We start from the raw sequence: 57,671 nt of genomic DNA, 5'->3' as shown, positions 1-57,671 counted from the left end.
CGTGGAAGTTGAAATAGCACGGCGCGTCCAGCAGTACCGTGTCGCCGGGCCTTACGAGCAGACGCATCAGCATGTCCAGGCCCTGCACGGTGTTGGGGGTGGTGATGACCTGTTCCACCGGCACCGACAAGCCTTCGCCATGCAGCTTCTGTTGCAGGGCCTGGCGCAATGGCAGGAAGCCCGCCGGCGTGCCCAGCCCGGCGATGCGCAGCGACGGCGCGCGCACCACGCTGCGCATCGCCTGGCGCAGGGGCTCGGCGTCCAGCCATGCTTCCGGCAGATGGCCGCCGCCGGGGCGCAGGTCGCCATCGGCGGTGGCCAGTGGTCGGCGCAATACGCTGAGCAGGTCCTGGGGCAGCAGGTCGACCCACGCCACCGACGCCGGACGTGGGCTGTCCATCGTCACAAAGTGACCACGGCCCTGACTTGAGGTGAGCAGGTTGCGCCCGCGCAGGCGGTCCAGCGCTTCGTTGAGGGTGAACTTGCTGACGCCCAGGGTCTGGGCCAGTTCACGCACCGAGGGCAACTTGCTGCCGGGTGCCCATTCGCCGTGCTCGATGGCCTGGCTGAACGCTTCGACGATCTGCTGCACCTTCGGCGTGCCTTCCACGAAGGCAATAGCGGATACAAACATAAATCTTCCTTGTGTTTGCCGGTGCTTTTACCGGTGAAGTATGGCCGGATTAGGCATTACTTTACCTGCCTTGCGCAATGCTGCTTGCCTAGACTGCACGCTCCGTTTCCCTAGGTCACAGGCCATGACAAGTGCGTTAACGCTGTCTTCGTTTCTCTATTTCCTGCTGTTTTGCGCCACCATGACCTTCAGCCCCGGCCCCATGACCCTGTTGCTGTTGAGCCTGGGTTTGAAGGACGGCCTGCGCAGGTCGATCCCGGCGCAGATCGGCGCCAGTGTGTCGTACCTGATTTCAATCCTGATCTTTGCCGTGGGCTTCTCGGAATTGATCAAGGGTAACGTCGCCATCGCCCAGGGCATCCAGTTCGTCGGCGTGGCCTACATTCTGTACCTGGCCTACAAACAGTGGACCAGCAGCGGTGTGTCGATCGACCAGGGCGCTGCCGCACAGGGTTCGCGCAGCCTGTTCGGCAAGGGCTTGTTGACCGGGTTTTCCAACCCCAAGGCCCTCATCATGTTCAGTGCCGTGTTCCCGCAGTTCGCCGGGGCAGGGGAGCAGAGTTCGGCGGCCGACATCGCCATCCTCGGGGCGACCTTTCTGCTGCTGCAATTCGCCAGTGGGTGCCTGTATTGCTATTTCGGCCAGCGCATCAAGCATGTGCTGGAAACCCCCAGGCGCCGGGTGCTGTTGCAGCGGATCGCGGCCGTGTTGCTGTTGGGGGTGGCGTTGATGCTGGCGCGCGGGTTTTCCCACTGAGTGTTTTGGACGAAGGGCGCACGAGCGATGGTGGCGATATGCCCGTATGCTGATAGACTCCGAGTATTCTTCCTGGATGACACCCCACCATGCCAGCCAACGGAGGAAAAGGACTTCCGCTCGCTTTGCGCCTCTACAAATCCCGCTCCCTGGGGCTGACGCTCGGTTTTGTGTGCGTAGTATTTGGCATGTACCCGCTCAATCCTCCCATGTGGGTCTGGGCGTGGATGGTGATCAACGCCTTTGCCTGGCCTCATCTGGCCTTCCAGCTGTCTTTGCGCACCACCCAGGCACTGCGCAGTGAGCGCCGCAACCTGTTGTTCGATTCGTTTTGCGGCGGGTTCTGGGTGGGCGCGATGCATTTCAACCCGCTGCCGAGTGTCACCACCTTGTCGATGATGACCATGAACAATGTCGCCATCGGTGGGCCGCGCTTCATGTTCGCCGGCTTAATGGCGCAGACCCTGGGCATCGGCACGGCGCTGCTGATCTTCGCTCCGGCGTTCATGGCCTTGACCACACAGGCGCAGTTGTATGCCTGCTTGCCGATTCTAATGCTGTACCCGTTGGCGCTCGGCTGGATCTGCTATCGCCAGGCCGTGACCCTGGCGCGCCATAAACGCGAATTGCTGGCCCTGAGCCGCACCGACAGTTTGTCTGGCCTGCTCAACCATGGCGCGTGGAAAGATCACCTGGAAATTGAATTCCAACGCTGCCGTCGCGATCATCAGGGCGCGACGATTGCGCTGATCGACATCGACCATTTCAAGCTGATCAACGACACCTACGGCCACGTCACCGGCGACATCGTGCTGCGTCAACTGGGCAAAATACTGCGCCAGAACCTGCGCGTCACGGACCTGGCCGGGCGCTACGGCGGCGATGAGTTTTGTGTGATCCTGCCGGGCATGCCGCTCAACCACGCCACCGACGTGATGGAGGCGTTGCGCGATCGCTTCAACGCGTTGGCCTATGCCCAGGACCCGGCCTTGCGCGCCAGTTTGAGCATCGGCCTGGCGCCGTATCAACCCGGGCACGCCGATTCCACCGGTTGGCTCAACGACGCCGACCTGGCCTTGTATGAAGCCAAAAGCAGCGGGCGCAACCGCGTCAACGCGGTGCAGGGGGCTTGGTTGCGGTCTGTCTAGTGGGGTAGGGTGTGGCGGCCCCTACACCAAACAAGGATCGGTTTATGCGCTTCATCTTCCCGCGTACCCTTCTGGCCGCCACCCTGGCCTTGCCCTTCGCACTCCCGGCCTACAGCGCCGAACCCCACAAGCAGATCCAGGCGCACGCCGAGCAGTACAAGGCCGAGGCGTTGAAACTGCTGGAACGCCTGGTGAATATCGATTCGGGCTCCGGCTACGGGCCGGGCCTGACCCAGGTCAGCGACATCGCCGTAGATGAGTTGAAGCAGTTTGGCTTCAGTATCGAACGCGTGCCGGACGCCGCCGCCAACAGCAACCATGTGATCGCCACCCTCAAGGGCACCGGCAAGGCCAGAATCCTGTTGATGGCGCACATGGACACGGTATTCAAGGAAGGCTCCGCCGCCGAGCGCCCGTTCCATATCAAGGACGGCCGCGCCTACGGCCCGGGCGTGATGGATGACAAGGGCGGCATCGTTGCCGGCATCTATGCGCTCAAAGTCCTGAAAAGCCAGGGTTTCACAGACTACGCACAGATCACCTTCCTGCTCGACGCCAGCGAAGAAACCGGCTCCGACATCGCCTCCGAACTGATCCGCAACACCGCCAAGGCTCACGACGTGACCCTGAACCTCGAACCCGGCCGCCCGGCCGACGGCCTGGTGGTGTGGCGCAAAGGCAGCGCCACCGCAGTGGTTGAAGTCAAAGGCAAAGCCGCCCACGCCGGTGTCGCCCCGGCACTGGGGCGCAACGCCGCCATGGAAGCCGCGCACCAGATCCTGCAATTGGGCAAGTTGGGCGATGAAGAGAAGAAAACCACCATCAACTTCACCGTGATCAAGGCCGGCGACCGCACCAACGTGATTCCTGACCAAGCCACGGCCAAGGCGGATGTGCGCGCGGCATTGCCGGAAGAGTTTGATCGCATCGAAAAAGACCTGGTGCGCGTGTCAGCGAACAAACTGATCCCGGACACCGAAGTGACCACCAGCCTCAAGCGCGGCCTGCCACCGATGCCGCAAACGCCCGAGTCGGACAAATTGGTTGCGATTGCCCAAGGGATTTATGGGGAATTGGGCAAGACATTGACCATTGAAGGCAGCGGCGGCGCGGCGGATGCGAGCCTGTCGGCCGGGGTAGGGACGCCGACGTTGGATGGGTTTGGGATTGTGGGCGGCAATATTCATACGCCCGAGGAGTATGCCGAGGTGGAGAGCGTGGTGCCGCGGGTTTACCTGCTTAGCCGGATGATTATGGAGCTTTCGACGCGGTAATTTGAAATTGGGCCGGGCTCACGCTGATGGGTGAGCCTTTTTGGTGAGCAGGCCCGGTGGTGAGCAGGCTTGTCCTGCGCTGGGCTGCGAAGCAGCCCTAAACCTGACACTGCTGATTGAGCTGATACATCGCATCGCCTGACGGGGGGGCGCTTCGCGGCCCAGCGCGAGCAAGCTCGCTCACTACAGGGGATTGTGGGTGTGGGAGTGTGATAATAACTTTCGTCATTAAGTGCGCCACTCGTCAGCGATTTCGAGACCGTGGTTTTGGACTGGATTCGTAATTGTATTCCTTTATAACGAGCAACACTGCATTTCAGTGAAAATTACTGATGGGAAGGTTGGTTGTGGGTTAAATCATAGCGCTGCATCTCATTTAATCTCCTGTATAAAACGTGGCATTTGATAATGGTGGTGATGTTTATGGTGGGCTTTCATTTATTTTAAAGGTTTGGAGTTTTTCAGGGTTGATGCAATATGCCTAAGCCATGTCTCTCCGTCTTTCCACTCATTGCGATAATAATAGTAGCAGCCTATGCATTTGAATAAGTAATCCTCAAGTTCTTGTTCTGTCTTTTTGCAGGCTATTAATTTGTCTAGCTCTATTAGTACTTTGTTTATCGTGTCTGCATCTGCTTCAGAGATAAAAAAATCAATAACGTCGTTTGCGCTTTCATGGTCTTCAGGCCAGTCTTGATTAAAGTAACCGGCAAGAAATTGCTGCAGTTCGAAATAATCTTGTTTCATGGGTCAGGATATCCAGTATGAATTCGATAGCCGGGGTGCATATTTATGTCTTTGCGGATGACTAGATAAATTCTTGTTCCGGAAACAGCCGCTGTTGTGTTTTTTTTAATGCAGGTCCCTACAGGTCCTTTGGTTTCGTGATTAATGATAAGTTGATTTTGGTTGCCTTTTAGAAAATTATCAATTTTATCTTGGTTTTCATCTAGCACAACAGATATTTCCCGTTCTGCTGCTGCGCGATCATGGAATGTAGAGGCCGCCGGGATATTCGGCTCCTGCCTCAGACGATACAGCAACTGTTGGTTAGTTCTGCCTATGTGTTTTTCCTTTAAGTGGCCTCCGGCTGCCTCATGTGCGTCTAAACCTCCTCCTGGAACTATTACGCTATACGGTCCTTCCGGGCAGTTTGTCTTTTTAGAAGTCAGGCCCAGCGGATCAATCCATCCCGTAGGATTGAGTACGTACTGGTAGGCGTTGATCCCTCCCGCCAGCTTCACCGGATCCGGCGTCAGGTAGCGACCAATGTCCGGACTGTAGTAGCGATGGCGGTTGTAGTGCAGCCCGCTTTCCGGGTCGAAGTACTGGCCCTGGAAGCGCAGCGGGTTGTCGATTTTTCCGATGTCGAGTCGGCTGATTTGGCCGTAGGCGCGGTAGTGGGCGGACCAGACGATTTCGCCATCAGGAGCTGTGAGTTCCTGCGGCGTGCCGAGGTGGTCGAGTTGGTAATGGTAGGGCTTGGTGTCTTGTGGGCCGAAGCCTTCCAGCAGGGCGAGCGGCCTAAAACTATCGGGTTCGTAGAGGTAGCTTCGATGACGATCCGCATGGTGCTCGGCGATGAGTTTGTCGCCTTGCCAGAAAAACTCGGTCGTTATGCCATCGACGGTTTTGCTGATGCGTCGCCCGAATGGGTCGTAGCGATAGCTCGCGGTCTGGCCGTTGGGTTGTGTAATACCGATCAAGCGATGCTGGCAGTCGTAGCGGTACTCGGTAACGAGTTGATGGCCCTTGCCGCGCCGTTCACGGATAAGGTTGCCGAAGGCGTCATAGTCGTAGTGCCGGTCGCCCTGAATCATCAACCGATTGCCCGCCACAATGTCCGGGCCGGGGCGGTCGTGCATCAGTAGATTGCCGGCTGGGGTGTGGCCGAAGCGTTCGTGCAGGTCTTGCGAATGGTCGGCGCGGGTGAGGCGGGCTAGTGGGTCGTAGCGGTAGTGGTGTTCGCCTTTGCGGGTGTCGTTGAGGCGGGTGAGGTTGCCGGATTTGTCGTAATCGTAATGGCGTTGGTAGAGGTGGTTTTCCTGTTGGGTGACGGTGTGGGCGTGCAGGCGGTGTTGGTCGTCGTAGTGGTAGTGGCTGAGGAGTTGGCCTTGTTGGCGCTGGTGTTCCTGGCCGGATTTGAAGAGATGCGAGGTCAGTAATGCGCCGTTGAGTTCGACGGTAGCGAGGTCGCCGCCTTTACCGTGGCTAAAAACCAGGCGGTTGTTGTCTGGCAGGCGTAAATGTTGAAGCTGACCGCAGGCGTCATAGCCATAGCGCAAAGTGCCCCAGCCCTGATGCTCGCCGGTGAGGCGGTTTTGCGAGTCGTACTCGTACGCCAGCGCCCAGTGGCCGTCGTCGACGCTGAGGAGGTTGCCCTGGCGGTCGTAGGTGTAATCGACCTTGTTGCCGTCGGGTAGGGTTTTTCGTACGAGTCGGCCGGCGTGGTCGCGCTGGTAAAAGGTAACTAGCTGACTGCTATCGTCGCCGTGTTCGGTTTTTTCCTGCAGGTTGCCGTTGAGGTCGTAGACGTAGGCGGTGCGTTGGCCGTCGAAGCCGATTTCCTGCTGGATCAGGCCGTTGGGGTGGTAGTTGAGCCGGTAGGTTTCGCCGACTTCGTTTTCGATTTCGGTGAGCAACAGCCGAGCGTTGTCGTAGCGGTAGTTGACCTGGCTGCCATCGGCGTTGAGGCGGCGGCTGATCAGGTGTAGGCCGTCGGCGTATTCGTAGCGGGTGACGTGGCCGAGTTCGTCGCGTTCGGCGGTGATTTTTCCGTAGGGGTTGTAGCTGTATTCTCGCGTGGCACCGCCTGGCAACACGATGCGAATCAATCGGCCGACGCTGTCCCATTGGTATTGGGTCAGCGCGCCTTGTTCATCCTCGCGGGCAATCTGGCGGCCCAGATCATCGTAGCGATAGCGCTTGGCGCCGCCATTGGGCAGTTGCTCTTCAATGAGCTGGCCGCGTTCGTTCCACACCAGCCGATGACAACTGTGGTCGGGATACCAAACGCCCGTTAGTTGCCCGTACTTGTTGTAGCTGTAGTCCGTCACCTCACCATCGGGATCGGTCCTACGCGTCACGTCGCCCTGGTCGTTACGCTCGTATTTCCAGACCGCCTCACCACGCCGCACCACCCGTACGAAGCCGTTGTCATGCTCGTAGGACGTCGGTTCATCATCTCCCGGAAACAACGCCACCAAGCGTCCGGCATCGTCGTACTGATACGCCGTCACCGCCCCGAGCGGATCCTGCTCGACCGTCAGTCGACCCTTGTCATCGTAGGATTTGAAGTGCTGGGCGCCGTCCGGATCAATGCGCTGCACCAGCCGTGCGCGGTCATCGTGGACATACACTTCCTGACTGCCATCGGCGTTATGCACGACCACGCGGCCGTTGTCCTCCCAGACATACCGCGTATCCATCTGCGAAAAACTGGCCCAGTGCCGGACACACCGCGCCGCCTTGCCAGAGCGCTCCCATTCCCAAAAGAAGCTCGCGCCACCGGCCAAGCCCCGCTCAAGAATCACATGCTGCTCGTCGTACCGATAAACCTCGCTTTCGCCGACGGCGTTGGTCGCGCAAACCAGTCGTCCGGCGTCGTCATAGGCGTAGGAAACAACGTTCTGTTCCGTGATCCATTCGTAAGGCTCGTACCCCTTGGCCCGCTGAACCTGGTAATCCACCGCCACCATGCGGCCCAGTTCATAGCGCAAACACAACGAGCGACCCACACCGTTATCCAACCGTGCAATACGCCCCAACACATCCCGCGCAATCCGCAGGCGGTTGTCATACGCATCGCTGATCGAGACCAGCACCCCGTCACGAAAGTGATAAAACCGCGAGGCCTGGGCCAGCACTAACTCATCCGGCGAAGCCCCCAAATAGATCGCCGCTTCAGCCAGGCTGTTGGTGATCGCCGGTCGCGCCTCGGTCGGCAGTGGAAACGAAACAGTACGGTTTTCATGGTCGGTCCACACCACCGAATCGCCCGAAACAGAAAGCCGCTGCGCCAGCGAATGACTCCAGCCAAACCCCAGCCCAACATCCACTTCCACCGCGCTGGTGCGGTACAAACGGGTCCACTCAAACGGCAATATCCCGTCCAAAACACCATCGGTGAGGGTGAGCAATTCCTCCCCAGTGACCATCGACACCGGGCAGCCATTTGTCGCTGTTTTGTCCGCCGAAGTCGCCGCGTCACCCTTGGGATTCGTAGCCACGACCGGCACATCATCGACAGACTCCTGCCGAACCAATACCGTCCGCTGGGACTTGTTACGAACCAACGGAACAGGGTTCGAAACCACGTGTTCCCCAGCCTTCAACGGCGCAACCGGAATCGTCTTGATCGGCGTTGGCGCGCTGCCCAGCAGCAATGGCCTGGCCACTGCGACATGCGGTTCCAGACCCGGCCCTACCATCTGCTTGGCCAGCAGTTCCAATAACTCGCGCGCCCGGGCGGACTTGATCGAGCCCAGCACCTGAGCCCCCAGCCGAACTGCGATGCCCATCGCACCCATTACACGCATCAACAGCAGATTGATCAGCACCTCGCCGGTGATCTCACCCCACAGTTCATTCATCTGCGGCGGCGGCAACATGCGCGTCCAACTGACTATCGCCGACAGGTAGATAAACAGCAGCGGCTCGTCGCTGAGCACCAGTAAGCCGTTGGCAATCTTTTCGTTGCCCAGTTTCAGCAGCGCATCAAGTTCGGCGTGGGAGAGGTAGGCCAACAACTTCTCGCTGTTGGCCTTGAGGTCCGCCAGCAGCTCATACAACTGCGTGACGTTGTCCCACAGGTTGAAGAGAGCTTTTCCGAGACCGCTGATAAACGCCGCTTCCAGCATGCGCCGCCGATCAAGTGGCTTGGCCTCGGCATAGTCTTGCCACTGGGCCTGGAAGGTAGTGGTCCACGCTTCACGCAGACGGATGTCCAACCCCGCGATCACCGACTGATAAGACGCATACAGCGCCTTGACGTGATCCTTGGAAACGTTGGGATAGAAGTTGATGCGGTATTGCTGGTTGCGATCACACTCGGTGACTTCGAGGATGCCGCTGGGGCCAATGGTCTTGTGGATCGGCTCGCCCAGCGGGCCACCGTTTGGGTCGATGCGTTGCAGTACCACCGGCGTATTGCCGATGGGCACAAACTGCGTGCTTTGAAACAGGTGCACCAGGGTCAAGGTGCCGTTGGCCGGGCACGTGGCGACGGTGCTGTTGGGAATAATCGAACGATTGATGGGGGCGGCCAATGCCACCTGATCGCCCACCTTGAATACCTGCTCGACGTCCAGTGTCGAGAAGCTCCAAAAGCGCTCGGCCCAGTCGTCAAACGTATTCAGGCATTCACGAAAATCACGCAAGACGCCGTCGATATCGACTGTCTTGACGTCCATTGGGGTCAGGGCCAACCGGCCTATGGCCGGGTTCAAAACACGGCCCCATCAAGCTGGGCCATCACAAAACAAACCATCTGCACTCCCTCGCGCTGTGTATTCAGGCGAGGGACTTTGCAGAGGTTCTCAGGGGAGGGGAGTAGAGCTTATCCGGCGCTTATGTGGGAGGTTTCGACAACCTTTGTCTTCTCACGCCCCAGTACCAGGCTGCACAGTGCCGGCAGGAACAACAGCGTCAACACGGTGCCCACCAGCACGCCGCCGATCAGCACAAACGCGAGGGACGACCAGAACACCGACAACGTCAGCGGAATGAACGCCAACGCGGCCGCCAGCGCGGTCAGGATCACCGGCCGTGCGCGCCGTACCGTGGCTTCGATGATGGCCTCGCGAATCGGCATGCCGTGGTCCTGGTTCTGGCGGATCTGGTCGGTAAAGATCAGCGTGTTGCGCATCAGGATCCCGCCGATGCCGATCAGCCCCAGGATCGCGTTGAACCCAAAGGGCTGGTTGAACAGCAGCAAGGTCGGCACCGCGCCGATCAAGCCCAGTGGCGCGGTGGCGAAGACCATGAACATCACGCCGAAGGAGCGTACCTGGAACATGATCACGGTGAGGGTCAGCAGGATCATGATCGGGAACAGCGCCGCCAGGGCCACGTTGGCCTTGGCACTTTCTTCCACCGGGCCGCCGATGTCGATCTGGTAGCCGGCAGGCAGCCTGGCGATCAGCGGTTGCAGGTCTTTGTACACGGCCATTTCCACATCGGGTGGTTGCACGCCGTCGATGATGTCGGCACGCACTTCCACGGTGGTTACGCGGTCGCGGCGTTTGAGGATCGGCTCTTCCATCACCGCCTGGAAATGCCCGACCTGGGCCAGCGGTACCGAGGTGCCGGCGCTGTTGGTCAGGGTCATGTTGTTGAGGTTGCCGAGGTTCTCGCGCTGGTTGCCCTGGGCGCGAGCGACCACCGAGACGGTGCGGTTGCCTTCGCGTACTTCGGTGATGGGGTTGCCGCTGAGCAAGGCGTTGAGCTGGGACTTGACCTCATCGGGGGTGAAACCCAGCAGGCGCAGGCGGTCTTGGTCCAGCACCAGGCGATAGCTGCTGGTGCGCTCGCCCCAATCGAGAAACGCGTCCTTGGTCAGTGGGTTGGCGGCGACCACTTTGCGCACGTCTTCGGACAGGCTGCGCAGCACGTCCACGTTCGGGCCGGACACGCGGAACACTACAGGGAACGGCACCGGCGGGCCGAACAACAACTGCGTCACACGTACCCGCGCCGCAGGAAACTCACCGGCGGCGATACGCTCGCGCATCCGCAGTTTCAGGGCGTCGCGGGCGTGGGAGTCCGGGGTTTGCACGATCAATTTGGCGAATGCCGGGTCGGGCAACTCAGGGTTCAGCGACAGGAAAAAACGCGGAGCGCCGCCGCCCACATAGGTGTCGACCATCGATGTCTGCGGCTCTTGCAGCAGGGCTTTCTCCAGCTGCGCGGCCACCGCCTCGGTGCTTTTGAAGGCACTGCCGGGCGGCATGTACACCTCAAGGATCAGTTCGGAACGGTCGGAGTTGGGGAAGAACTGCTTCTTCACCACGCCCATGCCCAGCCCGCACAGCACAAATGCTGCGACCACCAGGCCGGTCACCAGCCAGCGCCGGCGCACGCAGGTGTCTACCAGGTTGCGCAGTTTCTGGTAATAGCGCCCGGCATAAATTGCGTCGTGGCCACCCGGCACTGGTTTGATCTGCGGCAGCAACTTCACCCCCAGATACGGCGTGAACACCACCGCCACCAGCCAGGATGAGATCAGCGCAAAGCCGACGATCCAGAAAATATTCCCCGCGTATTCCCCAGCGCCCGACCGCGCAAAGCCCACCGGCAGAAAACCGATGATGGTCACCAGCGTACCGGTGAGCATGGGCGCGGCGGTGGAGCTCCAGGCGAAGGTGGCGGCGTGAATCCGATCAAAACCTTCTTCGAGTTTCACCACCATCATTTCAATGGCGATGATCGCGTCATCCACCAGCAAGCCCAGCGAGATGATCAGCGCACCGAGGGTGATGCGGTCAAACTCGCGGCCGGTCATCAGCATGATCACAAACACGATGGATAAGGTCAGCGGCACCGCAGCCGCCACCACCAACCCCACGCGAAAGCCCAGGGCCAGCAGGCTGATGACCATCACCACCGCCAGGGCGACGAAGAATTTGAGCATGAATTCATTCACCGCCAGGCTGATGTTCTTGGCTTGGTCGGAGACCTTGGCGAAGTTCACGCCCAAAGGCAGGTCAGCCTGGATCCTGGCTTCCTGGGCCTGGAGGCTTTTGTCCAGCTCCAAGCCGTTCCAGTGTTTTTCCATGATCACCCCGAGCATCAGCGCCGGGTCGCCCTGGTGGCGGATGCGGTAGCTGGGCGGGTCTTCATAGCCACGGCTCACGCTGGCCACGTCGGCGATGCGCAGCACGCGGCCATTGACCACCAGCGGCACGTTTTCAATCAGCGCCAGGCTGTCAAATGCGCCGTCGATACGGATATAGGCGCGGGCACCGGCGGTTTCCACAAAGCCCGACGGCGCCACCGCGTTTTGCGCGGCGAGGGCGGCGAAGATCTGATCGGGCTTGATGCCCAGGGTTGCCAGCCGCTCATAGGAAAATTCGACGAAGATGCGCTGGGCCTGCTCGCCGAGGATATTGACCTTTTTCACGCCCGGCAGGTTGAGCAAACCCTGGCGCAGTTCCTCGGCCATCTGCACTTGTTGGCGATGGGGCAGGTGTTCGGCTTCCAGGGCATACAGCGCAAAGTACACATCGGAATACTCATCGTTGAAGAACGGCCCGATCACGCCCTTGGGGAGTCTGGCGGCTTCATCGCTGAGTTTTTTGCGGGTCTGGTAGAACAGGTCCTGGATCTCGCTGGGGCGCGTGGATTCGAGAAATGTCATGCGCATCGACACAAAACCTGGTTGGGCGATGGTCTCCACGCGGTCGTAGTAGTCCAGTTCCTGCAGGCGCTTTTCCAGGCGGTCGGCCACCTGTTCCTGCATTTCCTGGGCGGTGGCGCCGGGCCAGGCGGCGGTAATGGTCATGACCTTGACGGTGAACGATGGGTCTTCGGCGCGGCCCAGTTTGCCGAACGAGAAGATACCGGCGGCCAGGATCGCGATGATCAAAAACAAGGTGACCGCGCGATGCTTGACCGCCAGCTCAGAGAGGTTGATGCCGCGCATGATCATTGGTCCTGTTTGCGGTTGAGGGCCAGCGCCTGGGCGGGCTGAAGGCGCACAACGTCGCCGTTGTGCAGCAGGTGCGCGCCGAGGGCGACGACGGTAGCGCCCGGGCTCACGCCGCTGTCGAGCAGGGCGTCTTCCTGGCCCAGGCCGGCAACTTTGACGGGGGCAAAACTGACCTTGTTGTCCGCGCCGATCAGCCACACGCCAGTTCCCTGCCCGGCGTCATGCAACGCACCGATGGGCACGCGGGTCTGTTGGGCCTGGCCGTTGCCTTGCAGGCGCACGGTGATGGTGGAGCCGAGGGCGAAACGCTCGACATTGCCATGCAGTACATACCGGGCGCGGTAGGTGCGGGTGGTCGGGTCGGCGCTGGCGGACAGCTCGCGCAAGGTCGCCGTCACGGTTTGGTCGGGAGCGCCGAAGGGGAACGCCAGGGCTTTCTGGGCGGCCAGGTCGCGTTGGTTTTCCGGCAGGTTGACGATGGCTTCACGGGCCCCGTCATGGGCCAGCCGCGCGACGATTTGCCCTTCGGCGACCACCTGGCCGCGATCCACCCGCACATCGGTGATGATGCCGTCGCCATCGGCCTTGAGCACTGAGTAGGTGCGGCGGTTGTCGATCTGGCTGGCGTCCGATTGCGCCGCGGCCAACTCGGCCTCGGCAACCCGCAGGTTGGTAGCGGACTGGTCGAAGATCTGCCGCGACACGGCGCCGGTACTGGCCAGGCGTTGGTAGCGGTTTGCATCGTCGCGGCGTTGGCGTAATTGCGCCTGGGCAGCGTTGACGCGGTTCCTGGCCGAGCGCAGGGCCAGTTCGAAGTCACCGATATCCAACACCAGCAGGGTGTCGCCACGGGACACATGCTGGCCGGGATCGACCTTGCGCTCGATCACCTTGCCGCTGACGCGAAAGCCCAGGTCACTTTCCGTACGGGCCGCGACCACACCGGTATAGGCGCTTTGCTGGCTGCCGGCGGCTTCGACATGGGTGGCAAGTACCGGGCGCGGCTGTGGCGTTTGGGCGGCGGTATCCGCCTTGCTGTTGCAGCCACTGAGGATGATCAACAAAGCCAGGGGCGTGAGAAGACGCAGGGAGAGAGGGGGCATGGCGGACTCCGGGGTAACCAGTGGGCAAAAAATTATGGACATAATTTTTTACGCATATTATGGTCGAAATATAAATTAATCCAGCCCCCCGGATGATCCCCATGCTCAATACCCCGGCGCCCTCACGCAGCTTGTTGTGTTTATTGGTGGCCCTGACGGCACTCGGCGAAGTCTCGACCCAATTGATCATCCCCGGTCTTGGCGTTATCGAGCAGGCGCTGGTGGCGCCGCCGGGCTCGGCCTTGATGGCGTTGTCGGCGTTTGTCGCGGCTTTTGGCCTGGGGCAGTTGGTGTTCGGGCCGCTGTCGGATCGCATTGGCCGCCGCCCGGTATTGCTCGGCGGGTTGGTGCTGTATGGGGTGGCGACCTTGTCGATGCTGTTGGTCAACGATATTCATCAGTTTATTGCGGCTCGCGTACTGCAAGGCCTGGGCGCCTGCGCGGCGCTGGTGTTGGCGCGCACGGTGGTGCGGGATGTGTGGAAGGCCGAAGCGGGGCCGGCATTGGCGTTGACCATGATCGGCATGCTCTATGCCATCGTGGTTGCGCCGATGGTCGGCGGCCTGCTGATCAAGCTGGTGGGGTGGCGCGCGCCGATCATGCTTGCGCTGGCGATCGGCAGCGCGGTGTTGCTGCTGGCGCTGTTGTTCTTTCGAGAAAGCAATCACTACCTGGACCCCAAGGCCGGCCACTGGCGCACCCTGGGCGGGCACTATCTGGATTTGCTCAAGGGTCGCCAATATCGCGCATTCGCGGTGGCGTTGGCGTGCACCTATGGCGCGATGTTCGCGGTAATTGCCGGGTCATCGGCGGTCTTTATCAACCTGCTGGGCTTTAGCAGCCTGGAGTACGGCATCAATTTTGGCCTGATCGTGTCGATGCTGATCGTTGGGTCTACTTACACCCGACGCAATATCCTGCGCCTGGGGCCGCAACGGATTGTGGCGATGGGGGTGACGCTGGTCGCCATCGGCGGGGTATCGGCCGCGCTGATTTACGCGCTGTTTGGTTTGTCGGTGCTGGGCCTGGATATTCCAATTGCCCTGGCCACCTTGGGCGGCGGCTTGGTGTTACCTGGCGCGGTCACCGGCGGGGTCATGCCCAACGCGCACCGCGCCGGCCTGGCCGCGGGCTTGATGGGTTTTGCGCAGATGTTCGGCGCCACCTGTAGCGGCCTGTTGCTGAGCCAACTGCGTGATGCAAGTGCGACACCGATGATCATGATCCAGGCGGGTTTTGCGCTGATGGCGTTTGTCGCGTTTCACCTGTTGCGTAACCGGCGCGGGGCCCTGGTCTCAGCGGCGTGAGGCGACGGTTAATCGTTCTATGCATGGAACACTCAAGGCTGTTTATGCCATCTAGCGCTGAATTGGTATCAGCTATAAGGTGTATGCACTTTGGAGGATTACCATGAAAAAACTCATCGGCATCTACACCAGCCCTCGCGCCCACTGGGTCGGCGACGGTTTCCCGGTGCGCACGTTGTTTTCCTACGACAACCTTGGCAAACACATCAGCCCGTTCCTATTGCTGGACCACGCCGGCCCGGTCGATTTCACCCCGACCGAACAACGTCGTGGTGTCGGTCAACACCCCCATCGCGGCTTCGAAACCGTGACCATCGTTTACGCCGGTGAAGTCGAACACCGCGACTCCACCGGCGCCGGCGGCACCATTGGCCCAGGCGATGTGCAATGGATGACCGCCGCCAAAGGCATTCTTCATGAAGAGTTCCATTCCGAAGCTTTCGCCCGTAAAGGCGGCGCAATGGAGATGGTGCAACTGTGGGTCAACCTGCCGGCCAAGTCCAAAATGGCCGAGGCCGGCTACCAGACGATTGTCGACGGTGATATTCCCGCACTGCCGCTGGCCAATGGCGCCGGCAACCTGCGCTTGATTGCCGGAGAGTTCGCCGGGGTCAAAGGGCCTGCACGGACCTTCACGCCAATCGACGTGTGGGACATGCGCCTAAACGCCGGTAAGCCCGTCACGCTAGACCTGCACGCCGGACGTAACACCGCCCTGGTGATCCTGCGCGGCACCGTGCTGGTCAACGGCGAAGAAGTGGCACGTCAAGGGCAACTGGCATTGTTCGAACGTGACGGTACGCAACTGGTGTTGGAGTCCAACGATGACGCCATGGTGCTGCTACTCAGCGGTGAACCGATCGACGAACCCATCGTTGGGCATGGGCCGTTCGTGATGAATACCGAACAGGAGATTCACCAAGCGTTTGCGGACTTCCAGTCGGGAAAGTTTGGGCGTATGGGCGCATGAAGCCTCACCGCGACCCCTCTGGCCGCTGGCTTGAACTGCGATAGCAACGCCGTGGCGTTACGCATACGTTGAGGCGTTTGCATCGCGGATAAGTTGGCGCCCACATTTTGTTTTCCAGCGTTCTCAATTCATGCGATCTTCACGCCATTCGCCCTGGAGTCGCCTGGATGCCCTCATTTATCTCTGATCACCCGATGCTGTGCGCCCTGGCGTTGATCCTCATCGACATCGCTGTGTGGCGCTTGATTTCGGTCAGGCTCGCCAATTGGAAACTCGTCGCACGCCTGGTCATTTTTGCGGTGTTCAGCGCTGTACTGTTCAACGACGGCATGAACCCCATGCTGGTCCCGCCGTATGCCGACAACACCGCCTTGCATATGGCGGCCACGGCCTTGCAGATCGGCTGGTGGCTGTTCGCGGCGCGTACGCTCACGGTGTTGCTCGGTGCGCTGATGGTGCAGCGGGTCGGGCATACCGGGCGGTTGTTGCAGGACCTGATCGGCGCGGTGATTTTTCTGATTGCGATCATCGCCGCGCTGGCCTACGTACTCGACCTGCCGGTCAAAGGCGTGCTGGCCACGTCCGGGGCGGTGGCGATCATTGTGGGCCTGGCGTTGCAAAGCACCTTGAGCGATGTGTTCTCCGGGATCGTGCTCAACACCACCAAGCCTTATCAGCTGGATGACTGGATTTCCATCGATGGTACTGAAGGCCGGGTCACCGATATCGACTGGCGCGCCACGCGCTTGCAGACCTCGCAGGGCAGCATGGCGGTGATCCCCAACTCCCTGGCGGCCAAGGCCAAGATCATCAACTTTTCGCGCCCGGCGGATATGTTCGGCCTGGCCGTCAGTTTGCAGGTCAGCCCCCACGCGCGCCCGCAAACCGTGATCGAAGCATTGGAGCGCGCGATGCAGGGCTGCCGACCGTTGCTGGCCAAACCGGCGCCGAGCGTGGCATTCAAGACCTCGGCCAGTGGCGGAGTGGAGTATGAAATCAGTGGGTTCGTGCCCGCCATGCCCCTCAAGCGCGAGGTGCGCAACCAACTCTATGACCTGGCCTTCCGGCATTTGCAGGCGGCGGGCGTGAGCCTGTTGTCGGCGGTCGAAAGCGCCACGTCGGTAGCGACTTCACGGCCACGGGCGCTGCTGGACAGTTCGTCGATTTTCTCCACGTTGCGCCAAGAAGAAAAGGAAACCTTCAGCCAGAACATGACCCTGCATGCCTACCGCGCCGGCGAGATGATCCTGCCGGCGGGCGAGGTGAGCGACCACTTGTTTATCGTCGAGTCCGGCGTGGTCTCGGTGATGCTGATCAAGGGCGGGCACGCGTTCGAGGCCGGGCGCATGGGCCCGGGCGAGGTGATTGGCGAGGCGGGTATTTTGACGGAGCAGGCGGCCCTGGCGGACTTTACCGCCAAGACCTTCTGCACGTTGTACCGCATCGAAAAGGAATACCTGACCCCGTGCCTGGACGCGCGCAAAGACATCGCCGACGCGATGAAAACCCTGCTGGATTTCCGCCTGCACGCCGCGCAGGCCCTGACCCAGGAGGCGCCGGTGGTGCCGGTGAAGAAGGGCTTTATGCAATGGCTGCGCAAGCGCGGTCTCTGAGCACTGAAGGTTTGGAGCTTGATCCGACTCACCGACTACATCGCCAACGTTGCCCAAACCCCCGCTGATCATCGGCGCCCATTGTTTTATTGCCGGCGGCTCACTGCTGCGTGGCGGTTGCGGGGTGGATGCGCACTGCATTATCGGTCCGGGCGCCGAGTTGAAAACCAGCTTTTTGTTCAGTGGCAGCAAGCGGGCTCATTTCAATTTTGTGAGGGACGCTGAGACGACCTTATAAACGCAGCGTTGAAAAGACCATGGTGCAACGGCGCGATATTAAATAGAATGAATCTCATTTGAGACTCACTCGCGCCGCGCAGGTTGCTTGCCATGAATGATGCTGTTGCCCCGACGCACGCCCCTGAACCGACGCTATCGAGCCTGTACCGTGACCACCGCAGTTGGCTGGAAAGCTGGCTACGCAGGCGCCTGGGCAACGCCTGGGACGCGGCGGACCTGAGCCAGGATACGTTCCTGCGCGTGTTGGCCAGTGCCCAGCCGCTGGCGCAGTTGCACGAACCCCGCGCTTACCTGGTGACAGTGGGCAAGCGCCTGCTGGTGAATTTTCATCAGCGCCGCAGCCTGGAACAGGCCTACGTGAACGCGCTGGCCAATTTGCCTGAAGCCTGCGTGCCATCGCCCGAACAGCGCTGGCTGGTGCTGGAAACCCTGCAAGCCCTGGACGAATTGCTCGATGGCTTGCCGGTGCTGGTACGCCGTGCGTTTTTGTGGAGCCAGTTGGAAGGCCTGGGGTACCGCGAGATTGCCGAGCGCCTGCAGGTTTCCGAACGCACGGTAAAACGCTACATGGCCCAAGCCTACGAACACTGCCTGCTGGTGGACCTGTGAGCCGCGAGGTGGCGCGTGCCGCCGCTCAGTGGCTGGCGCTGCTGGAATCCGGTGCCGCCACCGAGCGTGACCACGCCGCGTTGCAGCATTGGCGCGACAGCCATCCCCAGCATGAGCACACCTGGCAGAAAGCCCAATCCCTGCGCCGACGTTTCAGCGATTTGCCTCAAGCCTTGGCCATGGCCAGCCTCGATCGCCCGCAACCCGGTCGCCGCGCGGTGCTCAAACGCGCCCTGGGTGTGGCGGCGTTGCTGCCGGCCGCCTGGTTGATCAGCCGTCAGTTGCCCGTCGACACCTGGCGCGCCGACCTGCACACCGCCACCGGCGAACGCAAACGCCTGCCGCTGGCCGACGGTGCCAGCCTGCAACTCAACACCGCTACGGCGGCTGACGTAGACGTGGCGCAGCGGCGTATCAGGTTGGTCGATGGCGAACTGGCGTTGAATGTACCCGGCATGGCGCCGATGACGCTGCAAACCCGCTATGGCGAGTTGCTGGTCAGCCAGGCTGAAGTCTGTGTGCGCCAACTGGCCGCCGGCTGTCGGGTGTCGGTGCTCAAGGGCGCGGTGCAAGTGCGGGATTTGAACGGCAACAGCACGACCTTGCAGGCAGGGCGGCAAGCGCCGTTAAAGGCCAGTGGGCTCGGCTCCTCGGCGCCATTTGATGTACTGCAACTCGGTTGGCGCGATGGTGTGCTGAGCGCTCAGAACCAAACGCTCGGCGACTTTTTGCGCGAACTGGAGCGCTATCGTCCCGGCGTGTTGCGCTGGGAGCCGGGCCTTGAAACCTTGCGGGTAACCGGCAGTTTCCGCCTGGACGACACCGACCGCATCCTCAGCCTGCTGGCCTCGACACTGGGCCTGGAGGTGCAAGCGCGGACGCGGTATTGGGTGAGCTTGCGCAAAAAATTGGCGTGATACCTGTTGGGTGGCGAGGACGGCAGCGGCTTGATCGGTTGTCATGCATATATCTAAAATGAATAAATAAAGAGTTATATATTCCTTTTGATGTGTGTGCCGATGGCGCACTTTGGGGGCCTGCGCATTCGTGCGGATTGACCCAACAGCCAAAAGGAAAGCCGACATGACCATTAAAGCGATCAACGTGCGCAACCAGTTCAAGGGCGTGATCAAAGAGATTCTGCTGGGGGAAGTGGTGTCGGAAATCGACGTGCAAACCGCGTCCGGCATCGTGACGTCGGTGATCACCACCCGTTCGGTGCGTGACTTGGAATTGAAAGTGGGCAGTGAAGTGATCGCCTTCGTGAAGTCGACCGAAGTGTCTATCGCCAAGTTGTAGGCGCAGGCCCCCGCGTACCGGCGGGGGGCTGTTCTTGGGGCGTGCTTTAGCGGTTTTGCAAGCTGCGCTCCAAGCGCTGCAAGCCTTCTTCCAGCATCGCCCGCGGGCAGCCGAAGTTCAGGCGCACGAACTGTTGGCTGTCATCGCCGAACTCAATCCCCGCACTCAAGCCGACCTTGGCCCGGTCCAGAAAGAACTGCTGCGGGTCTTCCAGGCCCAGGGCCGTGCAATCGAGCCAGGCCAGGAAGGTACCTTGCGGCGCATGCATCACCACACCGGGCAGGCGAGTGTTCACGGCATCGAGCAGGTAGTCGCGGTTGGCTTGCAGGTAGTGCTTGAGCGCTTCAAGCCATTCGCCGCACTGGCTGTAGGCGGCGCGGGTGGCTTCCAGGCCCAGTGGGCTGACGCTGTCGACCATGCCGCAACGCGCGTTGTTGAAACGCTCGCGGATCTCGGCGTTCTGGATCACGGCAAAACAGGTTTTCAAGCCAGCCACGTTGTAGGCCTTGCTCGCCGACATCAGCGTGATGGTGCGCTGCGCGATCTCTGGGCCGAGGCTGGCGGTAGGGATGTGGCGGCGGCCATCGAAGCACAGTTCGGCATGGATTTCGTCACTGATGATCAGCGCGCCTTGCTCCAGGCACGCGTTGGCGAGCGCCAGCAGTTCTTCACGCGGGAACACTTTGCCTATCGGGTTGTGCGGATTGCTCAGCAGCAGGGCGCCGGCGCCATTCAGCGCTTCGTTCATGGTGGACATCGGCGTGACATAGTCGTCGTCGACCAATTGAAACGGCACTTCAATACGCGGCAAATTCCAGTGCCCGGGCGCCAGGCGAATCGGGCGATAGTTCGGGGTTTGCAGCACCACCGGCTGGCCAGGCGCTACAAACGCGTGCAGCGCCATGTTGAACCCCGGTTCGACGCCGGGCAAAAACAGCAGTTCTTCAGGCAGCACGCGCCAGGCGTACTTGGCCCACAGGTCGGCCACGATGGCGTCGCGTACCTCCGGGCCGGCCACGCTGTAGCCGAGGATCTGCTGGTCCAGGCGCGCATGCAGGGCTTGCAGCACGGCGGGCGGCGCGGCGATATCCATGTCGGCGATCCACATCGGCAATACATCGGCCGGGTAACGGTTCCACTTGGTGCTGCCGGTGCCGAGGCGTGGGTGGATCTTGTCGAAATCAAAGCTCATGGAGGCGCTCGTGTCTGGGAGGCGGCGGAAAGTGGCGCGAAATATAGCATGGGTGTTTTGATGGCCGTTCTGTGACCGACAAGTTCTGTAATAAAAACGCCATTGCGCTGGGGATTAAACCCGCCACGGGCTATTTTGGTGCATCTCAATAACCAGAGTAGCCATGGATGAAATACCAACCCTTCAGCCGTACCTTGATTGCCACCGCGCTGGTGTTGACGGTCAGTGGCGTGCACGCCGCGTCCCAGGCCCCGGTGGCCGGTGAAAATGGCATGGTGGTGACGGCCCAGCACCTGGCAACGCATGTGGGCGTGGATGTGCTCAAGGCGGGCGGCAACGCGGTGGATGCGGCGGTGGCCGTGGGCTACGCGCTGGCGGTGGTCTACCCGGCGGCGGGTAACCTGGGCGGCGGCGGCTTCATGACCGTGCAACTGGCGGATGGGCGCAAGACCTTCCTCGACTTCCGCGAAAAAGCGCCGCTGGCGGCTACCGCCAATATGTACCTGGACAAGGACGGCAACGTCATCGAAGGGCTCAGCGCCAAGGGCCACCTGGCCGTCGGCGTACCCGGCACGGTTTCCGGCATGGAGCTGGCCCTGAGCAAATACGGCACGCTCAAGCGCGCCCAGGTGATCGCCCCGGCGATCAAACTGGCGGAAAACGGCTTCGCCCTGGAGCAAGGGGATATCGACCTGTTGCACACCGCCACCGGCGAGTTCGAAAAAGACAAGGACCTGCGCGGTATCTTCCTGCACAACGGCCAACCGATGCAGGTGGGCCAGAAGCTGGTACAGAAAGACCTGGCCAAGACCCTCAAGGAAATCTCCGCCAAGGGCGCGGACGGCTTTTATAAAGGCTGGGTCGCCAAGGCGCTGGTGGATTCCAGCCAGGCCGGCAAGGGCATCATCACCCAGGCGGACCTGGATAAATACAAGACCCGCGAACTGGCGCCCATCGAATGCGACTACCGTGGCTACCACGTGGTCTCGGCGCCGCCTCCAAGCTCGGGCGGCGTAGTGATCTGCCAGATCATGAACATTCTCGAAGGCTACCCGATGGCCGACCTGGGCTATCACTCGGCCCAGGGCCTGCACTACCAGATCGAAGCGATGCGCCACGCCTACGTGGACCGCAACAGCTACCTCGGCGACCCGGACTTTGTGAAGAACCCGATCGAGCATCTGCTCGACAAAAACTATGCGACCAAGCTGCGCGACGCGATTGAGCCGCAAAAGGCCGGTGACTCCCAGGCGATCAAGCCGGGCGTGTCGCCCCATGAAGGCAACAACACCACCCATTACTCCATCGTCGACAAGTGGGGTAACGCGGTTTCCGTCACGTACACCTTGAACGACTGGTTCGGCGCGGGCGTGATGGCGAGCAAGACCGGCGTGATCCTCAACGATGAAATGGACGACTTTACCGTCAAGGTCGGCGTGCCGAACATGTATGGCCTGGTGCAGGGTGAAGCCAACGCCATCGCCCCAGGCAAGGCGCCGCTGTCGTCGATGAGCCCGACCATCGTTACCAAGGATGGCAAGGCCGTGATGGTCGTGGGCACGCCGGGCGGCAGCCGTATCATCACGGCGACCTTGCTGACGATCCTGAATGTCATTGACTACAAGATGAACATCCAGGAAGCGGTCGACGCGCCGCGTTTCCACCAACAGTGGATGCCGCAAACCACCAATCTGGAGACCTTCGCGGTCAGCCCGGACACGCAAAAGATCCTCGAAAGCTGGGGCCATCAGTTCGCGGGCCCGCAGGATGCCAACCACTTGGCGGCGATCCTGGTAGGCGCGCCATCCCTGGGGGGCAAACCGGTGGGTAACAACCGCTTCTACGGCGCGAATGACCCGCGTCGCAATACCGGGCTGTCGCTGGGTTACTAAGACGGAACATCGACCCACCTTCCAGGCTCTACCCAAAGAGCCCTGGAAGGAGCCCGTTCCATGAAAGCGCTTAAAATTGCCACCTTCAACATCAATGGTCTGCGGGCGCGCCTGCCCAACCTGCTGCAATGGCTGGCGCGCGAGCAGCCCGACATCGTCTGCCTGCAAGAACTCAAGGCACCGCAAAGCCTGTTCCCCTACACCGACTTCGAAAGCGCCGGCTACGGTGCGATTTGCCTGGGCCAGGCGGCGTGGAACGGTGTGGCGATCCTGGCGCGGGACGCCCAGCCGCTGGAAAGCCGACGTGGTTTGCCCGGCGATGACGACGACAACCAAAGCCGCTATATCGAGGCAGCCGTGCACGGCGTGTTGGTTGGCTGCCTGTATTTGCCCAACGGCAACCCGCAACCGGGGCCGAAATTCGACTACAAACTGGCCTGGTTCGAGCGCTTGATCGACTACGCGGGCGCGCTGCAAGCCAGCAAGCATCCCGTGCTGTTGGCGGGGGATTTCAATGTGGTGCCCACTGACCTGGACATCTACAACCCGCGCTCCTGGCTCAAGGATGCCTTGCTGCAACCCGAGAGCCGCGCCTGTTACCGGCGGCTGCTCGACCAAGGCTGGACCGACGCCCTGCGGCACCTGTATCCCGAGGAGCGTGTGTATACGTTCTGGGATTATTTCCGTCAGCACTGGCAAAAAAATTCCGGCCTGCGCATCGACCATCTGCTGCTCAACCCGGCACTCAAGCCGTACTTGAAAGACGCGGGCGTGGACGCCTGGGTGCGTAACGAGCCCCACGCCAGTGACCATGCGCCGACCTGGATTCAACTGGGCACGCGTAAAAAGCGCTGATGCCCGCGCCGATCAGCATCCGGCCTGCCGTCAGGCGGGTGAGGGCGTGGCGAGCAACTGCGTCACGGCGGCGAACGCCTGGGCGCGCCGCGCGGCCCAATCCCCGCGAATCACCACTACGGGCTGGCGATGCTGCTGCATCCAGTGCAGGCTGGCCTGGAAAAACGCGCGGCGGTCCGCCAGCTCCGGTTGGCAGCGTTGGCCGTCGGCGGTCCATTCGACATCTTCGGGCGAGAGCAGCAAGTGCAGGTCGTAGTGGCGCGCCAGCAACTCGTCATCGAGCCAGGCGGGGTAATCGCCGAACAAGGTCTGGCTCCAGAGCTTGTTGGTGAGCAGGTGAGTGTCGAGGATCAGCAGCCTGGGCTTTGCTGCGCGCGCGGCGTCTTCCCAGGCCAGTTGGCCGTGGGCGATAGCGGGAATATCCGCCAGGCAGGTGTCGCGTTGATGAACATCGATGAAATGCCGCACATATTCGCCGACCATCAAGCCGCCGAAATGCGCGTGCAGCTGCGCCGCCAACCAACTTTTACCGCTGGATTCGGGGCCGGCCAGCACCACTACCTTCATGGCTGCAACGCCGGGTCGGCGCGCCATTCACGCCAGCCTTGCACGGCGATCACAGTGAACAGCGCATAGAGCGCGGCGGTGAGATAGAGGCCTTTATAGAGGAACAGCCCGACGAAGATCACATCCACCGCAATCCACAACGGCCAGCATTGCACGCGCTTTTGCGCCATCCACATTTGCGCGACCAGGCTGAAGCCGGTGAGGGCGGCGTCGAGCCACGGTTGCGCGGCGTCGGTCCAGTGGGCCATGGCGGCGCCTAGCAACAGGCTGCCCACTGCGCCCACGGCCAGGCTGGCCATCACCGCAGGCACTCCCAGCCGGGTGACCTGGCGGCCGTGCTTGACTTCGCCGGCGCGGGTCCATTGCCACCAGCCATACACCTGCAGCGCCGCATAGACCACTTGCAGCAGCATGTCGGAATAGAGTTTCACGTCGTAGAACACCCAGGTATAGAGCAGCACCATCACCAGGCCGATGGGCCAGCACCACGGGTTTTGCTTGACCGTCAGCCAGACAGCGATCACCCCCAGGGCGGCGGCGATCAGTTCAAGCCCGGACATGGCGGATCCTTGGGGGAGTGGGAGAGGGTGGTGATTGTAACCAGAGGTAAGCAATCTTCAAAACACTGAAGGGCAAATGTGGGAGCAAGCCCCCTCCCACATCTTGATATGTACGTCAGACCTTGAATTGGCGGAGCAGGCCGTCGAGTTGGTCGCTCAAACCGCGCAACTGGGTACTGGCCAGGCTCGACTGCTCTGCGGCTATCGCCGTGCTGTGAGACAAGCCCGCAGCCTCGGTAACGTTCTGGTTGATGTCTTCCACCACGTGCGCTTGTTGCAGGGTAGCGCTGGCAATCGAGGCGTTCAGGCCGTTGAGGTTGCGCAGGGCCTGGCCGATGGCCGTGAGGCTGGCGCCGGCCTGGCCTGCTTGCTCGATGGTGAGTTGCGAGGCGCTGTGGCTGTCGCTGATCACCTTGACCGCCGCTTCCGAGTGGCCTTGCAGGCGCTCGATCATCACCTGGATTTCGGCGGTGGATTTTTGCGTGCGCTGGGCAAGCAGGCGCACTTCGTCGGCCACCACGGCGAACCCGCGACCTTGCTCGCCGGCACGTGCCGCTTCGATGGCGGCGTTCAGGGCCAGCAGGTTGGTTTGGTCGGCGATGGAGCGGATCACTTCCAGCACGCCACCGATCTGTGTGCTTTCGCTGGACAGGGTGCGGATCACTTCAACGGCCTGGCTGATGGTATGGGACAGCTGATCGATCTGCTGCAGGCTGCCGTCGATATTGACCTGGCCTTGTTGGGCCTGTGCTTCGGCTTCGCGCATTTCGCTGGCGGCATGTTCGGCGTTCTTGGCCACGTCCTGCACGCCGTAGGTGACTTCATTGATGGCGGTGGCCACCAGTTCCATCTGCTGCGACTGCTGTTGGCTGCGGTCATGGGCCTGGCTGGCGTTATTGCCCATCTCCGTGGACGATTGCCCAAGGGCGTTGGCGCACGACTGCAACTGGCTCACCACCTGGCGCAGCTTCGCGGTAAAGCTGTTGAAGTGCTGGGACAGTTGGGTGACTTCGTCGCGGCCGTGGGTGTCGAGGCTGCGGGTCAGATCGCTTTCGCCGCTGGCAATATTGCCCATGGCGTTCACTGCGGCCTGCAACGGTTGCACGATGCTGCGGGCAATCAACGCCACCAGCAAACCCATCAGCAGCGCGATGCCCAGCACAATGAACGAGGCTTTCCACACTTGGGCGCTGAACTCGGCTTGCACATCGTCCACGTATACGCCGGAGCCGATGATCCAGCCCCAGGGTTCAAACAGTTGGATATACGAGGTCTTGGCCACCGGCGCTTCGGAGCCGGGCTTGGGCCAGCGGTAGTTGACGATGCCGGCGCCCTTGGCCTTGGCCAGGCTGACGAACTCGTTGAAGATCGCAAAGCCGTCCGGATCGCGGATAGCCGAAAGGTTCTGGCCGTCGAGCTTGGGGTTGGTCGGGTGCATGATCATCACGGGCGTGAGGTCGTTGATCCAGAAATAATCATCATGGCTATAACGCAACCCACGTACTGCGCTCAGGGCTTGTTTTTGCGCGGCTTCGCGGGTCATCACGCCGGTGGTTTCGAGGCTGTGATAAAACGTCAGTATCCCGCTGGCGGTCTGGACCACGTGCTGGGTCTGTTGGCTTTTGGCCTGGTAAAGATCGTCATGAATCTGCTTGAGCATCAGCAAACCCAAGGCCAGCAGCATCAGCACGGCGACTATCAGGATCAGCCAAAGGCGGCGGCTGATCGACATATTGCGCAAACTGTTCATCGTCCTGTCACTCCGGGCTTTTTATAATTGTGGGCGTCGCATCGACTTTTACGCCTTGTCTGATAGGCTTTCGGCCTGAAGTCGCAAAACCTGAGTACTGTCTGATTTTTCACGAAATTTTGCAGGCCGGCATTGATCGCCATCAACGCCGGGCCTTTCGCGCGCTCGGTCAGTGAACCATTAAAAAAGATTGATAAGGCATGCCACCGCGCATGACCTTTGGGGGAAGCATGGATTTTTGGACCGCCATTCAGGCATTGATTCTTGGCGTAGTAGAGGGGCTTACAGAGTTCCTGCCGATTTCCAGCACCGGTCACCAGATCATCGTCGCCGATTTGCTCGACTTCGGCGGCGAACGCGCGATGGCGTTCAATATCATCATCCAGCTCGGCGCCATCCTGGCGGTGGTCTGGGAGTTCCGTCGCAAGATTCTGGATGTGGTCACCGGCTTGCCCACCCAGCGCAACGCCCAGCGTTTCACACTCAACCTGTTGATCGCGTTTTTGCCCGCCGTGGTGCTGGGCGTGATTTTCGCCGACCTGATCCACCATTACCTGTTCAACCCGATCACCGTGGCCACGGCGCTGGTGGTGGGCGGCATCATCATGTTGTGGGCCGAGCGCCGCGAGCATGAGGTGCACGCCGAGAGTGTCGACGACATCACCTGGAAAGACGCACTCAAGGTCGGCTTCGCCCAGTGCCTGGCGATGATCCCGGGTACGTCCCGCTCCGGCTCCACCATCATTGGCGGCCTGTTGTTCGGCCTGTCGCGCAAGACCGCCACCGAGTTCTCATTCTTCCTGGCCATGCCCACCATGGTCGGTGCGGCGGTGTACTCGGGCTATAAGTACCGCGACCTGTTCCAACCGGCGGACCTGCCGGTGTTCGCCATCGGTTTTGTGACCTCGTTCATCTTTGCGATGATCGCGGTCAAGGGGCTGCTCAAGTTCATCGCCAGCCATAGCTATGCGGCGTTTGCCTGGTACCGCATCGGGTTTGGCCTGTTGATCCTGGCGACCTGGCAGTTCGGCTGGATCGACTGGGCAGCGGCCAAGGCATGAGCATCCAGCATCCGCGCTTGAAGGCGGCGATCTTTGCGCTGTTGTGCGCGGCGCCGCTGCTGGGCTCGATAGGGGTGTGGCGGCGCGGTGAAACCGTGATCCCGCTGGCGGCCTACGGTCTGGTCAGTGTGGTCGCGTTTTTGCTGTACTGGAGCGATAAGCGCAAGGCGCGCACCGACAGTTGGCGCACCCCGGAAAACATCCTGCATGCGGTGGAACTGGCAGGCGGTTGGCCAGGCGCGTTGATTGCCCAGCAGGTGTTGCGCCACAAGACGCGCAAAGTGTCTTACCAGGTGCTGTTCTGGGTGATCGTGCTGCTGCATCAAGTATTCTGGCTGGACCAGTTGTTCCTGGGCGGCAGCTGGCTGTCAGTCCTCTAGCAGCAAGCCGATCTGCGTGCGCTTGGGCAGTTTGCTCACCACCAGTTGGTGGGAACGCCGCAACAAGCCGCGCAGCTCCTCGGCGCCGAGCGGGTAGGGCGTGTTCATGATCACCCACTGCGCACGCGCCAGGTACGGCGCGGGGTGGATGCCGGGGCGGTCCACGTGGCCCAGGAACAACGCTTTATCGACCTTGAACGCCAGCGAGTCGCCGCGCAGGTTCTGTAACGCGAACATCTTGTTGCCGGCAATTGAAAACACCCGCACGCCACCCCATTTGTAGTCCTCCCGCGCGCCGGGCAGGCTCAGGCAGAACGTGGCGACGTGTTCTTCGGTCATCTTCATAGCAGGCGGTCTCCGCAGCTTTTAAAGCCTTCTTCCAGATAATCGATCCAAGCGCGAATGGCCGGCAGTACGCCACGTCGATGGGGGTACACCGCCTGTAGCCAGCCGCCGGGCAACGACCATTCGGGCAGCAGTTGCACCAAGCGACCGCTGGCCAGCTCTTCCTCGCAATACATCATCGGCAGCACGGTAAAGCCCAGGCCCATGATCGCGCTGGCCTTGCGTACGTTGAAGTCATCCACGCCCAACCGCGCTTCCATCACCAGGTCGTGCGGGTTGCCCCGAGGGTCGAGCATACGCTGGTGCACCATGCGGTCGGCCTCCAATGCGCCAAGTATCGGCAAGTGCTTGAGGTCATCGAGGGTGCTGACCTGGCGGCCGTTTAGAAAGTTGGGGCTGGCAACCAGCACGGTCTGGGCCGGACGCAGGCGCTTGGTGACCAACAGCGGGTCCTCGTCGCCCAATTCGCGCACGCGCAGGGCCACGTCGATGCCTTCGGCCACCAGGTCGACACGGCGATTGACCAGGGTCATTTCCAATTGCACCTGGGGGTGGGCGGCGAGGAACCCGGCAACCACGTCGGGCATCATGTTTTGTGCCAAGCCCACCGGGCAAGTGACTCGCAACCGCCCGCGCGGCTCGCTGGACATACTCGCCACGGCCTCATCGGCCATCTCGGCTTCCAGCAGCATTGCCTGGCAGTGACGCAGGTAGCGCTCGCCAACGGCGGTCAGGGTCAACTGCCGGGTAGTGCGTTGCAGCAGGCGCGCGCCCAGGCGTTCTTCCAGCTCGGCAATGCGCCGCGACAGCCGTGACTTGGGAATGCCCAACAGCCGACCGGCGGCCGCGAAACCGCCGGCTTCGACAACTTTGGCGAAATAGTAGAGGTCGTTAAGGTCTTGCATGGCGGAGCCTATTGTCCTGTCAGTGGGACAAACTATCGCATTTCAGACGGCTTATCGAACATTGGTTTCATACGTAGTATCACCACCATCTGATCGCCACCGTCGATCCCATTCGGAGACCTACCATGAAACTGTTGCACATCGATTCCAGCATCCTCGGCGACAACTCGGCTTCCCGTCAGCTCAGCGCCGGCGTTGTCAAAGCCTGGCAGGCGGCCGAACCGGGTGTGGAAGTGACTTACCGCGACCTGGCCGACGACGCTATCAACCACTTTTCCGGCGCCACCCTGGGTGCATTGGGCACCGCCGCCGAGCTGCGCGATGCCGCGCAAAAGCACGAAGCCGAGCTGAGTGCCTCGTCGTTGGCGCAATTTCTTGCCGCCGACGCCATCGTGGTGGGCGCGCCGATGTACAACTTCACCATCCCGACTCAGCTCAAAGCCTGGATCGACCGCATCGCCGTGGCCGGCCAGACCTTCCACTACACCGAAGCCGGCCCGGAAGGCCTGTGCGGCAACAAAAAAGTCATCATCGTGTCTACCTCCGGTGGCATGCATGCCGGTCAAGCCACCGGTGCGGCCCACGAGGGCTACCTGAAACTGCTGTTCGGCTTCCTTGGCATCACCGATATCGAAATCGTGCGTGCCGAAGGCCTGGCCTACGGTGATGAAGTGCGCAGCAAGTCCATGAGCGACGCCAACGTACTGATCAACGAACAATTGTTCGCCGCCGCGTAAGGCTTGTGTAAATTTCGCTGTCCCCCGGTTTCAATCTGAAACCGGGCGCCTAAACTCTGTATTCTGCTCGCCTGAACGCGACCGGAGTGCGGAGTTTTTTCGTTTGCCCGCGGTCTTTTTTAATGTGGCCCAGGTTGTGCAAGCATGGGTTCGACACCCTGGGCTTTTCATTCGACATGTCGGTTCTCACGCAGCAAAGGTGGACATCCCCATGATGCGTCTTTGTGCTGTTATGGTTCTTTCCCTGCTCGGCAGCCTGATTTCAGTGCACGCCGCGCCCGCGCCGCACCCTCATTGGAGTGTGGGCTTTCATCGCATGACGTTTCTCGACCCGCTGGATTTGCAGCCAATGAAGGCCGTCGCGTTCTATCCCTCCACCGACACCGAGCACAGCACGCAGGTGGGCGCCTATCACGTCGCCGCCACGGAAGACTCCAAGATCGCCATCGGCCGTTTCCCGATGCTGATGCTGTCCCATGGCAACACCGGCACGCCACTGGCGTTGCATGACCTGGCCACCTCGCTGGCGCGCAAAGGGTTTGTGGTGGTGGCGGTGCTGCACCCCGGCGACAACTATAAAGATCACAGCCGCCTGGGGACGCTGAGCAACCTATATGGGCGGCCGATCCAGATTTCCGAAGCCATCACCGCGACCCTGGCGGACCCGATGCTGTCCCCCTTCGTTGACGTCGACCAAGTGGGCGTTATCGGCTATTCCGCCGGCGGCGAGACGGCATTGATCCTGGCGGGTGCCAAGCCGGATTTCGATCGCCTGCGCCGCTATTGCCAGGAGCGCCCCGAAGACCGTGATGCCTGTACCACCAAAGGCGAGCTGGTGGTCGACCGGGATGACTTGCAGCCGCAGTCCGACCCACGTATCCACGCGCTGATGTTGATGGCACCCCTGAGCCTGATGTTTGGTCGGCACACCCTGGCCGACGTGCATGTGCCGGTGCTGCTCTACAGCGGTGACGGTGACAAGCTGGTGGCCGTGGACAAAAACGCTGCGGCCCTGGCGCGCAAACTGCCGCAGCCGCCGGATTTCAAACTGCTGGCCGGGGCAGGGCACTTCGTGTTCATGGCTCCGTGCGACAGCGACCAACTGGCGGCAATGCCGGCCATCTGCACGGATGCCGACGGCGTCGACCGCGAAGGCATTCACCGCGACCTTATTTCCGAGGCCGGACGCTTTTTCGCCCACACCCTCAGCGAACCTACCCGCGCCGGCCTGCAAACGGCTGATCAGTAAGCGCGCCGCTGAAGCAGCAAGGTCAAGCCCAATGCCGTGACCGACAGCAGCGCGGCGCAGAAGAAAATCCAGCCATAGCCAAGGTTCAGCGCTACAAAGCCCATCAACGGCCCAGCAATCGCCAGGGCCAGGTCGAAGAACACCGCGTAGGCGCTCAACCCGGCGCCACGGCTGCTGTTGGGCACCTGCTTGATGGCTTCCACGCCCAGCGCCGGGTACACCAGCGATAAACCGAAGCCGGTCAGCCCGGCACCGATCAACGCTACGCCGGTGGTAGGGGCCAGCCAGAGCAGCGTGAGGCCCAGGGTTTCGATGACCATGCAGGCAATCGCCGCGCGAAAGCCGCCAAAACGGCTGATCGCCGAGATAAACACCAGCCGCGACAGAATAAAGCACACGCCAAACACCGTGAGGCAGTACGCCGCGCCGGTCCAGCCGCGATTGAGGTAATACAACGTGATAAAGGTGGTGAGGGTGCCGTAGCCGATGGACGCCAGGCACAAGCTGGCGCCAAACGGGGCGATACGCCCGAACACCGCCCAGAACGGCAGGCGTTCGCCGCGCACCACCGGCACCGATGGCTTGTTGCGGATCAGCACCAGGCCCAACGCCGCCAACACGGTGAGTGCCAGCCCCAGGCTGTTGTAGCCGTACTCGGCGACCATCACCACGCCCAGCGGCGCACCAATGGCGATGGCGCCATAAGAGGCGATGCCGTTCCAGGAGATCGAACGCGCCGTATGCTCCGCGCCAACCTGGCCCATGCACCAACTGATGGTGCCCACGCCGATTAACCCTTGGGCCACGCCCAGCAACAGCCGGGCGACGATCAGAATGCCCAGGCTCAAGCCGGGAATGCCGTGCAGCAGCGTCGCGAAAAATGTCAGCACGCCACTGATCAGGATGCCGGCCAGTCCCAGCACAATCGCACGCTTGGTGCCGACGTTGTCCGACATCCGCCCGGCCATCGGGCGGCTGAGCAGGGTGGCCAGGTACTGCGAGCCGATAGTCAGCCCCGCTACCACCGCGCTGAAACCCAGTTGCTCATGTACATAGCCAGGGATCACCGCAATCGGCAGGCCGATGCAGATAAAGGCGATAAAGGTGTAGAAGACGATGGAGACGATCTGCAGGGTGATCGACAGGGAGGAGGGGGCGGCGTTGGGCATGGACATTCGTTCGCTGGCGGGCGGTAAGGGCCATGATGGCATAACCCGACTCTGACGCCACCGCAATATCAATGTGGGAGGGGCTTGCCCCTCCCACATGTGGGTCCTGCGTTGTGCTTGCCGCTGAGCGTTGTACTTAGAACACCACGCCCTGGCTGCGCAGGTAATCGTCATAGGTGCCGCTGAAGTCGATCACGCCATCGGCGCTCAGCTCGATGATGCGGGTGGCCAGGGACGACACGAACTCACGGTCGTGGCTGACGAAGATCAGCGTGCCCGGGTAGTTCTCCAACGCCAGGTTCAGTGCTTCGATGGACTCCATGTCCAAGTGGTTGGTCGGTTCGTCCATGATCAGCACGTTCGGCTTTTGCAGGATCAGCTTGCCGAACAACATGCGGCCTTGCTCACCACCGGAGATCACCTTGACCGACTTGAGGATCTCGTCGTTGGAGAACAGCATGCGGCCCAGCGTGCCACGGATCATTTGTTCGCCCTGGGTCCACTGGCCCATCCAGTCGAACAGGCTCATGTCGTCTTCGAAGTCGTGGGCGTGGTCCTGGGCGTAGTAGCCCAGCTCCGCGGCGTCGGTCCACTTGATGCTGCCCGCGTCCGGGGTCAGTTCGTTGACCAGGGTGCGCAGCAGGGTGGTCTTGCCGATACCGTTCGGGCCGATGATCGCCACGCGCTCGCCGGCTTCAACCTGGAAGCTGAAATCCTTGAACAGCGGCTTGCCGTCGAAACCTTTGGCCATCTTTTCGACCATGACCGCCTGGCGGTGCAGCTTTTTGTTCTGCTCGAAACGGATGAACGGGCTCACACGGCTCGACGGCTTGACTTCGGCCAGCTGGATCTTGTCGATCGCCTTGGCACGGGAAGTCGCCTGCTTGGCTTTCGAGGCGTTGGCCGAGAAGCGGCTGACGAACGATTGCAGCTCGGAGATCTGCGCCTTTTTCTTGGCGTTGTCCGACAGCAGTTGCTCGCGCGACTGGGTCGCCACGGTCATGTATTCGTCGTAGTTGCCCGGAAACAGGCGCAACTCGCCGTAGTCCAGGTCAGCCATGTGGGTGCACACGCTGTTCAGGAAGTGACGGTCGTGAGAGATGATGATCATCAGGCTGGAGCGCTGGGTCAGGATGTTTTCCAGCCAGCGGATGGTGTTGATGTCCAAGTGGTTGGTCGGTTCGTCGAGCAACAGCACTTCAGGGTCGGAAAACAGCGCCTGGGCCAGCAATACGCGCAGCTTCCAGCCAGGCGACACTTCGCTCATCGGGCCGAAGTGTTGTTCCAGGGGAATACCCAGGCCCAGCAGCAGCTCACCGGCGCGGGATTCGGCGGTGTAGCCGTCCATTTCGGCGAACTCGGTTTCCAGCTCGGCCACGGCCATGCCGTCGTCTTCGCTCATTTCGGGCAGCGAGTAGATACGGTCACGCTCGGCCTTGACCTTCCACAGCTCCTCGTGGCCCATGATCACGGTGTCGAGCACGGTGAATTCTTCGTAGGCGAACTGGTCCTGGCGCAGTTTACCCAAGCGCACGTTCGGCTCGAGCATGACCTGGCCACCGGACGGATCAAGGTCGCCACCGAGGATTTTCATGAAGGTCGACTTGCCGCAACCGTTGGCACCGATCAAACCATAACGGTTACCGGCGCCGAACTTGACCGAGACATTCTCGAAGAGCGGCTTGGCGCCGAACTGCATGGTGATGTTAGCTGTGGAGATCAATTACTTTACCTATCAATGGGTTGCGAGCATGGCGGCAAGCGCCGTCAGGCAGGCATCAACAGCGACATCAAGGCGCGAAACCCGGTCGCTGAGCAAAAAATGGGGGATGTGTGTTGGAATTTGGCGCGCATTGTCGCATATGTCAGGCGACAGTTGTATGGCACGCGAAAGATGGTTTTGCCAAGGTTTCCGGCATCGCCAGCCACAATAGCGCCAATGCCACGGCTGCTACGCCGGCCAGGGTCAGGAACGCCGCGTTGTAGCCCGCCTGTTGCACCACGAAACCGGCCAGGCTGTTGCTCAACGCCGCGCCCAGGCCAAACACCGTCGACAGGGCACCCAGGCTGACGTTGAAGCGTCCGGTGCCTTGAGTCAGGTCCTTGACGATCACCGGGAACAGCGCGCCGAAGATTCCCGCGCCCACGCCGTCGAGCAACTGCACCGCCACCAGCCAGTAGGGATCACCCGACAAGGTGTACAGCACGCCGCGCAATGGCAGGATCAAGAAACCGGCGAGCAGCAGCGGCTTGCGCCCCCACACATCGGCCTTGACCCCCACCAGCCAGGCCACCGGCACCATCACCAATTGCGCGGCGACGATGCATGCCGAGGTCAGGGGCGTGGCCATCTGCAGGTTGATCTGCGACAGCTTCTGGCTGACCAGCGGCAGCATCGCAGCATTGGCCAGGTGAAACAGCGCGCAGCAAATGGCGAACAGCAGCAGCGGGCGGTTGGCCAGCAACACCTCAAGGCCCGAGGGTTGCTCGTGGTCGGTGTGATGGGCCGGGTCGAAGCCGCGCGCGACGTCATGATCGATTGCCCTGGCCGACACGCAACTGACTGCGATAACGCTGGCCACCGCCATAAAGGCCATCAGGTAAAACACCACCACGGGACCGAACAGATAAGCCAGGCCGCCGGCCAATAGCGCGGCCACCGCATTACCGGCGTGGTTGAAGGTTTCGTTGCGTCCGGTACGACGGGTAAACGCGCGCGGCCCGGTAATGCCCAGGGAAATCGCCGAGATTGCCGGCGCGAACACCGAGGCGGCGACGGCACTGGCGGCCTGGGTCAACGCGACCCATCCGAATGAACTGACAAACGGCAGCATCAGGCAACTGGCCGTCACCAGCAGCGCCGCCACGGCGATCACCGCGCGCTTGCTGCGGGTACGATCGATCAGCGCGCCTGCCGGGCCCTGGGTGATCAAGGCCGCGATACCGGCGAGCGTCATGACCACACCGATGCTGGCCGGGTCCCATTGGTGCACCGCCAGCAGGTAAATTGCCAGGTAGGGGCCAAGGCCGTCACGCACATCCGCCAGGAAGAAATTCAGGCTGTCCAGGGACAAGGTATTACGCAGGTCGGAGCGATGGGCCACGGCGAGATCTTCCGAAGCGCGTTCAACGGCTGAACACGGATTGCTTTAATGACTTGTAAGGCTGCGGATTAGTTTCGCGCGCGGCCCAGTGTTTTCAATCCCGGGCCGTCGGGCTTCTTTTCTAGGCGCCACGGTTATGCGGGGCACGCCGTATGAACGTACGCATGGTTTGGCCGGGGCCCGTGCTGAATACCTGCGGTCTGGGCTGGTGCTCGTCCGCTGCAATAAACACAAACTCGTCCTGCTCCAGGCGATAACTGGCGGGCAGGTATTTGCCGGCGTCATCCCCGATGGCGTCTACCCAGGTAATGCTCTTGGGCGTGGTGGTGCTGTCGAGCAAAAAACGGCCCTTGAGCAACACCGCGCCGTCGACTGTTCGGACTTCGAAGCGGTCACCCGAAATAGTGGTAATTGCCCCAGGGGCGCTGTGGGCGTCGGCGGGGTTGAGCACGCCGCTGTCTTCGAGGCGCGTTTGCTCCCAGGTACCTTGCAGGGCTTGAAAATCGGGGTCTGAAAGGGATGACATGCAACTTCCTTTTTGCTGAAGGGCTAAGCGACGGCGGTAGCCGGTTGCCGCGTACTGAACCGGCTGAAGTGTAACCGGGCGTAGAAAAATGTCTGCTTTTTTGCGCGCGGCGGCTTGGCCGACTTGACTGGCCAATAGACAGCTTTTCACAATTCTTGATTAACTTTTGGTTACAATCTGTGGCTAAATAACTACCACTGGTCACGAACCGGCGCCCTCCAACCGCTTCGTGATGACGGTTTGAATTGTGATTTCAGGTGCTGCATCCATCCCCGGCCGTCGTGGGCACGCGGGAGCAGCCTGTTCTCTTCTGACGTGTGACGAAATCCCTTGAAACTCATCATTGTTGCTCTCTATGTTGCCTCCATTGCGTATGTTCATCTGCGCGGCCGGGTGCGACACAAGCTGGGCCGCCAGCTCAGTGATCATTCGACCTTCCTGGCGCCGGTCAATTGCTTGCTTTATCTCTTCTCCAAGCTGCCCAGCCGACCTTACCTGTCGCCCAGTGACTTCCCCGACCTGAGCCCGTTGCAGGAACACTGGGAAGAGATCCGCCAGGAAGGCCAGGACCTGATGCGCGCCGGGGCGATCAAGCGCTCCGAGCAATATAACGACGTGGGCTTCAACTCGTTTTTCAAATCGGGTTGGAAGCGTTTCTATCTCAAGTGGTACGGCGACAGCCACCCATCGGCGATGAAGCTGTGCCCGCGTACCACGCAGTTGGTGCAGAGCATCGGTTCGATCAAGGCGGCGATGTTCGCCGAGTTGCCGCCGGGCTCCAAGCTGGTGCGTCATCGCGACCCCTATGCGGGTTCCTACCGTTATCACTTGGGCCTGGACACGCCGAATGATCCGGGCTGCTACATCAATGTGGACGGCGAAAACTACTACTGGCGCGACGGCGAGCCGGTGATGTTCGACGAGACCTATATCCATTTCGCCGAGAACACCACGCAGCACAACCGCATCATTTTGTTCTGCGATATCGAACGCCCGATGAAGTACCGCTGGGCTGCCGCGTTCAATCGCTGGTTCAGCCGCACGGTGATGGCTGCCGCGGGCTCCCCCAACGATGATGGCGACAAGACCGGCGGGCTTAACCGCGCCTTCACCCGGCTGTACAAAATTCGCTTGCGCGGCAAAGAGCTGAAAAAGCGCAACCGCATGCGCTACTACCTGGAGAAGTGGGCGATCTTCGCGGCATTGGCGCTGGTTTTTATCCTGATCTGAGACCTGGCCGGGGCGCCCTTTACTGCGGGGGGCGGGCGCCCAGCTTGTCCCACATTTTTTTGCTGATCTTCTGCCGGTTGGCATACCCCGCCCAGGGATCGTCTTTCAACGCCTGCAAGCGCTGCTGCAGGTTGGCCACCGTCCACTGTTGGGCGCCGCGCACGTGCTCCAACTCCTCGCGACTGACCGGCACCGACACTGGCAGCCCCGGCCGCGCACGCACGGAATAGGCGGCCACGGTGCTGGCGCCGCGAGCATTGCGCAGGTAGTCGATAAAGATCTTGCCCACCCGGTTTTTCGGCCCCGAAGTGGCGGTAAAGCGCTCGGGCAGTTGTTGCGCCATGAACTGGGCAATGGCTTTGGCGAAGGCCTTTATCGTGTCCCAGCCATCACGCCGCGCCAGTGGCACCACCAGGTGCAGGCCTTTGCCGCCGCTGGTTTTGACGAACGCATCAAGCCCCAGCTCGTCGAGCACCGACAAGCTCAGTCGCGCCGCTTCCAGCATGGTTTTCCAGGGCAGGGCGGGGTCCGGGTCGAGGTCGAGTACAAACAGGTCCGGCGTTTCGATTTTGTCCGTGGTGGCGCCCCATGTATGCAACTCGACGGTGCCCATTTGCACGGCGCCCACCAGCGCTTGGGCATTGTCGATCTGCATCAGCCGCGCATGGCCTGGATCCAGCGCAGGGTCCAGCTGGGTGATATTGGGAATCGCCAGGCGTTCGGCGTGCTTCTGAAAGAACTGCTCGCCCTCGATGCCCTCCGGCGCCCTTAACAACGACACCGGTCGATTGCGCAGAAAGGGCAGGATCCACTCACTGATGCTGTCGTAAAACTGCGCCAGCTGCTGTTTTTGCGTGCCGCTTTGCCGGTCGATCACGCGCTCGGGGTGGGTGATCTTCACCCCGCTGGTGGCCTTTTTGGCGGGCTGCGCCTTGAGCGATTTGGCCGTGCGCGGCTGTTCATGCACGATCTGCGCGGCGGGTTTGTCGCTGCGCAGCGCCACGAAAGCGGCCTGCCGCACCACGCCCTCGCGGGTCCATTCGGCGAACTGCACCTCGCCCACCAGGCTCGGTTCTACCCAATGCACTCCGCGCGCCTGGGCGCTGGTCAAGGGTTTTTGCAGCGGCGAAGACGTACGCTCCAATGGCTTGAGTTGCGCGTGGATACTGGCCAGCGACGCCTGGTCGAAACCGGTGCCCACCCGGCCGGCATAGACCAGCCCGGCATCGTCATTGACCGCCAGCAGCAGGGCGCCAAAACCGCTGCGCGAACCCTGGGGGCGGGTGTAACCGACGATCACAAACTCCTGGCGCAAGCGGCATTTGAGTTTGATCCAGTCAGCGTTGCGGCTGGACACATAGGGGCTGCCCCGACGTTTGCCGATCACGCCTTCCAGGGCGAGGTCACAGGCGCTTTCAAAAATATCCTGATGATGGGCGGTGAACGCTTCGGAAAACCGCAGCAGCTTGCTCTTGCTGCCCGCCAGCGCCGACTTGAGTGCCGCGCGGCGTTCTTCTACGGGTTTGTGGCGCATGTCTTGCCCCGCGAGGAACGGCGCGTCAAACACGTAATAAACGATGTCCAGGCTGCGGCCGATGTCGAAGGCATTTTGCAGCGCCTGGAAATCCGGCAACCCCTCGCCGTTGAGGCTGACCACTTCGCCATCGAGCCAACTGTCCTTGAGCTTGAGCGCCTGCAGCGCCTTGGCCTGGCGCGGCAAGCGGTCAGTCCAGTCATGGCCGTTGCGGGTGAACAGGCGCACTTCGCCATCGCGTATGCGCGTCAGCATGCGATAACCGTCGAACTTGATTTCATACAGCCAGTCGCCTTCCGGTGCGCGGTCCACCAGGGTCGCCAACTGCGGCGTGAAGTGTTCGGGGAGGTCGGCCGCGGCCTTTTGCGCTGTTGCCCGGCGCTTGGGCTTGGGCTTGGGTTTGTCGACCTTGGATGTGCCGACCGAGGCATCGCTGAGCACGCTTTTCGGTTCGGCCTCTACGATGTCGTAGTCGGCGGCGGGGCGTGCCTGTGTGTCTTTTTCCTTGATCAGCAGCCATTGTTGCTTGTCGCCGCTGGCCCTTAAGCGGGTGCGTACCAAGGCCCAGTCCCCCGAGAGTTTTTCGCCGACCAGGGTAAATTTGAGCTTGCCGGCGGCGTAGGCCTTGTGCGGATCGTCATGGGGTTGCCAGACGCCACGGTCCCAGACGATCACATCGCCGGCGCCATACTGGCCGGCCGGGATGCTCCCTTCGAACGCGCCATAGCTCAGCGGGTGATCCTCCACATGCACGGCCAGGCGTTTCTGGCTGGGGTCCAGGCTGGGGCCCTTGGGCACCGCCCAGCTCTTGAGCACACCGTCAAGTTCCAGGCGAAAGTCATAGTGCAGGTTGCGCGCATCGTGTTTCTGGATCACGAACGACAGCGCCGACGCCTTGCGCTTGCCGGCGGGCGCGCTGCCGGAGGGTTCGGCGGTGATGTTGAAATCACGCTTGCGGTTGTATTCACTCAGAGGCTTTGCCATGGCTTTCTCCAACGTACGGCGGGCTCAGGAGGCCTTCTTGGTGGACTTTTTCGCGGCCGTTTTTTTCGCCGCCGGCTTACCCGCCAGGCTGCGCTTGAGCAGCTCGGTGAGGTCAACCACATCGGCCGACTTGCGTTCTTCGCCGGCCTCCTGGGATTCCACGTCTTCGATCTTGCCGGCCTTAGCCTTCCTCGCCACCAGGGCCATGATTTTTTCCTGGAAGGTGTCGCGGTATTCGTCAGGCTGCCAGTCGGCGCTCATGTCTTCCACCAGGCGCTTGGCCATGTCGAGTTCGCCTTTGGCCAGGCTCGGCTGGGTGACGTCGCTGCCCAGTTCCAGTTGGTCCAGGCTGCGCACTTCGGCGGGCCAGCGCAGCATCACCAGCACCATGGCGGACTCCAGGGGCATCACGGCCGCCAAGTGCTGTTTGGTGTGCAGTACCACGTTGGCCAGCGCGACCTTGCGGGTTTTCTTGAGGGTTTCGCGCAGCAACGCATAGACCTTGCCGCCACGTTTATCCGGGGCCAGAAAGTACGGGGTGTCGATGTTCGGCAAGGGGATCTGGTCGCTGGCGACGAAGGCGATGATTTCGATGGTCTGGGTGGACTTGGGGTGCGCCGAGCGAATCTCCTCTTCGCTGAGTACCACATAGCGGCCTTTCTCAAACGCCACGCCCTTGACGATGTTCTCCTTGGTCACCTCTTTGCCGGTGGTTTTGTTGATGCGCTTGTAGCCCACCGGGTCCATGCTGCGCTTGTCCAGCCAGTCAAAGTCCACGCCCTGGGCGGATGTGGCCGAGACCAGTGACACGGGGATATGAACCAAGCCGAAGCTGATGGCGCCTTTCCAGATTGCCCGTGGCATAAGTACGATTCCTTTATAAGAAGCCTGTGTGTTCTGGTGACTTGAACGCGGTGGGAAAAGTTTCGCCGGACGGATATGCGGACAGATCGTGTTACATCTGATGAGGAAGTATTTAGTTACCAAAGCCGAACCCCAGGCGTAGCGTGGCATCGAAAGCACGTACTCCGCGTCCCAGAGAGGCTTTGTCATGAACACCTGTGTACGCCATGTCGCCGCGTTATTGCTGGGCCTGAGCCTGGGGCCGTTCGCCCAGGCGCAAAACCTGCCCGGCAACAACAACCCGAATAACGGCCCGATCCACCGGGCCAACCCCAACAGCATGCAGGGCACCCAGCCCAGTGCGCCGGCGGTTCGGGGTATTCAGACCGGGCCGACCACGCGCCCGCCCACCCTGGAAAACCGCGGCATCGGCAACCGCTATCCCCAGCGCGAAGCCGCCCCCAGCCGCCCGGCCACCGAGACCAAAGCCCCCACTTATGATGCCAACGGCAATCGCCGGTAAGGATTCCTCTATGTTGCTACGCAAAACCCTGTCAGCCGCCTTGTGCGCAATGATCCTGACGCCTGTTTATGCGGCCGATATCCAGCAGTTCCCCAGTGAGCAAGGCAGTATCACGGTAACTCCGATCGCCAAAGGCCTGGACCACCCCTGGGCGGTGGCCTTCCTGCCGGACCGGCAGGGCTTTCTGGTTACCGAACGGCCAGGGCACCTGCGGTTTGTCGGCCCCGACGGCAAACTCTCCGCCCCGTTGAGTGGCGTGCCTGACGTCTGGGCCAAGGGGCAGGGTGGTTTGCTTGATGTGGTGCTGTCGCCGGACTTCAAGCAGGACCGCACGGTGTATTTGTCTTATGCCGAAGGCGGCGGCAAAGGCGGGACGGCCGGCACCGCCGTGGGCCGTGGACGCCTGGCGGCCGACCTCAGCGGCTTGGTGGATTTCAAGGTGATCCTGCGCCAGGAGCCGAAGCTCTCCACCGGCAACCACTTCGGTGGGCGCCTGGCGTTTGATCGCGATGGCTACCTGTTCGTGACCCTGGGAGAAAACAACGAACGGCCTACCGCCCAGGACCTGGACAAGCTGCAAGGCAAGGTCGTGCGGATTTTCCCGGATGGTCGCGTGCCGGATGACAACCCTTTTGTCGGCCAGCCGGGCGTGCGCCCCGAAATCTGGTCCTACGGCCAGCGCAACCCGCAGGGTTTGGCGCTGAACCCCTGGAGCGGCACGATTTGGGAAAACGAACATGGCCCACGGGGTGGCGATGAGGTGAATATCATCGAACGTGGCAAAAACTACGGCTGGCCGCTGGCCACCCACGGCATCAACTACTCCCTGGCGCCGATTCCCGAAGCCAAGGGCAAGACCGCCGAAGGCACCGTGGCGCCGCACCATGTGTGGGAGAAGTCGCCGGCCATCAGTGGCATGGCGTTCTATGACGGTGACCGCTTCAAGGCGTGGCAGCACAACCTGTTTATCGGCGCGCTGGCCAGCCAGGAACTGATTCGCTTGCAGTTCGAGGGTGACAAAGTGGTGCATGAGGAACGCTTGCTAGGCGGCTTGAAGGCACGTATTCGCGACGTGCGGCAGGGGCCTGACGGGTTTCTGTACGTGCTCACCGACGAGGATGACGGCGCGCTGTATCGGGTGGGGTTGAACCAGGACTAGCCACCACAGGCAAGGGGGCCGGCTCCCGATGACAGCAGGGCAGCTATCGGGAGCAAGCCCCTTCCCACAGGTTTACAGGCCCAGGTCGGACAGCCCCGGATGTTCGTCCGGGCGCCGGCCCAACGGCCAGTGGAACCTGCGTTCGCTTTCCTTGATCGGCCTATCGTTGATGCAGGCAAAGCGGTGGGCCATCAGGCCGTTCTCGTCGAACTCCCAGTTCTCATTGCCATACGAACGAAACCAGTTGCCCGAGTCGTCGTGCCATTCATAGGCATAGCGCACGGCGATGCGGTTATCGGTGAAGGCCCATAGCTCCTTGATCAGCCGATAGTCCAACTCCTTGGCCCACTTGCGCGTGAGAAACGCCTTGGCTTCTTCGCGGCTGGAGACGAATTCGGCGCGGTTACGCCATTGCGTGTCCGGGGTGTAGGCCAGGGATACCCGTTGCGGGTCCCGGGAGTTCCAGCCGTCTTCGGCCAGGCGGACTTTTTCGATGGCCGATTCACGGGTGAACGGCGGCAGCGGCGGGCGTGTTTGTGGGGTGGCTGACATTTGACGGCTCCTGTTAAAACGAAGTTGCGCAGCGGTGTATTCATAGCCCCAATAAGGTTCGCGCCATGCATTGCGCGTTATCGGCGGCGGTTGAGTCGCCCATCACCAGGGCAACGGTAATGGCGCCATCGATCAGGATCAGCAGTTGCGCGGCCTGCCGTTCGGGCTCGGGGGTGCCATGGACTTGACACAGTTCGAGCGCGTACTCGAACAGTTTCTGTTTATGGGCCTTGGCCAGCAGGCGGACCGGGTCGTGCGGGTCGCCGGTTTCACCGCTGGTATTGATAAAGGCGCAGCCGCGAAAGTCCGCTGAGGCAAACCAGGTTTTCAGCGCGCCGAACAGCGCCAGCAAGCGCTCGCCGCTGTCGTCGACGCGTTCCACTTCGCCACGTAGCCAATCCATCCAGCGCTGATCGCGACGTTGCAGGGCGGCCATCACCAACTCGTCTTTATTGGCGAAGTAGCGGTAGATACTTTTGCGCGACACACCGGCGGTTTTCACCAGAAAGTCCATGCCAGTGGCGGCGATGCCATGGCGATAGAGCAGTTTTTCGGTGACGTCGAGGATGATGTCGCGCGTTTCATTACGGGTCATGTCGTTCATGCTTGTGACAGTAGAACGATCGTTCTTCTTGGTCAATCGGCTTTTTCCATGTCAGGCAGCGAGACCTGAGCACACCCATGGTGTAAGCTCGGGGCCTCTTCGGATTCGACCCATTGCGAGCCTTATGCCGTCGTTCTTCAAACGCTCCCTGTTGCCCAAACTACGTGGTTTTGCCCTCACGCCAGACACCCTTGAAGTGCTGTCCGGTGCTGACGCGTATCGTCGTCGCCTGCTGGAGCTCATCCCCCAGGCCACCCGCCGCATCTACATCGTTGCGCTGTATTTGCAGCACGACGAAGCGGGGCAGGAAATCTACGACGCGTTGCACGCCGCCAAGGCCGCGCGCCCGGAAATGGACATCGTGGTGGTGGTGGACTGGCTGCGCGCCCAGCGCGGGCTGATCGGTGCCGGCAAACAGCCGGGCAACAGCGCCTGGTACCAGGCCATGACCCAACGCCACGCCAGCGAAGTGCCGGTGTATGGGGTGCCGGTGCAAACCCGCGAACTGTTCGGGGTGCTGCACCTCAAGGGTTTTGTGATCGACGACAGCGTGCTTTACAGCGGCGCCAGCCTGAATAATGTGTACCTGCACAAGTTCGACAAATACCGCTTCGACCGGTACCACCTGATCCACAGCAAACCCTTGGCCGACTCGATGCAACACCTGGTGGAACACGGCCTGGTGGCGTCCAAGGCCGTGCACCGCCTGGACCTGCCGAACCCGCCGACTACCCGCAGCCTGCGCAACGACATCGGCGACCTGCGCAGCCGTCTCAAACACGCGGCCTATGACACCACGGCGGGGCAGTTGCCCAACGGCCAGCTGTCGGTCAGCCCGCTGCTCGGCGTGGGCAAGAACAACCCGCTGAGCCGGGTGATCCTGGAGCTGATTGCCGGCGCCCAGCATCAACTGACCATCTGCACACCGTACTTCAACCTGCCGCTGCCGGTGACCCGCGAGATCAACCGCGCCCTGGCGCGTGGCGTGAAGATCGACATCATCGTGGGCGACAAGACCGCCAACGACTTCTACATCCCACCCAGCGAGCCGTTCAAGGTCATCGCGGCCTTGCCTTACCTGTACGAAATCAGCCTGCGTCGCTTCGCCAAGCGCCATCAGCCGATGATCGACAAAGGCCAGCTCAACCTGCACCTGTGGCGCGACGGCGATAACACCTACCACCTCAAGGGCATGTGGGTCGATGAGCGCTACACCTTGCTGACCGGCAACAACCTCAACCCGCGTGCGTTCCGCCTCGACCTGGAAAACGCCTTGTTGATCGATGACCCGCAAGGGCAGTGGCTGGCGCCGCGCCGAAGTGAGCTGGGGCAGATTTTCCAGCACACCACGCGTATCGAGCGCTACCAGCAACTGGAGACGCTGCCGGATTACCCGGAGGCGGTCGGCAAATTCCTACGGCGTGTCAGCCGGGTGCGGATTGAACGTTTGCTCTATCGCATCTTGTAAGCCTGGGTCTATCGCGCGGCTCAGGCATTGCACTCACAGCGTTGGGAATTTCCCTACGTTTTGTTTAGGTGTTGGTCTGTACGTTTTCTGCTGACAGTTCTAGGGACAGGACTCTCGCCATTCCCTTGGTATAGAGAGCGTTCGTCAGAATGATAGCCATAAACAGAGCTCCTGTTGCGCCGGCGTTGTCCGTTCTCCATGCGGCTGAAACGCCGCTTCCCGCCGTAGAAACCTCCCAGGCTCACGCGGCGCCACAACCCGCGTTTCCAACTCAACCTCAAGGTCTTGCACACAACAGTCGTTCGCTGCGCGCGTTGCGTATGGACGGGCTCGCCGGCCCGTCGAGCGAATCGAAAACCCGAGTCAAGCGTCATGCGGGCTCTGTGACGGAGGAGTCTCCCGCCAGCGCTGCCGGCGCGGGAGGTCTTTTCCCGGTCGTCGCAGATGCTCAGGATGCCGACAAAAGGCTGCAAAAGAACCTGATGCGGTGGCTGCATTCCGGTACCGCTCCTGATAACGCAGTGCCGAAAAAAGCCTCAATCGCGCCCTTTATTTCCTTATACAACGATGCGATAAAAGAGCCGGCCCTGCAGGCCTGGTTCAAATCCACAGGCTTCAAGCCCGCCACGATACGGGTGCTCGACGACGCCGTGGTAGGGATAGTGGTGCGCGAGGGCAAGGAAACGTTCCAACGTTTTACCGCCACTGACGGTTCCGGCTGGGGGCAAGTCGGCCTAAGAGTATCCGCACTGCAAAGGATCCTCTCGCCGAACAACCGAGGCATTCCGATCGCCACGGGTGCGGCACAGGCGAATATCCCACTGATCGTGCTGTTGGAGTTTTACGGGGTTGCGCCACCGCACAATGAAAAAGCCGCACCCCTATTGGGCAAACAGCTCAAGCGTGGTGGCTGGCCGCAAATATCACAGGCGCAGCGTGATCAGTGGGAGGCGCAATTCAAACAACAGCGGCGGTCCCACGAGGACAGTGCCTTACGGGGGCGTCTGTCCGAACTGTTACAACCCTTGGTTGAGGGCAAAGGTGACAACGACACGCTGAATCTGAAAGAGCTGAGCTTGGTTGCCGCCCCCGGCTCCACCTTGGACCAGCGCAGTAAAAAGCCCCGTGAACGGTTTCTGAAATTCCTGGCATCGCCCCGGTTCGAAGCCTTTTTGCATAAGGCCGGCTTTCAAAGGCAGGACGGTGAATTCAGGCGGCATGAATACAGGCTGTCCGACGGCGACTTGCAGGCGCGCGACGGTGCAGGTCAGTGGGTATCGCTGCGGCGTGCTTTCGACGACGAGGTCGGGAAGCTGTCAGGCTGGGAAAGTGCGCAAGAGCAAGCTGCAGCGCGAACGATGGGGGCGGAGCTGGAATCGTTAGTGGTGCTGAGTAAAAAAATCGGTGATGCATTGTATTCCACGCGTACTTATGACGCCCGTCAGGTCATGGCGCACTACGCCCTCGACGTTCCGCAGACCGTCGGCCAGATGCGCGCGGCCCTGAGCGGTTTCAACGTGAAATTACCCAACCCTCCACTGGCCGGTAATTACGCAAGCATGACGCCCTATGGGCAGGGCACGGAAGCCCTGTCTGACGCCTCCAGTCAAACATTCAGAAGCGCCTCGACGCAGGTCATGGCGTTGTTCAAGGACTTTTCCCCTGCCTCGTCGGGTTTCCAATCCTTTCCCGATCCGGACAGCCAACTCGCGGCTTTTTTTGATTCCCCTGGCGCCACCGCGCTGGCCGACACAATCGCTAAATCCCTCAAGCTGTTTGCCGTGGCCGATGGTCAAGCGCTGACAAGGGCCGACCGCCATCAAGTTTTGGCTACGGCCCTCAAATTCAGTGTGAACGCGCCGGTGCCGGGCCTGCCAGGGGTTGTGGCAGGCTACGATCTGTACCAGCCCGCTAATAGGGGCCGCACGCTTAAAGAGGTACGTGGCGACGTCGAGCGGCACTTGGCAGACAAAGGCGTTGATCCCAAGGTCTCGGCGCTGATGGCTCACCTGTATCTGGCCCAGGCGGCGCCGGAGATGCTGATCAAGAGAGACCCAGGCTTGGCTGCCGAACCCCTGAACGTACTCAACCCAGACCCGGGCGCTATCAAGGTTGGCTCCACGGCCTGGATGAACTTACGCCTGGCCAGTGCAATGGCAGGCGATTCGCGGTTGAACCTTCAGCAAGCCCTGGCTTTGGCACGCCAGGAGTCGGCAGGGCCTAACCAAGAAAAATTGATCAAAGCGTTGGGGGCCCGGGCACTGTTGGACTGGGGCGTCATGGTGGGCGTCTATCCGGCAACTTCGGATCGCACCTACTCCAGTACGGATTATGAAGCGGCATCTAACGCCTTTACTGAGCGAGAAAACACCACGCGCGGTGCATTCGAAGTGTTGACGGGTGAGCCGCCTACCCGAGCCAGTGTATTGGTCAAACAACTGGCCTTGTTGTTTCCTGAAATGACCGAGGAAGAAATTCGCACGGCTAAGCTGGACCTCATTACCGATGAACCTTATGACCCTCGCAATCATGGACACCTGGAGACTCGCCAGCCGTTGCTGGTTGACTTCATTTTGGCGGGGCAGGCCGAAGATGAGAGCTTTTGGCTCAAGCTCAGTTCTTCTCTCGACGCTCTGTTCATAGGTGACAAGAAATACAACTTCAATCACCCCGCTATTTCCCAGGCGACTTTCTTCCAGCGTATTAGCCAGCTGCCGCCGATCGCGCCCCTGGTGGAACCCGCCGTTGACAAATACATCGCCGACATCCGAAAGGCCCAGGCTACGGCGATGAAACTGGCTTTCGCTGAATTACCACTGAAACAGCGCATGGCGCTGGAATCGTCAAACGAGATCCAGTTTTTTAGCCTTCGGACAGGGACCGGGGAACGCCTGGAAAAAGATAAGGCGCCGGACTCGAACGTGGCCAACAAACGCGGCACTCACGGCCTGTTGATGCGCTACGAAACGGGTCAGGCCAACCCCAAATATGGCTATTACGAAGTGTTCCCCAATTCGATGAAAATGATCGAACGAACGGACTTGCCCGATAATCTTCCGCTTGGCGACAAGATCACCAAAGGCAGTGAGCCCACTGGGCTGGGTGGCTATTATCAAATCAACGTGCAGGACGGTGTGTCGCTGCCCTATGATTTTGAGGCCTATCGCTCAGGCTCCGTGCCACGCCCCGGGATGAATTCGCAGGTGATCATTGAAAAGTACGGCAGCCCATTGCGCGGAGCAGTGGACAAGACAAATCAACGCACACCCGATACCTTCGTTTCTTCCACGACCTCTAAGCTTGTGGAAACAATGTTGGCCTATGGCTTTGACGATAAGCGTGAGGCGCTGATCGACTACGCCAACCAACCCACCAACCTCGAATGGCGCCGTGCCTACCCATTCCCCTCCGGCAAGAATATTTTTACCGCTGAAAATGTGCATACGGTACTCAGCCTGATCCCTTTTGTGGGCGCATTGACTGATTTGGTCGAGGGCAATACCGGCGAGGGGGTAAAAGGGCTGCTGATAGACTTGGCATCTTTTGTCGCCACCGGTGGGCTGGCGGGAGCTAAGAGCTTTGCCAAGGGGGTGAAGTTGCTGATGCGCTTCAATGGCAAGCCGTTCAGCACGGTTGCATTGAAAGGGGCAGGTACATTTTTGCGTGGGGTATTCAATCCAGTGGAAAGCGTCCCCGAGATTTTGCGCGCGACTCCGAACGCCCTTGCAACGTTTGCGCTAGGGCGCCCATTTCGCATTGGATCAAGCGCCCTATTGCCGGTGAAAACCTTTGAGCAGTGGCGATGGACCATGGGTGCGCGCGATGCCCTCTTCGCCGGCCCAGGCACCTCGGCCAATCACTGGGCGGGATCGCGCAAAGGCTTCATCGGTAATCAACAGGTCGATGCGGTTCAGAAACAGGGTTCCTGGTATGCGATCAATCCCCTGACCCAAAGACCCGAAGGGAGCCCTCTGGAGCGGTTCGTGCCGCAGGCAAGTTGAGACCACGGCGGCCGAGGCCCCGCGGCAGCCCGTACAGGCTGCGCGCATGTCGAGGCGGCCAATCAGTTCAAGCCCAGCTTGCCACGCAACATCGAGAGGTCTTCAGCCAGGGTATTGACCGGGCCGACCAAGGCTTTACGGTCGGCTTCCTTGACCTTGTCATAGGTCTGGAACCCGCCGTCCTTGGTTTTGTACTTGGCCAGGATCTTGTCGACGCTGGCGAAGTTCTTGTCGACCTTGGCCAGGAAAGCCTTGTCTTGCTGCCCGATCTGGCCACGGAACAGGTCGACGATTTTCTTCGCGCCGTCGATGTTGCCCTGGAAGTCGTACAGGTCGGTGTGGCTGTAGCGGTCTTCTTCGCCGGAGATCTTGGTGGCGGCGACTTCTTCAAGCAGGGCGGCGGCACCGCCCACGACTTTTTCCGGCGGGAAGGTCAGGCCATCGACGCGGGTCTTGAGGTCGTTGACATCGGTGTTGAGCTTGGCGGTGAGCGCCTCCAGGCCTTTGGTCGAGTTCTGCGAAAACAGCGCATATTCGATGCGGTGGAAACCGGTGAAGTCTTCGGCGGTCACGCCTTTTTCGTGGTCGTCCACGCGGGAGTCGATGGACGCGTCGAGGTCGCTGAACAGCTCGGCGATCGGTTCGATGGACTCATAGTGCACACGGGTCGGCGCATAGAGTTTTTTGGCGGTGGCCAGGTCGCCTTGGTTGATGGCGTCGGTGAAGGCCTGGGTCTGGGTCACCAGCTCACCGATTTCTTCGGTGACGTAGATCTTGTAGTCCGACACCGGGCCTACCAGGTCCAGCGGCGCCGTGGTGGCGGCGAAGGCGGCCAGGGGCGAAAGGGTCATTAACAACGACAACGCGAGAGTCGACTTCTTCATGGGACGGTTTCCGCTGTGGGGTTTGTTTTAGGTATTGGCAGTGGTTTGAGGGTGCGCGGCCGCAAGCAGTGTGCGTCCAAGAAAATCCTTGGGCCCGGTGACCCCCGGCAGGCTGAAAAAGTACCCGCCGCCCACCGGCTTGAGGTACTCCTCCAGGGGTTCGCCGTTGAGCCGGGTCTGCACGCTGATAAAGCCTTTCTCCAGGTCAGCCTGGTAGCAGATGAACAACAGCCCCATGTCGAGCTGACCGTTTTTATTGACGCCGTTGGAGTAGTTGAACGGCCGCCGCAGGATCAGGTTGGCCTGGGTCTGCGGGGTGCGCGGGTTGGCCAGGCGGATATGCGCATCGAGCTTGGTCAACTTGCCGTGGGGGTCCTGGCTGTAGTCGGGCACCTGGCTTTCTTGCTGGCCATCCATGGGTGCGCCGGTGGTCTTGACCCGACCGATGATGCTTTCCTGTTCTTGCAGGGGCGTGCGGTCCCAGCGCTCGACGAAGTTGCGGATGATGCGCACCGCCTGATAGCTGCCATGAGCCGCCCAGGCTGGCTCGTCGCTGCCCGGCTGTACCCACACAATCTGGTTCATCGCCTTGTCGTCGTTGGAGTCGGGGTTGGCCGAACCGTCACGAAACCCCAGGAAATTACGCGCGCTCTGCGCAGGCGTGCCGGGTTTGGCAGGGGCCTGGGGCGGCACGCTGCCTTCCTGCTTCCAGCGCACCAGCAGCAGGTCGGGCAGGTTCTTCACGATGTCGCGCAGGGCATGGATATTGGTGTCGGGGGTGTTGGAGCAAAACTGCACGCTGAGGTCGCCATGGCACTGCGTCGGCTCCAGCGCGTCGTTGGGAAAACCCACCATGCGGCTCAGGCGCTTGGGCTTCACCGCGCCAAGGCCAAAGCGCTCATCGAACAGCGATTCACCGACCGAAACCGTGATGGTCAGGTTGTCCGGCGTCACCACCGGGCCGAGAATCCCGGAGTCGGTGGGCGGCAGTTTCGGGTCGACTTGTGCCACGGCGCCGCCGGTCATCAAGAAGCTGATGCGCTCGTTCAAGGTGCGAAACAGCCGCTCCAGGTCGTCGCGGTCGCGGGCCAGCACGTCGAACGCCACGAGCATGCCGCAGGCCGGGCGCGGCGTGACGATGCCGCTTTGGTGCTGGCCGAAAAAGTCATGGTGGTCCTGGGTCTTGTCACTGCGTGGCGCCGTGGTGACTTGCTCGGCGGCGGCGGCCATCGCCGGGCAGGCCAGGCTGCTGCCGGCAATCGCCGCGCCGGTGGCGGCCATGCCCAGCAGGACGCGGCGACGTTGTGCTGAAAAGTGTGCTGAATCGCTCATAAATTCGGTCGTCTTCACTGCAGGCCGGAAAGGCCAAGGGCGGGGTCGATTCCATCGAGTGCAACGGCCAGAGCCTTGGCCTTGTCGGCGATCTGCTGACGCTGATCGGCGGTAACGCTGTCGTACGTGCGGTAAGTGCTATTGACCTTAAAGCCTGCGAGTTCGGCATCGAACGCGGCGAGGGCACTGTCGACTTTGGGGAGCAGGTCAGCGGCAGACTTGGCCAGCAGCGGGCGCATCAACTCGACCACCTTGTGCGCGGCTTGCAGGTTGGCGGCGAAACCGTTCAGGTCGATGTGGCTGTAGCGCTCTTCCTCACCACTGATGGCGCGCACATCCGCCAGGCTGTTGAGGTTGCGCACCACGATGCTCACCAGTTGCTCCGGCGGCAGCGACTGGGCCAGCAGTTGTTGTTTGAGGCCGCTGACGTCGGTCACCAGGCGCTGCGCCACCGGGGCCAGGCCAGCGAGGCTGCGTTGCTGGAACAGGCTGTATTCGAGGCGATGCAAGCCACTGAACGCCGGGTCCTGTTCGCGTTTTTCAAAATAATCGGCGCGGGCGTTGATGGCGTTGTCCAGTTCCGCCAGGCGTTGCGACGCCGGCGCCAGCCGTTGATAAGCCTCACGGGCTGGTACATACGCCGCCTGCGCCTGGGCCAGGTCACCGGCCTCGATCGCCTGTTGCAGCGCCGTCGTGGCCTTTATAAGCGCATTGCCCTGGCTGCTCAGGTACACGCGGAACTCCGACAGCGGGCCGATAAACGCCACCATCGACGGCTTGGCCTTGGCCTGGGCGTCGGACTGCGCCGTGGGCGTCACATGCAAAGTGCCACGCGGGTTGCTCAGCAGGCCGCAGGTGGTGGCATAGTCGCCGGGCAACAGGTTGGCGTTGATAACCTGGCTAAGGCCGGGGGCGATGTTTTCGCGCTCCTCGACCACCAGCACGCCGTCGAGAATTTCCCATTCCACGGCACGGTCGGAGCGGTTGATGATACGAAAGCTCGCGCGCCCGGCCGGAACGGTCAGTGCGTTGGGCTCGCAGGCGTGGCCGTGGATGGTCACGGCAATTTCATTGCCGTTGGCCTGGCGCTTGGCGGCGGCCATCTGCGAGGCGTAGTAGAACAGGCCACCGGCGGCGATCATCACGACCACCGAGCCGGCCACCGCCCAGCGCAGGGCGCGGGGTGGCGAGGCAGGTTGAGGCGTTGGGCTGGACAAGAGACGGTCCTTACTGGCTGGAAACGGAGGAGGGGGTGGCGGCAGGCTTGGCCGGCGTGGCTGGCAGGAAAAACATCACCAGCGCCACCACCAGGTAAATCAGGTAGGCGCCCAGGGTGCTGACGGTCGGCGCTTCCTGATAGCCGAACATGCCGGCCAGCACCGAACCCAATGGGCTGTCCATCGGCAATACAGCGCTGAAATCGAAGAGTACGGTTTGCCAATGGTTCCACACCCCGGCCTCGTGCAGAGCCTGCACCGAGTTGGCGAGGATGCCGGCCGCGACCACCAGGATGAACAGGCCGGTCCAACGGAAAAACGCACCCAGGTTCAGGCGCATGCTGCCGGTGTAAATCAGCCAGCCGATGACAATCGCCAACACCAGGCCGAGCAGGGCGCCCATCGGCGCGCCGGGGCCTTCGCTCTGCTGGAACACCGCCAGCAGGAAAAACACGGTTTCCAGGCCTTCGCGGGCCACGGCGAAAAACACCATCAGGATCAGTGCGGTGACCTGGTGCCTGGAGCCGGTCAACGCCTGATCAAGGGAGGCGTGCAACGCATGCTTGATGGAGCGCGCAACCTTGCGCATCCAGAACACCATGGAGCTGAGGATACCCACGGCAACCAGGCCGACCACGCCTTCGAACAGCTCCTGTTGTTTCTGCGGGAACTCCGCGCTGACCCATTCCAGGCCGCCGCCCACCAGCAAGGCCAGCGCTGCGGCAAGGAACACCCCAATCCACACGGCCGGCATCCATTGGCCGCGGCCTGTCTGTTGCAGGTAACTGGCGATGATGCCGACGATCAATGCGGCTTCAATGCCTTCGCGCAGCATGATGAGAAAGGGGACAAGCATTCGGCACCGCAGGGCAATTAGTTAGGGTGCTAAGTTGTAACATAATGATACTCATTGCCAAACAGGAAATATTGACTTTAGCTGAACGCCGGCTGAACGGTGGTGGCAAAGCGCAAGCGCCCTTATGATGCACGCCACCTCATGCACGACCGGATTGCCCAACTTCCATGGCGGAAAAAGACACCATCTCCATCCACCTCGTGCGCGAGGCCTTGTCGCAGAGTTGCGCGCCGGGGGCGGCCACCGTCGAGGCCCTGAGCAAAGTCGGGATCGACCCGGCGCTGCTGCAAGAGCCCGCCGCCCGTGTACCGGCCACGGCCTATGCACGCCTGTGGCGCTTGCTGGCAAGGCGTTGCGACGATGAGTTCTTCGGCATGGACCCGCGCAGGCTCAAGTCCGGTAGCCTGGCGTTTCTCTGCCGGGCGGCCATCGCGCAACCGACCCTGGCGGCCGGCCTGGAAACCGGCTTGGGGTTTCTCTCACTGATGCTGGAGCGCCTGCCCGCCCAATTGGTGCGCCAACAGAGTCTGGCGGAAATCGTGCTGCTGGAACCGGATGCCGAGCCCAATCGCGCCTTCACCTACTTCACCTATTGGATGATTGTCCACGGTGTTGCCTGTTGGCTGGCGGGGCGGCGCATCCCCATCCTGGCCATCGAGTTGCGCTGCCCGCCGCCGGATTATTGTGATGACTACCGGGTGATGTTTTCCGACAACCTGCGCTTTAACCGGCCACGCACGCGCATGATCGTCTCCGCCGATTGCCTCGACCTGCCGATCAAGCGCAGCCCGCAAGAACTGCAACGTTTCCTGGCCCACGCGCCGGCCAACATCCTGGTCAAATACCGCGACCCCGACAGCCTGGCCACCCGCATCAAGCACGACCTGCGCCAAATGCCGCCCGACACCTGGCCGGAAACCGATGGCCTGGCGGCGGCCCACTGTATCTCCGCCTCGACCCTGCGGCGGCGCCTGGCCGAAGAAGGGCAGACGTATCAGGGGTTGAAGGACAGCGTGCGCAAGGAACTGGCGATTGTGTGGCTGGCGGAGCCGCAGATCAGCTTTGCCGAGATTGCAGAGCGGCTGGGGTTTGCCGATACCAGTTCGTTTTATAAGGCGTTTCGCAAGTGGAGTGGGTCGAATCCGGGGCATTATCGGAGTTTGATTCTTAACGATGCTATGTAGGGCGTAAGGGTACGGACAAAACAGGTCAGGTTTTCAGTCGGATGCCTGTCAGTGTGATGATCAGCTCGCAAATGAAACTGCGTATCTCAAGCGTTTTGTTGGTTTAAACGGTTTTTTTGTCCACCTAACAGCAACGTGGCGCTTACACCCAACAAACCAACCAGGCAGAAGGCCGCAACTATGATCAACGTCAGCGAGAAGCCGTAGACATCTACCAGTCCTCCAAACACGCTGTAGGAGATGCCGATGATGATCGAGTTGACTAGATTCGCAACAGACAGGCAAGAGGCTCGAATACGTGACTCAACATTGTCATGAATATAGGTTTCATAGGAAGTCTCATATAGAGCAGGCAGCGACATAATAACTAGGAAGGCAGCAATTGAAGTAACGATGCCGATGTTGAATGACAAAATGAAAAGCAGAAGCGTGACGATGCCGGTTGTAGTGAAGGCAATGATGCCCAGAGAAAGTCGGCTGCAAATAAAACCCGCAGCCATGAACATCAATGCCGAGACGGCTTCAGCGGCAGCATAAATGCCGGCAATGGTAGGTATCTCCAATCCCTGCATTGAAAAAAATGGCTGACCATAAATAAACAAGGGGATCGTTGATAGCTCGAATAACGCGAATCCAATAAATAAGGGTATAAGAAAGGCACCTTTTTTCGAGCGGAAAAACCTAGTTAGTGAAGTAAAAACCCCCTCGGTTTCCTCATTGCGTATATTGATTTTTTCATTGGGCGTCAGTGAGGTGGGCGGGGGCTTGGCTTCAGTAATGAATGTAACAACAAAAGCACCGATCAGTTTTGATACCGCAAAAACGATGTAAACACTGTTCCAGGACAAGGTGTCCTGTAGTACGCCGCCCACAAACATGGACAAGCCTAATGACACAGCGCCAATAGCACGGGCGCGTGACAGTATTTTAGGATATTCCGCTGTGCGGTTCTCAGCGAGTAAGTTGTCATACAGTAACGCCCTATCGGAGCCGGAGCCCATGGCAATACTTGCGCCAAATAGACAAAATATAATGGCGAAAGGAATAAAAGAAGAAAACAGTAAAAAGCCAATGCCACTTAAAAACAACCCTGAAAAACCAATGATAAGAGAGTATTTACGCCCATAGCGATCTGCGAGTAAACCGGATGGGATTTCCAAGGCTACGCAAGAGAAGAATAAAAAGGATTGCAGAATGCCTATCTCGCCCTGTGTGATACCCAGCTGCAGCAAGTAAAGTACAAACAGGCTTCTCTGAACGTCCAGGTTCATAAATATCGATAGAGAATAATATAAGTTGTCGTTTTTGTTTTTTAAGAATCCCCATCTTCTCATTTTTTTGTTGGCGCCCTAGACATTGAGCTTTAAGGTTAAGGCATATTTCTGTTTTTGAAAGTCCATTTTTCGACGAATATATGACTTGAGTCTGATCGCCAGGCGCAGCGCAGTATTAAGAGTTTTCTTACAAGGTACTTCGTTTTTAACTTACAGAAGCAACCTTCAACATTTTAGGACGCTCCAAACAAAAAAAGCCCCATGGCCGAATGGACCACGGGGCTAAAAATTGGCTGGATGCGACCAACCAAAGGAGCTCTTTACATCATTTGGCCGTCGCTACGACCGTATCCGGCTGCCATCCACCGCCCAGCGCCTTGTAGATCGCCACAATCCCGCGATACAGGTCCACTTCGGCCTGGGCCTGGGAGTCTTCGGCGGCCAGGCGTTCGCGCTGGGCGTCGAGCAGGACCAGGAAGTCCACGGTGCCTTCGCGATAGCGGATGGCGGCGAGGTCGGCGGCGGCGCGGCTGGACTCACTTTGACGAATCAATGAGACCAGACGCTGTTGGCGTTTGCCGTAATCACTGAAGGCATTTTCCGATTCTTCCAGCGCCAGCAGCACTTGTTGCTCATAGGTGGCCAGCGCGCCATCCGCTTCGGCATCCGCGCCGCGCAAGCGAGCACGCACGCTGCCCAGGTCAAACGCGGCCCAGGTGATGCTCGGGCCCAGGGCCCAGGCATTTGCGGCGGACGAGCCGATCTGCGAACCGCGCCCGGCGGTAAAGCCGAGGAAGCCGCTGAGGCTGACCCGTGGGAACAGGTCGGCCTTGGCCACGCCGATGCGCGCGGTGGCGGCGGCCAGTTTGCGTTCGGCGCTGAGGATGTCCGGGCGCCGTTGCAGCAGTTGTCCTGGATCGCCGATCGGCAACGCCTTGGCAATCGCCGGCAGGTCTTTGGGGCTCAGGTCTACGCTCAGTTTGTCGGGGCGCTGGCCGAGGAGGGTGGCGATGCGGTTGCGCTCGCGCACCTGTTCGGCTTGCAGTTGCGGCACGCTGGCTTCTACCGCCGCCAGGCGTGCGTCGGCGCGCTCCACGTCGAGTTGGTCACCCACCCCGGCATCGCGCAGGCTGATGGTGATGGTGCGCGATTCCTGTTGGTTCTTCAGGTTGTCCAGGGCAATGCGTTCACGCAGTTGCGCGCCGCGCAGTTGACCGTAGGCGTCGACCAGTTCGGCAATCATGCTGACTTGCAGTTGGTACAAGTCAGCTTCGGCGGCCTGCTGGTCGGCGTCGGTGGCTTCCAGGTTGCGCTGGATGCGGCCGAACAGGTCCAGTTCCCACGCCATGTCCAGGCCCAGGTCGTAACGCTCGGTCTTGACCCTGCGCGTGGTTTGCCCGGGGATCTGGCCTTTGCCCTGGTCACTGCTGACGCGGCTGGTGATGGTCGGCATGGCGTCATTGCTGGCGTCATCGCGGATCGCCCGTGCCGCTCGCAGGCGGGCAAAGGCCACGCGCAGGTCACGGTTGCCTTGCAGGGATTGCGTCACCAACTGGTTCAGGGTCGGGTCTTCGAACTGCTGCCACCAGATGCCTTCGAACTTGGCGTGGTCATATTGCTTGGCATCCGCGGCGGCGGTGATGTTCGCCGCCTCCGGGGTTTGGGCATTGTAGTCCGGGCCCACGGCACAGGCGCTCAGCGCCAGTACCAGCAAGCTTGGCAAAAACACGTTCACACTCATTGCTGTGTCTCCAGCTTCAAGGCCTTGGCCGCTTTGCGCGCTTCCTGGCGCTCCACATAGCGACGGATCAGTACGTAGAACACTGGCGTCAGCAACAGACCGAAGAAGGTCACCCCGATCATCCCGGAGAACACCGCCACACCCATGGCATGACGCATCTCGGCACCGGCACCGCTGGAGAACACCAGGGGTACCACGCCCATGATGAACGCGAACGACGTCATCAGGATCGGCCGCAGACGCAGACGGCAGGCTTCCAGTACCGCGGCGAGCGGGTCGAGGCCTTCCTGCTGTTTGTCCTTGGCGAACTCCACGATCAGGATCGCGTTCTTACAGGCCAGGCCCACCAGTACGATCAGGCCGATCTGGGTAAAGATGTTGTTGTCGCCGCC

General features: G+C 60.9%; 47 protein-coding genes and 1 pseudogene (1 of these 48 running past the window's edge). 22 read left to right on the top strand and 26 right to left on the bottom strand.

What is annotated here, in order from left to right; all coding sequences use genetic code 11:
* Positions 1-634: the start of an aminotransferase-like domain-containing protein gene (locus AB4N98_RS00240; RefSeq protein ID WP_017530714.1), read on the bottom strand. It extends 800 nt beyond the left edge of the window; only the first 634 of its 1,434 coding nucleotides appear in the window; its start codon is at positions 632-634; its stop codon lies beyond the left edge, outside the window.
* Positions 635-758: 124 nt separating this feature from the next.
* Here AB4N98_RS00240 and AB4N98_RS00235 point away from each other — a divergent pair, with 124 nt between their 5' ends.
* The 3 genes from AB4N98_RS00235 to AB4N98_RS00225 all read left to right on the top strand — a co-directional run bounded on the left by AB4N98_RS00235 (position 759) and on the right by AB4N98_RS00225 (position 3,813).
* Positions 759-1,391, top strand: coding sequence for a LysE family translocator (locus AB4N98_RS00235; protein ID WP_017530715.1), 633 nt, complete (start codon positions 759-761; stop codon positions 1,389-1,391).
* A gap of 89 nt (positions 1,392-1,480) precedes the next feature.
* Positions 1,481-2,539 (top strand): diguanylate cyclase, encoded by a 1,059-nt coding sequence (locus AB4N98_RS00230; protein WP_065878551.1) that lies wholly within the window; start codon positions 1,481-1,483, stop codon positions 2,537-2,539.
* A gap of 44 nt (positions 2,540-2,583) precedes the next feature.
* A complete protein-coding gene (locus AB4N98_RS00225) occupies positions 2,584-3,813 on the top strand; it encodes a M20/M25/M40 family metallo-hydrolase (protein ID WP_460149150.1) in 1,230 nt (409 codons plus the stop codon).
* Between the two features lie 438 nt (positions 3,814-4,251).
* Here the strand turns inward: AB4N98_RS00225 and AB4N98_RS00220 are convergent, their stop codons facing one another.
* The 4 genes from AB4N98_RS00220 to AB4N98_RS00205 all read right to left on the bottom strand — a co-directional run bounded on the left by AB4N98_RS00220 (position 4,252) and on the right by AB4N98_RS00205 (position 13,563).
* A complete protein-coding gene (locus AB4N98_RS00220) occupies positions 4,252-4,560 on the bottom strand; it encodes a contact-dependent growth inhibition system immunity protein (RefSeq protein ID WP_460149149.1) in 309 nt (102 codons plus the stop codon).
* The gene (locus AB4N98_RS00215) at positions 4,557-9,224 is read right to left on the bottom strand and encodes an RNase A-like domain-containing protein (RefSeq protein WP_460149148.1); all 4,668 of its coding nucleotides are present in this window, start codon (positions 9,222-9,224) and stop codon (positions 4,557-4,559) included. The genes AB4N98_RS00220 and AB4N98_RS00215 overlap by 4 nt, the downstream gene beginning before the upstream one ends.
* Positions 9,225-9,370: 146 nt before the next feature.
* A complete protein-coding gene (locus tag AB4N98_RS00210) occupies positions 9,371-12,454 on the bottom strand; it encodes an efflux RND transporter permease subunit (protein ID WP_068932171.1) in 3,084 nt (1,027 codons plus the stop codon).
* Between the two features lie 2 nt (positions 12,455-12,456).
* Entirely contained in the window at positions 12,457-13,563 is a 1,107-nt protein-coding gene (locus AB4N98_RS00205; RefSeq protein WP_460149147.1) for an efflux RND transporter periplasmic adaptor subunit, read from the bottom strand.
* A 101-nt stretch (positions 13,564-13,664) separates the two neighbouring features.
* On the opposite strand from AB4N98_RS00205, the gene AB4N98_RS00200 reads away from it, so the two are divergent.
* From AB4N98_RS00200 to AB4N98_RS00170, 7 genes and pseudogenes are all read left to right on the top strand, one after another.
* Entirely contained in the window at positions 13,665-14,870 is a 1,206-nt protein-coding gene (locus AB4N98_RS00200) for an MFS transporter (protein WP_017528974.1), read from the top strand.
* 103 nt (positions 14,871-14,973) lie between these two features.
* On the top strand, positions 14,974-15,840 hold the full coding sequence (locus AB4N98_RS00195; RefSeq protein ID WP_017528975.1) for a pirin family protein: 867 nt from the start codon (positions 14,974-14,976) through the stop codon (positions 15,838-15,840).
* 167 nt (positions 15,841-16,007) lie between these two features.
* A complete protein-coding gene (locus tag AB4N98_RS00190) occupies positions 16,008-17,453 on the top strand; it encodes a mechanosensitive ion channel family protein (RefSeq protein ID WP_017528980.1) in 1,446 nt (481 codons plus the stop codon).
* A gap of 49 nt (positions 17,454-17,502) precedes the next feature.
* Positions 17,503-17,676, top strand: a pseudogene (locus tag AB4N98_RS00185) (LpxA family transferase); the annotation flags it as partial.
* 107 nt (positions 17,677-17,783) lie between these two features.
* Positions 17,784-18,302, top strand: coding sequence for a sigma-70 family RNA polymerase sigma factor (locus AB4N98_RS00180; protein WP_017528982.1), 519 nt, complete (start codon positions 17,784-17,786; stop codon positions 18,300-18,302).
* The gene (locus tag AB4N98_RS00175) at positions 18,299-19,219 is read left to right on the top strand and encodes a FecR domain-containing protein (protein WP_116078905.1); all 921 of its coding nucleotides are present in this window, start codon (positions 18,299-18,301) and stop codon (positions 19,217-19,219) included. Before AB4N98_RS00180 ends, AB4N98_RS00175 begins: the two co-directional genes overlap by 4 nt.
* A gap of 166 nt (positions 19,220-19,385) precedes the next feature.
* Complete coding sequence (locus AB4N98_RS00170) at positions 19,386-19,601, top strand: TOBE domain-containing protein (RefSeq protein WP_003173733.1); 216 nt, start codon at positions 19,386-19,388, stop codon at positions 19,599-19,601.
* Positions 19,602-19,647: 46 nt separating this feature from the next.
* Here the strand turns inward: AB4N98_RS00170 and AB4N98_RS00165 are convergent, their stop codons facing one another.
* The gene (locus tag AB4N98_RS00165; protein WP_460149145.1) at positions 19,648-20,793 is read right to left on the bottom strand and encodes a MalY/PatB family protein; all 1,146 of its coding nucleotides are present in this window, start codon (positions 20,791-20,793) and stop codon (positions 19,648-19,650) included.
* Positions 20,794-20,960: 167 nt separating this feature from the next.
* Here AB4N98_RS00165 and ggt point away from each other — a divergent pair, with 167 nt between their 5' ends.
* The gene (gene ggt, locus AB4N98_RS00160; RefSeq protein WP_017528985.1) at positions 20,961-22,685 is read left to right on the top strand and encodes a gamma-glutamyltransferase; all 1,725 of its coding nucleotides are present in this window, start codon (positions 20,961-20,963) and stop codon (positions 22,683-22,685) included.
* A gap of 60 nt (positions 22,686-22,745) precedes the next feature.
* Positions 22,746-23,540 carry an exodeoxyribonuclease III gene (xth, locus tag AB4N98_RS00155; protein WP_017528986.1) on the top strand — a complete coding sequence of 265 codons (795 nt, stop codon included), beginning with the start codon at positions 22,746-22,748 and terminating at the stop codon, positions 23,538-23,540.
* Between the two features lie 30 nt (positions 23,541-23,570).
* On the opposite strand, the gene AB4N98_RS00150 is transcribed toward xth, so the two are convergent.
* The 3 genes from AB4N98_RS00150 to AB4N98_RS00140 form a co-directional block, all read right to left on the bottom strand.
* A complete protein-coding gene (locus AB4N98_RS00150; protein ID WP_017528987.1) occupies positions 23,571-24,107 on the bottom strand; it encodes an AAA family ATPase in 537 nt (178 codons plus the stop codon).
* Positions 24,104-24,667: a nicotinamide riboside transporter PnuC gene (pnuC, locus tag AB4N98_RS00145; RefSeq protein WP_017528988.1), complete on the bottom strand. Its 564-nt coding sequence runs from the start codon at positions 24,665-24,667 to the stop codon at positions 24,104-24,106. The genes AB4N98_RS00150 and pnuC overlap by 4 nt, the downstream gene beginning before the upstream one ends.
* A 115-nt stretch (positions 24,668-24,782) precedes the next feature.
* Positions 24,783-26,417: a methyl-accepting chemotaxis protein gene (locus AB4N98_RS00140; protein ID WP_017528989.1), complete on the bottom strand. Its 1,635-nt coding sequence runs from the start codon at positions 26,415-26,417 to the stop codon at positions 24,783-24,785.
* 230 nt (positions 26,418-26,647) lie between these two features.
* On the opposite strand from AB4N98_RS00140, the gene AB4N98_RS00135 reads away from it, so the two are divergent.
* The gene (locus AB4N98_RS00135) at positions 26,648-27,478 is read left to right on the top strand and encodes an undecaprenyl-diphosphate phosphatase (protein ID WP_017528990.1); all 831 of its coding nucleotides are present in this window, start codon (positions 26,648-26,650) and stop codon (positions 27,476-27,478) included.
* Positions 27,475-27,858, top strand: a complete 384-nt coding sequence (locus AB4N98_RS00130; protein WP_017528991.1) for a DUF1294 domain-containing protein — start codon at positions 27,475-27,477, stop codon at positions 27,856-27,858. Before AB4N98_RS00135 ends, AB4N98_RS00130 begins: the two co-directional genes overlap by 4 nt.
* Here the strand turns inward: AB4N98_RS00130 and AB4N98_RS00125 are convergent.
* On the bottom strand, positions 27,847-28,203 hold the full coding sequence (locus AB4N98_RS00125; RefSeq protein ID WP_017528992.1) for an MmcQ/YjbR family DNA-binding protein: 357 nt from the start codon (positions 28,201-28,203) through the stop codon (positions 27,847-27,849). The genes AB4N98_RS00130 and AB4N98_RS00125 overlap by 12 nt on opposite strands.
* Complete coding sequence (locus tag AB4N98_RS00120; RefSeq protein WP_017528993.1) at positions 28,200-29,108, bottom strand: LysR substrate-binding domain-containing protein; 909 nt, start codon at positions 29,106-29,108, stop codon at positions 28,200-28,202. Before AB4N98_RS00120 ends, AB4N98_RS00125 begins: the two co-directional genes overlap by 4 nt.
* Positions 29,109-29,233: 125 nt before the next feature.
* Between AB4N98_RS00120 and AB4N98_RS00115 the strand changes: the two genes are divergently transcribed.
* Both AB4N98_RS00115 and AB4N98_RS00110 read left to right on the top strand, forming a co-directional pair.
* On the top strand, positions 29,234-29,845 hold the full coding sequence (locus AB4N98_RS00115; protein WP_017528994.1) for an FMN-dependent NADH-azoreductase: 612 nt from the start codon (positions 29,234-29,236) through the stop codon (positions 29,843-29,845).
* Positions 29,846-30,056: 211 nt separating this feature from the next.
* On the top strand, positions 30,057-31,094 hold the full coding sequence (locus AB4N98_RS00110) for an alpha/beta hydrolase family protein (protein WP_017528995.1): 1,038 nt from the start codon (positions 30,057-30,059) through the stop codon (positions 31,092-31,094).
* On the opposite strand, the gene AB4N98_RS00105 is transcribed toward AB4N98_RS00110, so the two are convergent.
* From AB4N98_RS00105 to AB4N98_RS00090, 4 genes are all read right to left on the bottom strand, one after another.
* Positions 31,088-32,263: an MFS transporter gene (locus AB4N98_RS00105; RefSeq protein ID WP_017528996.1), complete on the bottom strand. Its 1,176-nt coding sequence runs from the start codon at positions 32,261-32,263 to the stop codon at positions 31,088-31,090. The genes AB4N98_RS00110 and AB4N98_RS00105 overlap by 7 nt on opposite strands.
* Before the next feature lie 136 nt (positions 32,264-32,399).
* Positions 32,400-33,986 (bottom strand): ABC-F family ATPase, encoded by a 1,587-nt coding sequence (locus AB4N98_RS00100; protein WP_026067350.1) that lies wholly within the window; start codon positions 33,984-33,986, stop codon positions 32,400-32,402.
* A 142-nt stretch (positions 33,987-34,128) separates the two neighbouring features.
* On the bottom strand, positions 34,129-35,367 hold the full coding sequence (locus AB4N98_RS00095) for an MFS transporter (RefSeq protein WP_017528998.1): 1,239 nt from the start codon (positions 35,365-35,367) through the stop codon (positions 34,129-34,131).
* Between the two features lie 121 nt (positions 35,368-35,488).
* The gene (locus tag AB4N98_RS00090) at positions 35,489-35,893 is read right to left on the bottom strand and encodes a TIGR03067 domain-containing protein (protein WP_017528999.1); all 405 of its coding nucleotides are present in this window, start codon (positions 35,891-35,893) and stop codon (positions 35,489-35,491) included.
* 330 nt (positions 35,894-36,223) lie between these two features.
* Here AB4N98_RS00090 and lpxO point away from each other — a divergent pair, with 330 nt between their 5' ends.
* Complete coding sequence (gene lpxO, locus AB4N98_RS00085) at positions 36,224-37,123, top strand: lipid A hydroxylase LpxO (RefSeq protein ID WP_017529000.1); 900 nt, start codon at positions 36,224-36,226, stop codon at positions 37,121-37,123.
* 19 nt (positions 37,124-37,142) lie between these two features.
* Here lpxO and ligD read toward each other — a convergent pair whose 3' ends face one another.
* Both ligD and ku read right to left on the bottom strand, forming a co-directional pair.
* Positions 37,143-39,641, bottom strand: a complete 2,499-nt coding sequence (gene ligD / locus AB4N98_RS00080) for a DNA ligase D (RefSeq protein WP_135196301.1) — start codon at positions 39,639-39,641, stop codon at positions 37,143-37,145.
* 24 nt (positions 39,642-39,665) lie between these two features.
* Complete coding sequence (gene ku, locus AB4N98_RS00075; RefSeq protein ID WP_065876883.1) at positions 39,666-40,505, bottom strand: non-homologous end joining protein Ku; 840 nt, start codon at positions 40,503-40,505, stop codon at positions 39,666-39,668.
* 187 nt (positions 40,506-40,692) lie between these two features.
* On the opposite strand from ku, the gene AB4N98_RS00070 reads away from it, so the two are divergent.
* Complete coding sequence (locus tag AB4N98_RS00070) at positions 40,693-41,007, top strand: hypothetical protein (RefSeq protein WP_017529003.1); 315 nt, start codon at positions 40,693-40,695, stop codon at positions 41,005-41,007.
* 10 nt (positions 41,008-41,017) lie between these two features.
* Complete coding sequence (locus AB4N98_RS00065; protein ID WP_017529004.1) at positions 41,018-42,166, top strand: PQQ-dependent sugar dehydrogenase; 1,149 nt, start codon at positions 41,018-41,020, stop codon at positions 42,164-42,166.
* 72 nt (positions 42,167-42,238) lie between these two features.
* On the opposite strand, the gene AB4N98_RS00060 is transcribed toward AB4N98_RS00065, so the two are convergent.
* The gene (locus AB4N98_RS00060) at positions 42,239-42,718 is read right to left on the bottom strand and encodes a nuclear transport factor 2 family protein (protein WP_017529005.1); all 480 of its coding nucleotides are present in this window, start codon (positions 42,716-42,718) and stop codon (positions 42,239-42,241) included.
* Positions 42,719-42,758: 40 nt separating this feature from the next.
* Positions 42,759-43,322, bottom strand: coding sequence for a TetR/AcrR family transcriptional regulator (locus AB4N98_RS00055; RefSeq protein WP_065876885.1), 564 nt, complete (start codon positions 43,320-43,322; stop codon positions 42,759-42,761).
* A 124-nt stretch (positions 43,323-43,446) separates the two neighbouring features.
* Here AB4N98_RS00055 and pssA point away from each other — a divergent pair, with 124 nt between their 5' ends.
* Entirely contained in the window at positions 43,447-44,790 is a 1,344-nt protein-coding gene (pssA, locus tag AB4N98_RS00050) for a CDP-diacylglycerol--serine O-phosphatidyltransferase (protein WP_460060278.1), read from the top strand.
* 149 nt (positions 44,791-44,939) lie between these two features.
* Complete coding sequence (locus tag AB4N98_RS00045) at positions 44,940-48,791, top strand: hypothetical protein (protein ID WP_223271421.1); 3,852 nt, start codon at positions 44,940-44,942, stop codon at positions 48,789-48,791.
* Between the two features lie 62 nt (positions 48,792-48,853).
* Here AB4N98_RS00045 and efeO (AB4N98_RS00040) read toward each other — a convergent pair whose 3' ends face one another.
* The 4 genes from efeO (AB4N98_RS00040) to efeU are packed head-to-tail and all read right to left on the bottom strand — an operon-like array spanning position 48,854 to position 53,080.
* Complete coding sequence (gene efeO / locus AB4N98_RS00040; protein WP_017529010.1) at positions 48,854-49,675, bottom strand: iron uptake system protein EfeO; 822 nt, start codon at positions 49,673-49,675, stop codon at positions 48,854-48,856.
* A 27-nt stretch (positions 49,676-49,702) separates the two neighbouring features.
* Positions 49,703-51,007 carry an iron uptake transporter deferrochelatase/peroxidase subunit gene (efeB, locus tag AB4N98_RS00035; protein WP_065876896.1) on the bottom strand — a complete coding sequence of 435 codons (1,305 nt, stop codon included), beginning with the start codon at positions 51,005-51,007 and terminating at the stop codon, positions 49,703-49,705.
* Positions 51,008-51,021: 14 nt separating this feature from the next.
* Positions 51,022-52,224 carry an iron uptake system protein EfeO gene (gene efeO / locus AB4N98_RS00030; protein WP_460149143.1) on the bottom strand — a complete coding sequence of 401 codons (1,203 nt, stop codon included), beginning with the start codon at positions 52,222-52,224 and terminating at the stop codon, positions 51,022-51,024.
* Positions 52,225-52,234: 10 nt separating this feature from the next.
* Positions 52,235-53,080 carry an iron uptake transporter permease EfeU gene (gene efeU / locus AB4N98_RS00025; RefSeq protein WP_460149142.1) on the bottom strand — a complete coding sequence of 282 codons (846 nt, stop codon included), beginning with the start codon at positions 53,078-53,080 and terminating at the stop codon, positions 52,235-52,237.
* A 167-nt stretch (positions 53,081-53,247) separates the two neighbouring features.
* Here efeU and AB4N98_RS00020 point away from each other — a divergent pair, with 167 nt between their 5' ends.
* Positions 53,248-54,264 carry an AraC family transcriptional regulator gene (locus AB4N98_RS00020; protein ID WP_017529014.1) on the top strand — a complete coding sequence of 339 codons (1,017 nt, stop codon included), beginning with the start codon at positions 53,248-53,250 and terminating at the stop codon, positions 54,262-54,264.
* A gap of 86 nt (positions 54,265-54,350) precedes the next feature.
* Here AB4N98_RS00020 and AB4N98_RS00015 read toward each other — a convergent pair whose 3' ends face one another.
* From AB4N98_RS00015 to AB4N98_RS00005, 3 genes are all read right to left on the bottom strand, one after another.
* Positions 54,351-55,535: an MFS transporter gene (locus tag AB4N98_RS00015; RefSeq protein WP_460149141.1), complete on the bottom strand. Its 1,185-nt coding sequence runs from the start codon at positions 55,533-55,535 to the stop codon at positions 54,351-54,353.
* A 328-nt stretch (positions 55,536-55,863) separates the two neighbouring features.
* The gene (locus tag AB4N98_RS00010; RefSeq protein ID WP_267863828.1) at positions 55,864-57,279 is read right to left on the bottom strand and encodes an efflux transporter outer membrane subunit; all 1,416 of its coding nucleotides are present in this window, start codon (positions 57,277-57,279) and stop codon (positions 55,864-55,866) included.
* Positions 57,276-57,671: efflux RND transporter permease subunit (locus tag AB4N98_RS00005; protein WP_460149140.1), on the bottom strand; the 396-nt coding region annotated here is incomplete at its 5' end. The genes AB4N98_RS00010 and AB4N98_RS00005, both read right to left, overlap by 4 nt.

The sequence above is a fragment of the Pseudomonas sp. S3_E10 genome (assembly GCF_054667615.1).
This window is presented reverse-complemented; position numbering and strand designations above follow the sequence as displayed.

Coding starts and splice junctions, on each gene's coding strand:
- AB4N98_RS00235 (WP_017530715.1), top strand. CDS start 759: ATGACAAGTGCGTTAACGCTGTCTTCGTTTCTCTATTTCCTGCTGTTT.
- AB4N98_RS00230 (WP_065878551.1), top strand. CDS start 1,481: ATGCCAGCCAACGGAGGAAAAGGACTTCCGCTCGCTTTGCGCCTCTAC.
- AB4N98_RS00225 (WP_460149150.1), top strand. CDS start 2,584: ATGCGCTTCATCTTCCCGCGTACCCTTCTGGCCGCCACCCTGGCCTTG.
- AB4N98_RS00220 (WP_460149149.1), bottom strand. CDS start 4,560: ATGAAACAAGATTATTTCGAACTGCAGCAATTTCTTGCCGGTTACTTT.
- AB4N98_RS00215 (WP_460149148.1), bottom strand. CDS start 9,224: ATGGACGTCAAGACAGTCGATATCGACGGCGTCTTGCGTGATTTTCGT.
- AB4N98_RS00210 (WP_068932171.1), bottom strand. CDS start 12,454: ATGCGCGGCATCAACCTCTCTGAGCTGGCGGTCAAGCATCGCGCGGTC.
- AB4N98_RS00205 (WP_460149147.1), bottom strand. CDS start 13,563: ATGCCCCCTCTCTCCCTGCGTCTTCTCACGCCCCTGGCTTTGTTGATC.
- AB4N98_RS00200 (WP_017528974.1), top strand. CDS start 13,665: ATGCTCAATACCCCGGCGCCCTCACGCAGCTTGTTGTGTTTATTGGTG.
- AB4N98_RS00195 (WP_017528975.1), top strand. CDS start 14,974: ATGAAAAAACTCATCGGCATCTACACCAGCCCTCGCGCCCACTGGGTC.
- AB4N98_RS00190 (WP_017528980.1), top strand. CDS start 16,008: ATGCCCTCATTTATCTCTGATCACCCGATGCTGTGCGCCCTGGCGTTG.
- AB4N98_RS00180 (WP_017528982.1), top strand. CDS start 17,784: ATGAATGATGCTGTTGCCCCGACGCACGCCCCTGAACCGACGCTATCG.
- AB4N98_RS00170 (WP_003173733.1), top strand. CDS start 19,386: ATGACCATTAAAGCGATCAACGTGCGCAACCAGTTCAAGGGCGTGATC.
- AB4N98_RS00165 (WP_460149145.1), bottom strand. CDS start 20,793: ATGAGCTTTGATTTCGACAAGATCCACCCACGCCTCGGCACCGGCAGC.
- ggt (WP_017528985.1), top strand. CDS start 20,961: ATGAAATACCAACCCTTCAGCCGTACCTTGATTGCCACCGCGCTGGTG.
- xth (WP_017528986.1), top strand. CDS start 22,746: ATGAAAGCGCTTAAAATTGCCACCTTCAACATCAATGGTCTGCGGGCG.
- AB4N98_RS00150 (WP_017528987.1), bottom strand. CDS start 24,107: ATGAAGGTAGTGGTGCTGGCCGGCCCCGAATCCAGCGGTAAAAGTTGG.
- pnuC (WP_017528988.1), bottom strand. CDS start 24,667: ATGTCCGGGCTTGAACTGATCGCCGCCGCCCTGGGGGTGATCGCTGTC.
- AB4N98_RS00140 (WP_017528989.1), bottom strand. CDS start 26,417: ATGAACAGTTTGCGCAATATGTCGATCAGCCGCCGCCTTTGGCTGATC.
- AB4N98_RS00135 (WP_017528990.1), top strand. CDS start 26,648: ATGGATTTTTGGACCGCCATTCAGGCATTGATTCTTGGCGTAGTAGAG.
- AB4N98_RS00130 (WP_017528991.1), top strand. CDS start 27,475: ATGAGCATCCAGCATCCGCGCTTGAAGGCGGCGATCTTTGCGCTGTTG.
- AB4N98_RS00125 (WP_017528992.1), bottom strand. CDS start 28,203: ATGAAGATGACCGAAGAACACGTCGCCACGTTCTGCCTGAGCCTGCCC.
- AB4N98_RS00120 (WP_017528993.1), bottom strand. CDS start 29,108: ATGCAAGACCTTAACGACCTCTACTATTTCGCCAAAGTTGTCGAAGCC.
- AB4N98_RS00115 (WP_017528994.1), top strand. CDS start 29,234: ATGAAACTGTTGCACATCGATTCCAGCATCCTCGGCGACAACTCGGCT.
- AB4N98_RS00110 (WP_017528995.1), top strand. CDS start 30,057: ATGATGCGTCTTTGTGCTGTTATGGTTCTTTCCCTGCTCGGCAGCCTG.
- AB4N98_RS00105 (WP_017528996.1), bottom strand. CDS start 32,263: ATGCCCAACGCCGCCCCCTCCTCCCTGTCGATCACCCTGCAGATCGTC.
- AB4N98_RS00090 (WP_017528999.1), bottom strand. CDS start 35,893: ATGTCATCCCTTTCAGACCCCGATTTTCAAGCCCTGCAAGGTACCTGG.
- ligD (WP_135196301.1), bottom strand. CDS start 39,641: ATGGCAAAGCCTCTGAGTGAATACAACCGCAAGCGTGATTTCAACATC.
- ku (WP_065876883.1), bottom strand. CDS start 40,505: ATGCCACGGGCAATCTGGAAAGGCGCCATCAGCTTCGGCTTGGTTCAT.
- AB4N98_RS00070 (WP_017529003.1), top strand. CDS start 40,693: ATGAACACCTGTGTACGCCATGTCGCCGCGTTATTGCTGGGCCTGAGC.
- AB4N98_RS00065 (WP_017529004.1), top strand. CDS start 41,018: ATGTTGCTACGCAAAACCCTGTCAGCCGCCTTGTGCGCAATGATCCTG.
- AB4N98_RS00060 (WP_017529005.1), bottom strand. CDS start 42,718: ATGTCAGCCACCCCACAAACACGCCCGCCGCTGCCGCCGTTCACCCGT.
- AB4N98_RS00055 (WP_065876885.1), bottom strand. CDS start 43,322: ATGAACGACATGACCCGTAATGAAACGCGCGACATCATCCTCGACGTC.
- pssA (WP_460060278.1), top strand. CDS start 43,447: ATGCCGTCGTTCTTCAAACGCTCCCTGTTGCCCAAACTACGTGGTTTT.
- AB4N98_RS00045 (WP_223271421.1), top strand. CDS start 44,940: ATGATAGCCATAAACAGAGCTCCTGTTGCGCCGGCGTTGTCCGTTCTC.
- efeO (WP_017529010.1), bottom strand. CDS start 49,675: ATGAAGAAGTCGACTCTCGCGTTGTCGTTGTTAATGACCCTTTCGCCC.
- efeB (WP_065876896.1), bottom strand. CDS start 51,007: ATGAGCGATTCAGCACACTTTTCAGCACAACGTCGCCGCGTCCTGCTG.
- efeU (WP_460149142.1), bottom strand. CDS start 53,080: ATGCTTGTCCCCTTTCTCATCATGCTGCGCGAAGGCATTGAAGCCGCA.
- AB4N98_RS00020 (WP_017529014.1), top strand. CDS start 53,248: ATGGCGGAAAAAGACACCATCTCCATCCACCTCGTGCGCGAGGCCTTG.
- AB4N98_RS00015 (WP_460149141.1), bottom strand. CDS start 55,535: ATGAACCTGGACGTTCAGAGAAGCCTGTTTGTACTTTACTTGCTGCAG.
- AB4N98_RS00010 (WP_267863828.1), bottom strand. CDS start 57,279: ATGAGTGTGAACGTGTTTTTGCCAAGCTTGCTGGTACTGGCGCTGAGC.